The organism is Arthrobacter sp. N199823 (assembly GCF_002929705.1).
Classification (GTDB): domain Bacteria; phylum Actinomycetota; class Actinomycetes; order Actinomycetales; family Micrococcaceae; genus Specibacter.
On the sequence record NZ_PJIN01000002.1, the window covers coordinates 344,595 to 401,937 of the forward strand.

General features: G+C 61.3%; 53 protein-coding genes and 3 tRNA genes (2 of these 56 only partly in view). 33 read left to right on the forward strand and 23 right to left on the reverse strand.

Annotated elements, in window-relative coordinates; translation table 11 throughout:
- Positions 1–852 carry the 5' portion of a nicotinate phosphoribosyltransferase gene (locus tag CXQ93_RS05435; protein ID WP_181036062.1) on the reverse strand. It extends 492 nt beyond the left edge of the window, so the window shows 852 of its 1,344 coding nt (coding positions 1–852); it begins with the start codon at positions 850–852; the stop codon falls past the left edge of the window.
- Between the two features lie 37 nt (positions 853–889).
- Here CXQ93_RS05435 and clpS point away from each other — a divergent pair, with 37 nt between their 5' ends.
- The 7 genes from clpS (at position 890) to rdgB (ending at position 5,872) form a co-directional block, all read left to right on the forward strand.
- Positions 890–1,195 (forward strand): ATP-dependent Clp protease adapter ClpS, encoded by a 306-nt coding sequence (gene clpS / locus CXQ93_RS05440; RefSeq protein WP_062287210.1) that lies wholly within the window; start codon positions 890–892, stop codon positions 1,193–1,195.
- Entirely contained in the window at positions 1,188–1,754 is a 567-nt protein-coding gene (locus tag CXQ93_RS05445; RefSeq protein ID WP_104109451.1) for a DUF2017 domain-containing protein, read from the forward strand. The genes clpS and CXQ93_RS05445 overlap by 8 nt, the downstream gene beginning before the upstream one ends.
- 84 nt (positions 1,755–1,838) lie before the next feature.
- Positions 1,839–2,876, forward strand: a complete 1,038-nt coding sequence (murI, locus tag CXQ93_RS05450) for a glutamate racemase (protein ID WP_104109452.1) — start codon at positions 1,839–1,841, stop codon at positions 2,874–2,876.
- Positions 2,873–3,670 (forward strand): MBL fold metallo-hydrolase, encoded by a 798-nt coding sequence (locus CXQ93_RS05455; RefSeq protein WP_104109453.1) that lies wholly within the window; start codon positions 2,873–2,875, stop codon positions 3,668–3,670. Before murI ends, CXQ93_RS05455 begins: the two co-directional genes overlap by 4 nt.
- 68 nt (positions 3,671–3,738) lie before the next feature.
- Positions 3,739–4,281, forward strand: a complete 543-nt coding sequence (locus CXQ93_RS05460; RefSeq protein WP_146073168.1) for a hypothetical protein — start codon at positions 3,739–3,741, stop codon at positions 4,279–4,281.
- Positions 4,282–4,511: 230 nt separating this feature from the next.
- A complete protein-coding gene (gene rph / locus CXQ93_RS05465; protein ID WP_104109455.1) occupies positions 4,512–5,252 on the forward strand; it encodes a ribonuclease PH in 741 nt (246 codons plus the stop codon).
- Positions 5,252–5,872 carry an RdgB/HAM1 family non-canonical purine NTP pyrophosphatase gene (rdgB, locus tag CXQ93_RS05470; RefSeq protein ID WP_104109456.1) on the forward strand — a complete coding sequence of 207 codons (621 nt, stop codon included), beginning with the start codon at positions 5,252–5,254 and terminating at the stop codon, positions 5,870–5,872. Before rph ends, rdgB begins: the two co-directional genes overlap by 1 nt.
- A 153-nt stretch (positions 5,873–6,025) precedes the next feature.
- Here the strand turns inward: rdgB and CXQ93_RS05475 are convergent, their stop codons facing one another.
- On the reverse strand, positions 6,026–6,730 hold the full coding sequence (locus CXQ93_RS05475; RefSeq protein ID WP_104109457.1) for a DedA family protein: 705 nt from the start codon (positions 6,728–6,730) through the stop codon (positions 6,026–6,028).
- Positions 6,731–6,898: 168 nt separating this feature from the next.
- On the opposite strand from CXQ93_RS05475, the gene CXQ93_RS05480 reads away from it, so the two are divergent.
- From CXQ93_RS05480 to CXQ93_RS05505, 6 genes are all read left to right on the forward strand, one after another.
- Entirely contained in the window at positions 6,899–7,300 is a 402-nt protein-coding gene (locus CXQ93_RS05480) for a GntR family transcriptional regulator (RefSeq protein ID WP_258068619.1), read from the forward strand.
- A complete protein-coding gene (locus tag CXQ93_RS05485; RefSeq protein WP_104109458.1) occupies positions 7,297–8,250 on the forward strand; it encodes an ABC transporter ATP-binding protein in 954 nt (317 codons plus the stop codon). Before CXQ93_RS05480 ends, CXQ93_RS05485 begins: the two co-directional genes overlap by 4 nt.
- Complete coding sequence (locus tag CXQ93_RS05490; RefSeq protein ID WP_258068621.1) at positions 8,247–8,984, forward strand: hypothetical protein; 738 nt, start codon at positions 8,247–8,249, stop codon at positions 8,982–8,984. The genes CXQ93_RS05485 and CXQ93_RS05490 overlap by 4 nt, the downstream gene beginning before the upstream one ends.
- Positions 8,985–9,141: 157 nt before the next feature.
- Entirely contained in the window at positions 9,142–10,140 is a 999-nt protein-coding gene (locus tag CXQ93_RS05495; protein WP_104109459.1) for an exonuclease domain-containing protein, read from the forward strand.
- A gap of 34 nt (positions 10,141–10,174) precedes the next feature.
- Positions 10,175–10,582 (forward strand): MmcQ/YjbR family DNA-binding protein, encoded by a 408-nt coding sequence (locus CXQ93_RS05500; RefSeq protein WP_104109460.1) that lies wholly within the window; start codon positions 10,175–10,177, stop codon positions 10,580–10,582.
- Between the two features lie 76 nt (positions 10,583–10,658).
- Positions 10,659–11,231 (forward strand): DUF4395 domain-containing protein, encoded by a 573-nt coding sequence (locus tag CXQ93_RS05505; protein WP_104109461.1) that lies wholly within the window; start codon positions 10,659–10,661, stop codon positions 11,229–11,231.
- A gap of 62 nt (positions 11,232–11,293) precedes the next feature.
- Here CXQ93_RS05505 and CXQ93_RS05510 read toward each other — a convergent pair whose 3' ends face one another.
- The gene (locus tag CXQ93_RS05510; RefSeq protein WP_104109462.1) at positions 11,294–12,394 is read right to left on the reverse strand and encodes an ADP-ribosylglycohydrolase family protein; all 1,101 of its coding nucleotides are present in this window, start codon (positions 12,392–12,394) and stop codon (positions 11,294–11,296) included.
- A 204-nt stretch (positions 12,395–12,598) separates the two neighbouring features.
- Between CXQ93_RS05510 and CXQ93_RS05515 the strand changes: the two genes are divergently transcribed.
- The 7 genes from CXQ93_RS05515 (at position 12,599) to CXQ93_RS05540 (ending at position 20,509) form a co-directional block, all read left to right on the forward strand.
- Positions 12,599–12,955 carry a YidH family protein gene (locus CXQ93_RS05515; RefSeq protein WP_104109463.1) on the forward strand — a complete coding sequence of 119 codons (357 nt, stop codon included), beginning with the start codon at positions 12,599–12,601 and terminating at the stop codon, positions 12,953–12,955.
- Position 12,956: 1 nt separating this feature from the next.
- Positions 12,957–13,352 carry a DUF202 domain-containing protein gene (locus CXQ93_RS05520; RefSeq protein WP_104109464.1) on the forward strand — a complete coding sequence of 132 codons (396 nt, stop codon included), beginning with the start codon at positions 12,957–12,959 and terminating at the stop codon, positions 13,350–13,352.
- 59 nt (positions 13,353–13,411) lie between these two features.
- Positions 13,412–14,365: an aquaporin gene (locus tag CXQ93_RS05525; protein ID WP_104109465.1), complete on the forward strand. Its 954-nt coding sequence runs from the start codon at positions 13,412–13,414 to the stop codon at positions 14,363–14,365.
- Between the two features lie 114 nt (positions 14,366–14,479).
- Positions 14,480–14,614 carry a hypothetical protein gene (locus tag CXQ93_RS21055; RefSeq protein WP_256939348.1) on the forward strand — a complete coding sequence of 45 codons (135 nt, stop codon included), beginning with the start codon at positions 14,480–14,482 and terminating at the stop codon, positions 14,612–14,614.
- Positions 14,615–14,771: 157 nt separating this feature from the next.
- Positions 14,772–15,962: an exonuclease SbcCD subunit D gene (locus tag CXQ93_RS05530; protein ID WP_104109466.1), complete on the forward strand. Its 1,191-nt coding sequence runs from the start codon at positions 14,772–14,774 to the stop codon at positions 15,960–15,962.
- Positions 15,959–19,120 (forward strand): AAA family ATPase, encoded by a 3,162-nt coding sequence (locus CXQ93_RS05535; protein ID WP_104109467.1) that lies wholly within the window; start codon positions 15,959–15,961, stop codon positions 19,118–19,120. The genes CXQ93_RS05530 and CXQ93_RS05535 overlap by 4 nt, the downstream gene beginning before the upstream one ends.
- 159 nt (positions 19,121–19,279) lie before the next feature.
- The gene (locus CXQ93_RS05540; RefSeq protein ID WP_258068623.1) at positions 19,280–20,509 is read left to right on the forward strand and encodes an MFS transporter; all 1,230 of its coding nucleotides are present in this window, start codon (positions 19,280–19,282) and stop codon (positions 20,507–20,509) included.
- Positions 20,510–20,521: 12 nt separating this feature from the next.
- Here CXQ93_RS05540 and CXQ93_RS05545 read toward each other — a convergent pair whose 3' ends face one another.
- Together CXQ93_RS05545 and CXQ93_RS05550 are read right to left on the reverse strand one after the other, a co-directional pair.
- Positions 20,522–21,352: an alpha/beta fold hydrolase gene (locus CXQ93_RS05545; RefSeq protein WP_104109468.1), complete on the reverse strand. Its 831-nt coding sequence runs from the start codon at positions 21,350–21,352 to the stop codon at positions 20,522–20,524.
- 129 nt (positions 21,353–21,481) lie between these two features.
- A complete protein-coding gene (locus CXQ93_RS05550) occupies positions 21,482–22,879 on the reverse strand; it encodes an amino acid permease (protein WP_104109469.1) in 1,398 nt (465 codons plus the stop codon).
- Positions 22,880–23,484: 605 nt separating this feature from the next.
- On the opposite strand from CXQ93_RS05550, the gene CXQ93_RS05555 reads away from it, so the two are divergent.
- The 6 genes from CXQ93_RS05555 (at position 23,485) to CXQ93_RS05580 (ending at position 29,880) form a co-directional block, all read left to right on the forward strand.
- Positions 23,485–24,225, forward strand: a complete 741-nt coding sequence (locus CXQ93_RS05555) for an NUDIX domain-containing protein (RefSeq protein WP_104109745.1) — start codon at positions 23,485–23,487, stop codon at positions 24,223–24,225.
- 59 nt (positions 24,226–24,284) lie between these two features.
- A complete protein-coding gene (nadA, locus tag CXQ93_RS05560; RefSeq protein ID WP_104109470.1) occupies positions 24,285–25,649 on the forward strand; it encodes a quinolinate synthase NadA in 1,365 nt (454 codons plus the stop codon).
- Positions 25,646–27,409: an L-aspartate oxidase gene (gene nadB, locus CXQ93_RS05565; protein ID WP_104109471.1), complete on the forward strand. Its 1,764-nt coding sequence runs from the start codon at positions 25,646–25,648 to the stop codon at positions 27,407–27,409. Before nadA ends, nadB begins: the two co-directional genes overlap by 4 nt.
- Complete coding sequence (nadC, locus tag CXQ93_RS05570) at positions 27,406–28,335, forward strand: carboxylating nicotinate-nucleotide diphosphorylase (RefSeq protein WP_104109472.1); 930 nt, start codon at positions 27,406–27,408, stop codon at positions 28,333–28,335. The genes nadB and nadC overlap by 4 nt, the downstream gene beginning before the upstream one ends.
- Positions 28,332–29,492 (forward strand): cysteine desulfurase family protein, encoded by a 1,161-nt coding sequence (locus CXQ93_RS05575; protein WP_104109473.1) that lies wholly within the window; start codon positions 28,332–28,334, stop codon positions 29,490–29,492. Before nadC ends, CXQ93_RS05575 begins: the two co-directional genes overlap by 4 nt.
- A 94-nt stretch (positions 29,493–29,586) precedes the next feature.
- Entirely contained in the window at positions 29,587–29,880 is a 294-nt protein-coding gene (locus CXQ93_RS05580) for a DUF1540 domain-containing protein (protein WP_104109474.1), read from the forward strand.
- A gap of 28 nt (positions 29,881–29,908) precedes the next feature.
- Here the strand turns inward: CXQ93_RS05580 and CXQ93_RS05585 are convergent, their stop codons facing one another.
- From CXQ93_RS05585 to CXQ93_RS05625, 9 genes are all read right to left on the reverse strand, one after another.
- Positions 29,909–30,544 carry a GtrA family protein gene (locus tag CXQ93_RS05585; protein ID WP_104109475.1) on the reverse strand — a complete coding sequence of 212 codons (636 nt, stop codon included), beginning with the start codon at positions 30,542–30,544 and terminating at the stop codon, positions 29,909–29,911.
- Between the two features lie 118 nt (positions 30,545–30,662).
- Positions 30,663–31,496 (reverse strand): fumarylacetoacetate hydrolase family protein, encoded by an 834-nt coding sequence (locus tag CXQ93_RS05590; protein WP_104109476.1) that lies wholly within the window; start codon positions 31,494–31,496, stop codon positions 30,663–30,665.
- A gap of 125 nt (positions 31,497–31,621) precedes the next feature.
- A complete protein-coding gene (locus CXQ93_RS05595; protein WP_104109477.1) occupies positions 31,622–32,476 on the reverse strand; it encodes a MurR/RpiR family transcriptional regulator in 855 nt (284 codons plus the stop codon).
- A gap of 3 nt (positions 32,477–32,479) precedes the next feature.
- Positions 32,480–33,529, reverse strand: a complete 1,050-nt coding sequence (locus tag CXQ93_RS05600; protein ID WP_104109478.1) for a metallophosphoesterase — start codon at positions 33,527–33,529, stop codon at positions 32,480–32,482.
- On the reverse strand, positions 33,526–34,356 hold the full coding sequence (gene phnE, locus CXQ93_RS05605) for a phosphonate ABC transporter, permease protein PhnE (RefSeq protein ID WP_104109746.1): 831 nt from the start codon (positions 34,354–34,356) through the stop codon (positions 33,526–33,528). The genes CXQ93_RS05600 and phnE (CXQ93_RS05605) overlap by 4 nt, the downstream gene beginning before the upstream one ends.
- A 13-nt stretch (positions 34,357–34,369) precedes the next feature.
- Complete coding sequence (gene phnE / locus CXQ93_RS05610) at positions 34,370–35,188, reverse strand: phosphonate ABC transporter, permease protein PhnE (protein ID WP_104109479.1); 819 nt, start codon at positions 35,186–35,188, stop codon at positions 34,370–34,372.
- Positions 35,185–35,994, reverse strand: a complete 810-nt coding sequence (gene phnC, locus CXQ93_RS05615; RefSeq protein ID WP_104109480.1) for a phosphonate ABC transporter ATP-binding protein — start codon at positions 35,992–35,994, stop codon at positions 35,185–35,187. Before phnC ends, phnE (CXQ93_RS05610) begins: the two co-directional genes overlap by 4 nt.
- Positions 35,995–36,112: 118 nt before the next feature.
- The gene (gene phnD / locus CXQ93_RS05620) at positions 36,113–37,138 is read right to left on the reverse strand and encodes a phosphate/phosphite/phosphonate ABC transporter substrate-binding protein (protein WP_104109481.1); all 1,026 of its coding nucleotides are present in this window, start codon (positions 37,136–37,138) and stop codon (positions 36,113–36,115) included.
- The gene (locus CXQ93_RS05625) at positions 37,135–37,899 is read right to left on the reverse strand and encodes an HAD family hydrolase (protein WP_104109482.1); all 765 of its coding nucleotides are present in this window, start codon (positions 37,897–37,899) and stop codon (positions 37,135–37,137) included. The genes phnD and CXQ93_RS05625 overlap by 4 nt, the downstream gene beginning before the upstream one ends.
- 194 nt (positions 37,900–38,093) lie before the next feature.
- Here CXQ93_RS05625 and CXQ93_RS05630 point away from each other — a divergent pair, with 194 nt between their 5' ends.
- Entirely contained in the window at positions 38,094–39,593 is a 1,500-nt protein-coding gene (locus CXQ93_RS05630) for a M20/M25/M40 family metallo-hydrolase (RefSeq protein WP_104109483.1), read from the forward strand.
- Between the two features lie 224 nt (positions 39,594–39,817).
- Entirely contained in the window at positions 39,818–40,642 is an 825-nt protein-coding gene (locus CXQ93_RS05635) for a hypothetical protein (RefSeq protein WP_146073169.1), read from the forward strand.
- 9 nt (positions 40,643–40,651) lie between these two features.
- On the opposite strand, the gene CXQ93_RS05640 is transcribed toward CXQ93_RS05635, so the two are convergent.
- On the reverse strand, positions 40,652–41,113 hold the full coding sequence (locus CXQ93_RS05640) for a MarR family winged helix-turn-helix transcriptional regulator (RefSeq protein WP_104109485.1): 462 nt from the start codon (positions 41,111–41,113) through the stop codon (positions 40,652–40,654).
- 1 nt (position 41,114) lies between these two features.
- Positions 41,115–42,254 carry a CE1758 family FMN-dependent luciferase-like monooxygenase gene (locus CXQ93_RS05645; protein ID WP_104109486.1) on the reverse strand — a complete coding sequence of 380 codons (1,140 nt, stop codon included), beginning with the start codon at positions 42,252–42,254 and terminating at the stop codon, positions 41,115–41,117.
- A 181-nt stretch (positions 42,255–42,435) separates the two neighbouring features.
- Between CXQ93_RS05645 and CXQ93_RS05650 the strand changes: the two genes are divergently transcribed.
- Both CXQ93_RS05650 and CXQ93_RS05655 read left to right on the forward strand, forming a co-directional pair.
- The gene (locus CXQ93_RS05650) at positions 42,436–43,887 is read left to right on the forward strand and encodes an MFS transporter (protein ID WP_104109747.1); all 1,452 of its coding nucleotides are present in this window, start codon (positions 42,436–42,438) and stop codon (positions 43,885–43,887) included.
- A gap of 217 nt (positions 43,888–44,104) precedes the next feature.
- Positions 44,105–45,082 (forward strand): hypothetical protein, encoded by a 978-nt coding sequence (locus tag CXQ93_RS05655; protein WP_104109487.1) that lies wholly within the window; start codon positions 44,105–44,107, stop codon positions 45,080–45,082.
- A 135-nt stretch (positions 45,083–45,217) separates the two neighbouring features.
- Here CXQ93_RS05655 and CXQ93_RS05660 read toward each other — a convergent pair whose 3' ends face one another.
- From CXQ93_RS05660 to CXQ93_RS05670, 3 genes are all read right to left on the reverse strand, one after another.
- Positions 45,218–48,613 (reverse strand): efflux RND transporter permease subunit, encoded by a 3,396-nt coding sequence (locus CXQ93_RS05660; protein WP_104109488.1) that lies wholly within the window; start codon positions 48,611–48,613, stop codon positions 45,218–45,220.
- Between the two features lie 78 nt (positions 48,614–48,691).
- Complete coding sequence (locus CXQ93_RS05665; RefSeq protein WP_104109489.1) at positions 48,692–50,179, reverse strand: malate:quinone oxidoreductase; 1,488 nt, start codon at positions 50,177–50,179, stop codon at positions 48,692–48,694.
- A 146-nt stretch (positions 50,180–50,325) separates the two neighbouring features.
- Complete coding sequence (locus CXQ93_RS05670) at positions 50,326–52,014, reverse strand: ABC transporter substrate-binding protein (RefSeq protein ID WP_258068624.1); 1,689 nt, start codon at positions 52,012–52,014, stop codon at positions 50,326–50,328.
- 152 nt (positions 52,015–52,166) lie between these two features.
- Here CXQ93_RS05670 and CXQ93_RS05675 point away from each other — a divergent pair.
- Positions 52,167–52,248 (forward strand) — tRNA-Leu (locus CXQ93_RS05675).
- A gap of 63 nt (positions 52,249–52,311) precedes the next feature.
- Here the strand turns inward: CXQ93_RS05675 and CXQ93_RS05680 are convergent.
- The 4 genes from CXQ93_RS05680 to CXQ93_RS05695 all read right to left on the reverse strand — a co-directional run bounded on the left by CXQ93_RS05680 (position 52,312) and on the right by CXQ93_RS05695 (position 53,945).
- Positions 52,312–52,797, reverse strand: coding sequence for a DUF523 domain-containing protein (locus CXQ93_RS05680; protein WP_104109491.1), 486 nt, complete (start codon positions 52,795–52,797; stop codon positions 52,312–52,314).
- A 37-nt stretch (positions 52,798–52,834) separates the two neighbouring features.
- Positions 52,835–53,311 (reverse strand): thioredoxin-dependent thiol peroxidase, encoded by a 477-nt coding sequence (gene bcp, locus CXQ93_RS05685; protein ID WP_104109492.1) that lies wholly within the window; start codon positions 53,309–53,311, stop codon positions 52,835–52,837.
- Between the two features lie 421 nt (positions 53,312–53,732).
- A tRNA-Lys gene (locus tag CXQ93_RS05690) sits at positions 53,733–53,805 on the reverse strand.
- Between the two features lie 67 nt (positions 53,806–53,872).
- Positions 53,873–53,945, reverse strand: a tRNA-Lys gene (locus CXQ93_RS05695).
- 438 nt (positions 53,946–54,383) lie between these two features.
- On the opposite strand from CXQ93_RS05695, the gene ilvD reads away from it, so the two are divergent.
- Positions 54,384–56,159, forward strand: coding sequence for a dihydroxy-acid dehydratase (gene ilvD / locus CXQ93_RS05700; RefSeq protein ID WP_374953388.1), 1,776 nt, complete (start codon positions 54,384–54,386; stop codon positions 56,157–56,159).
- Between the two features lie 412 nt (positions 56,160–56,571).
- Positions 56,572–57,343 carry the 5' portion of an acetolactate synthase large subunit gene (locus CXQ93_RS05705; protein ID WP_104109493.1) on the forward strand. Its footprint extends 1,118 nt past the window's final position, so 772 of the gene's 1,890 nt are visible here — the first part of the coding sequence; the start codon lies at positions 56,572–56,574; its stop codon lies beyond the right edge, outside the window.

A 57,343-nucleotide genomic window follows, 5' to 3' on the forward strand; every position in this document is an offset into this window, starting at 1 on the left:
GCGTGTGTTCGTGTTGCCAAGCGAGTCCAGCAGAGCGCGGACGTCGCGCGCCTGGGCGAGCAGATCGCCCGAGTCTAACCGCACCCCGCCCAAGGCGGGGCCCGCGATGGCGACTGCCTTACGGACGGCGGCTTCGACGTCGTACGTGTCAACCAGCAGCGTGGTGCCGGCTCCCATGGAACCGATCTGGGCGCGGAACGCCTCTTCCTCGGAATTGTGCAGCAGCGTGAAGGAGTGGGCGGCGGTGCCCTGGGTAAGGACGCCGTAGCGCAGGCCGGCTTCGAGGTTGGAGGTGCTGTTGAAACCGGCAATCACGGCGGCGCGTGAGGCAGCCACAGCGGATTCCTCATGCGTGCGCCGCGAACCCATTTCAATGCAGGGGCGGGCGCCGGCGGCACCAATCATGCGCGACGCTGCGGAGGCGATGGCGGAGTCGTGGTTCAGGATGGAGAGCACATACGTTTCCAGGATGCAGGCCTCGGCAAACGTGGATTCAATGGTCAAAATGGGCGAATTCGGGAAGTAAAGTTCGCCCTCTGCATAACCGTAGATGCGACCGGAGAACTTGAAATCGGCGAGCCAGGACAATGTTTCGTCGTTGACAACGTTGTTTTGGGCGAGAAAATTCAGCTCGTCGGGGCCAAAGCGGAACTGCGACAGACCTTCCAGGATACGGCCGGTTCCGCCAACAACTCCATAGCGGCGGCCGTCGGGCAGGCGGCGGGCGAACGCCTCGAACACGCTGCGGCGGTGGGCGGCACCGGAGTGCAGAGCAGCCTGAAGCATTGTCAGCTCGTAGTGATCTGTAAACAGTGATGTGCGGGGCTGGCCCCAGCTTGATGGAGTAGTCACGGAATTCACTTTAGTGGGGCAACACTAGAATGGACATATGAGCGTCAGCACAGCCCCGGAAACAGACCGGGAAGTATCAACTCGCGAACTCATCTCCCCGGACATCCCCTGGGAATTAATCGTGTGGAACGACCCGGTTAATTTGATGAGCTATGTCAGTTACGTCTTCCAAAGTTATTTTGGCTATTCAGAGGCAAAGGCGGCGAAATTAATGCTGGAGGTCCACACCGAGGGTAAATCCGCGGTGGCCCATGGTTCCAAGGAAAAGATGGAGGCCCACGCCGTTGCCATGCACGGATTTGGGCTCTGGGCGACAGTTCAGAAGGGCGGACCCCGTGGCTAGAGCCTTCTCCGCCGGCCGCCGCGGCATCACCGGTTTCCTAGAACCTGCCGAACGTGACCTCCTGCGCAAGCTTTTCACCGACATCATCACCATGCTGGAACCGGACACCCCGGCCCACGAGGACCCACTGGCGGCCTTGATTGGCCTGGACATGGACGTTTCTGTGCCTGTGGATCCCGCTCTTTTGCGGCTCCTGCCAGACGCTGTGAAGGACGACGCCGACTCCGCCCTTGAGTTCCGTCAGCTCACCGAACGCTCGCTGCGGGAAACGAAGATTGGCGCCCTCCGTGCGGCCTCCTTGGGGTTGGAGAGCGAGAAACTGGTCTTGAATGCCGAAGGCGCCAAGCTGTGGGCCATGGCTCTGAACGATGTCCGTCTGGTGCTGGCCGAAAGGTTGGAAATTCGGGACGAAGAGGACGCCGAGCGGATCCATGAGGTGCAGGACTGGGGTGACGCGGACGACGTCGAAAGTTACCTTTCACTTGTCTACAACTTTGTCTCCTGGCTCCAAGAAAGCCTCGTACAAGCAATGCTGTCAGCCATGGCGCGCAGCAAATAGGGCCGCGTGCAGCCCCGAGTAGAAAATTGTGTCATTGGGCGCAATTAATACGCTCGGGGCTGCAAACGAACTATTGTTGAATCGATGATGAGCACACAATCAGCCAATCCCCAGAACACATCCGGCACGAGCGCCCAGGCTAGCGTCGTGGCGGATCGGCCCATTGGAATTTTCGATTCTGGGGTTGGGGGATTGACTGTGGCCCGTGCGGTGATTGATCAGCTCCCCAACGAGTCCATCCTGTATGTGGGCGACACGGCCAAGGGACCATATGGGCCGTTGCCGATCGCCGAGGTCCGGGCCAATGCGCTTGGGGTCATGGATGAATTGGTTGACTCAGGCGTCAAACTTCTGGTCATAGCGTGCAACTCGGCGTCAGCGGCCGTGCTGCGGGATGCGCGGGAACGCTACACGGCCCGCTATGGAATTCCCGTGATCGAGGTCATCCAGCCGGCAGTACGCCGCGCCGTTGCTGCTACCCGGACCGGAAACGTTGGCGTCATTGGCACCGTGGCTACGGTGGGCTCGCGCGCCTATAACGACACCTTTGCTGCAGCCCCGGATCTGACCATCACCTCCGTTGCCTGTCCCGATTTTGTGCGGTTCGTGGAATCGGGCATCACCGCAGGCCCGGAGTTGCTGACCACGGCACAAAGGTATTTGGCGCCACTGAAAGACGCTGGCGTGGACACCTTGGTGCTCGGCTGTACCCACTATCCGCTGCTGACGGGTGTCATTTCGTTTGTCATGGGCGATTCTGTGACACTGGTTTCCAGCGCCGAAGAAACCGCCAAGGATGTCTACAAGGCCCTGGTGAACCACGATCTGGAACGTGTTTCAGCGGCGGCACCTACCCACCAATTCCTCTCCACGGGCGACGCGAGCAGCTTCGGCATCCTGGCCCGGCGCTTCCTGGGCCCGGAGGTGCGTGGCGTTGAGCAGGTCAGCCACGTGTCAGCGCATTACCCCACGGGCGCACTGGCACGGATTACTCCCGACATGATTGCCGCGGCCCGGCAAAATTCCGCAGGCGTGGCAGTCACACAACACTCCAATTTTGTTTTGGCGGAATCCATGGGCAGACTGGCTGTTCCGGGAAATGTTGCGGGGGAGCGAACATGAAGTTAACGATTGTTGGATGCAGCGGGTCCTTTCCCGGCCCGGCGTCGCCCGCGTCCTGCTATCTACTCACAGCGCACGACGGCGTTCGGCCCTGGCGAGTGCTCATTGACTTGGGCAGCGGCGCTTTGGGTGCGGCGCAAAAGTACATGGATCTTGAGGATATTGACGCAATTTTCCTCAGCCACCTGCACCCCGACCACTGCATGGACCTCTGCGGTCTGCATGTGGCTGTCCGCTGGAACCCGGAGGGCTGGAACCGCGGCCGCATTCAAGTCTGGGGGCCGGCAGAAACGGCTGATCGGCTCGCCACCGCTTATGGGCTGGACCTGGATCCGGGCATGCGCGAAGAATTTGACTTCATCAACTGGGCCGAGCGCGAACCAGTCACTGTGGGCCCGTTTAAGGTCACTCCCTATTCAGTGAACCATCCCACTCCCGAGGCCTATGCGCTGCGGGTGGAGGTCACCGAATACGACGGAACCGGCATGGACCGCACCGCCGTCCTGACGTACTCGGGCGACACCGACAGTTGCCAGGGCCTAGAAGATGCAGCGCAAGACGCCGACTTCTTCTTGTGTGAAGCGGCATTCATTGAAGGCCGGGACGACAACATCAAGGACGTCCACCTCACCGGAAAACGCGCAGGGGAAGCCGCAGCACGGGCCAACGTGAAGCGGCTGCTATTAACCCACATCCCTGTGTGGACTGACAGCAACACCGTGGTTGAAGAGGCCCGCGGAGTCTTTTCGGGCGGCGTGGCCGCAGCCGTTGCCGGTGTGCACTACACTATCTAGCGCTCCCGCTTTGTCGCACCCGCTTTCTGAGGAGCGGTCCTCTTTGTCACCGATCAAGATTGCCATTCATGAATAAGATGCCACGCGATAACCGGATATCTAACAACGGCATGGCCGGGCAGGCACCTGTTGTGCCGCCCGTCATGAACACCATTTTCTGGCTGCTCATGGGCGCTGCTGTTGCGCAGATCATCGCGGCTGTTTTTGGTGTTCTCCATGCCAGCTCCGACGCCTACCGTCAGGATGCCATCAAGCAACTGGCGGCCCAAAACGTCACGGACGTTAATGCCGAGATGCTGGAAATGATGTCTGTGGCAACCGTGGGAACCATCACTGTCGTGGCCGTGGCAGCAGTCATCCTGTATGTGCTGATTGGCCTGTTCCTGAAGAAAGGCATGGGGTGGGCGCGCCTTGCCGGCACCGGACTGGCATTGATTTCATTCTCCCGCTACATGGGCGTGAACACTCCCGGGGGCATGGCCACGCTCCTGCAGATCGTCCTCGGAGTTGGCGCCATGGTCCTGTGCTTCATGGGTCCAGCCGCCGTGTTCTTCAAGGACAAGAGGACCCACAAGCTGGCTCGCAGAAAGAACGCACGCCTCGCCCGGTAGCGCCTCCCGGGCTCCCAACGCTCGCAAGCTCCCCAGCCGCTCCCAACGCTCGCAAGCTCGCGCTGGGTCCCTCGCGGCCGTGGGCCCACGCCGTGGCCCCTCGCCCGGTAGCGCCTCCCGGGCTCCCAACGCTCGCAAGCTCGCGTCGGGCCCCTCGCCCGGTAGCGCCTACCGGGCTCCCCAACCTCGCTTCGCTCGGCCGTGGCCCCTCGCCCGGTAGGCTTGTCCTCATGACTTCCTCTGAAACACTTCGCGCCGACGGGCGCACCAACGACCAGCTCCGCGACATCACCATCACCCGCGGCTGGTCCAAGCAGGCCGAGGGCTCGGCCCTGATCGAATTCGGCAACACCCGCGTGCTCTGCACCGCCTCCCTGACCCCCGGCGTCCCTCGCTGGCTCAAGGGCGAAGGTACCGGCTGGGTCACGGCCGAATACGCCATGCTTCCCCGCGCCACCAACACCCGTAACTCCCGCGAATCCGTCAAGGGCAAGATCGGCGGCCGCACCCACGAGATCTCCCGTCTGATCGGCCGTTCACTGCGCTCCATCATCGACACCAAGGCTCTGGGCGAGAATACGATCGTCCTAGACTGTGACGTGCTCCAGGCCGACGGCGGCACTCGCACCGCGGCCATCACCGGCGCCTACGTGGCCCTCGCCGACGCCATTGCGTTCGCCAAGGAAAACAAGCTGATCGCCAAAAACGCCCAGCCGTTGATCGACACGGTCTCCGCCATCTCCGTGGGCATCATCGACGGCGTCCCCATGCTGGATCTGCCCTACGTTGAAGACGTGCGCGCCGAGACGGACATGAACGTTGTTGTCACCGGCTCCGGCAAGTTCGTTGAAGTCCAGGGCACCGCTGAAGGCGCACCGTTCGATCGCGACGAACTCAACCAGCTCCTGGACCTGGCTCTGATCGGCACCACGCAGCTGGCCCAGATCCAGCGCGAGACTCTCGGCAACTAGTGAGCACGCCCAAACTGGTCCTCGCCACCCACAACCAGGGCAAATTGCGGGAGCTGCGCGAGTTGCTTCGTGGCCAGATTCCTGGTCTGGATGTGGACACTGACGTGGTCGACGCCGGAGCGATCGACGCCCCGGATGTCGCCGAAACAGGTGTCACCTTTGCGGAGAATGCGCGGCTGAAGGCTCACGCTGTGGCCCAGTTCAGCGGCGCTCTGGCTATTGCCGATGATTCAGGATTGGCCGTAGACGTGCTGGGCGGATCGCCCGGCATCTTCTCGGCCCGCTGGGCTGGCGCTCACGGGGACGACACCGCGAACCTGAATCTGTTGCTGGCCCAGCTCTCGGACATTGCGCCGGAACATCGCGGCGCACGTTTTATTTGCGCAGCGGCCCTGGCCAGCCCGGACGGAACCGTGGACGTGGTGGAGGAGGGGGCCCTTGAGGGAACCTTGCTTCCTGAGCCCCGGGGTGAGGGCGGCTTCGGCTATGACCCGATCCTGCAACCTGTGGGCATGGATGTTTCATGCGCCGAGCTGAGCAGCACGGAGAAAAACGCCATCAGCCACCGGGGCAACGCCTTCCGGGCGCTGCTGCCACACATCGTCAAGGCGCTTTCCTAAGCTCCCACTAGTCTTTGCACCTCTCCCGCAACGCCGAAAGGGGAGTAGTTGGCAATGTTCGAGTCGAACATTGCCAACTACTCCCCTCTCGGCGAACTAGGGCTCTGAGATTCGGCGCAAGCGGACTTCAAAGGAGAAGCCGGCAGGGGCGTCTTAGGCCTCTGAGGCCTTCTTTTTACGGTGCTTGCTCATGGCCTTCAGGAACTCAATGCCGATCGGGATGATGGACACGGCAACGATGGCCAGGAAGATGATGTCCAGATTGTGCTGAACCCACGGCACGTTGTTTCCCAGAACATAGCCGAGGTAGGTCACGCCGCCGGCCCACGCTACGGCGCCAATGGCGTTGAAGAGTACGAACTTGCGCATGTCCATCTTGGCGACGCCCACGATAACGGGGACAAAGGTGCGCACAATAGGAACAAAACGCGCCAGGATCAGGGCCTTGCCGCCGTGCCGTTCAAAGAAGGCGTGGGCGCTGTCAACGTGCTGTTTCTTGAAGAGCTTTGACTCAGGCTTGTTGAAGATGGCAGGGCCGGCCTTGTAGCCGATGAAGTAACCCAGCTGGTTGCCGATAAAGCCTGAAACGATGAGCAAGCCCATGAGCACCCAGATGTTCACGGGCATGGCACCGGTGCTGACCAGCAATCCTGCGGTGAACAACAGCGAATCACCAGGCAGGAAGAACCCCACCAGCAGCCCTGTCTCGGCGAAGATGATGCCGCAGGCAATGATGACCACCCAAAAACCCAGAGCAGGGTGGTTTAGGAGGTTCATCGGATCGAGCCAGTCGGGTAGCAGTCCCAAAGCAGGAACGGCCCCATGGCCCACGAGAGCGGGCAGGGCGGAGTCACTCAATGCAGTAAGTATCACACTCCAAGATTACGGTACTTCCCTGACAGCTTCCTCCACCCTGAGGAGGATATTGGGGTGTTGACTTTTACCCGGATGGTTATATAGTTAGTTACATGAGTAACGAACCAATGAAGTTGGCGCGACTGCCCGCATTCGGGGAGGTGGTTGTTGGTGATCGATGACAGCAGGCCGATCTTTATGCAGATCGCCCAGATGATCGAAAACGACATTGTGGACGGCGTCCTGTCCGAAGAGGCGCAGGTTCCCTCCACGAATGAATTTGCAGCCTTTCACAGGATCAATCCGGCCACCGCGGCCAAGGGCGTGAACCGGCTGGTAGATGACGGAATCCTTTACAAGAAACGGGGAATTGGCATGTTTGTTGCCACCGGTTCCCGGGCCATCCTCGTTGGGCGGCGCCGGGAGGATTTTTACGAACAATTCGTCCGCCCGCTAGCCCGGGAGGCCCGAAAACTGGGCATCGATGCTGAGCAACTGCTGGCCATGATGGCCCGCGAATCGGCCACGGACGTGGACCACGCAATAGTTACCGAGAAAGAAGGCGCGCTATGAGCATTCCCATCGTTCAAGTGCAGAACCTCTCCCGGAGGTACCGGGACGTGACGGCGCTCGACGGCGTCAACCTCTCCTTGGAGCAGGATAAAATCTACGGATTGCTGGGCCGTAATGGCGCCGGCAAAACAACCCTCATGTCCATCCTGACAGCGCAGGGCTTTGCCAGCTCGGGCGATGTTCAGGTCTTCGGTGAACACCCTTACGAAAACGAGAAGGTGCTCAGCCGGATCTGCTTCATCCGAGAATCCCAAAAGTACCCGGATGACTTCAAACCGGTGCACGCGTTCAAGGCGGCCGCCCTGTTCTACAAGAACTGGGACGAAGCCATGGCGTTGACTCTTGCGGAGGAATTCCAGCTGCCCATGAAGCGGCGCATCAAGAAGCTCTCGCGCGGCCAGCTTTCTGCTGTCGGGGTCATCATCGGCTTGGCCTCCCGCGCCGAGCTGACGTTCTTTGACGAGCCGTATCTGGGACTTGACGCGGTGGCCCGCCAGCTGTTCTATGACAGGTTACTCACCGATTATGCGCAGTTCCCTCGCACCATCGTGCTGTCCTCGCACTTAATCGATGAGGTGGCCAATCTGCTTGAGCACGTCATCATCATTGACAAGGGCCGCATCCTGATCGACGACGACGCGGAGAACATCCGAGGTTCGGCGATCAATGTGGCGGGAACCGGTGCCCGTGCCGAGTCCTTTGCCGCCGGGCGGACCATCGTGCACCGCGAGAACGTCGGCGCACTGGTTTCGCTAACCATCGAGGGAACACTGAGTCCAGCCGAACGCCGAGAGGCGCAGGAGCTCGGGCTGGAAGTGAGCCCGGTTTCGCTGCAACAATTTGTCATTAGAAAGACGCTCGACGCCGGAGCTCCCCTTGAGCGCGCGTCCACAGGAGCGGCGCCGGTCAAGACCGCCGGCACACCAACCCGGACGGGAGCAAGACGATGAGTGCCATAGTGAATGCCACGTACCCCACACTGAACCGCAACGCCGGACACCGCGCCATGGGGGTTGCCAGGATGCAACTCATCAATAAATGGACGTTCCTGGGTATCCCGGCTGTCATCATCGCGGGCGCGTTCCTGTTCAGTGCAGTCATTTGGGCGCTGATTCCGGATTCTGTGGAGGTGAAATACTCCGGTGCCGGCCAGGCTGTCATGTGGTATTTCTTCGGTCTGGGCATCCAGTCGCTGACGTTGAGCTTCCCGTTCTCCCAGGGGCTAAGCGTGAGCCGGCGCAACTTCTTCCTCGGCACGGTGGGACTGTTCACGGTGCTTGCAGCCGCCGTCTCCGCGCTCTATGTGGTCCTTGGCATCATTGAGAAGGCCACGAACGGCTGGGGTTTGCAGGGCCAGATGTTCGCCATTGAATGGGTTGCCGAGAAGTCCTGGTTCATCCAATGGTTCTTCTACTTTGTCCTCATGATGTTCTTGTTCCTGCTGGGCTTCTGGGCGGCCACTGTCTACAAGCGTTGGCAGACCACCGGAGTGCTTGTCATGACGCTCTCGGCGGCCGTGCTGCTGGTGGGTGCCGTTGCCCTCATTACCCTGCAGGATTGGTGGCCGGCGGTTGGCACCTGGATTGTCGCACTGACCCCGCTAACGCTCGGTGCCTTGGCCTTTGTCCTGGTGCTCGTGCTGGGCGTCGCCGCGTACCTGACCTTGCGCCGGGCAACACCGTAGCGCTGTCCCGCACCCCAAACTAAAGCTAGGGCACGACGCCGGACCCAACCGTCCGGCGTCGTGCCTCAGCTTTTCCTTGGGGGAACGCGGGCGGAAGGCCATGTGAGAAACGGCTCGGAGTGCGTTTCCTGTGGGCGCCCGGGGGTAGCCTTGAAGTGTGGCTTTGGACTTTACAGCAATTGATTTTGAAACTGCCAACGGATTTCGGGGATCGCCCTGCTCCGTTGGTCTCACAAGGGTCCGCGGCGGGGTGATTGTCGAGGAGGGTTATTGGCTCATGCGCCCGCCCGAGGGGCACGACCACTTTGACTCGCGCAACATCACCATTCATGGCATCACCCCCGACGACGTCGCCGGCGCCCCGCGTTTTGCCGACGTCTTTGGCGAGGTCAGCGCCTTCATTGGCGAGGACGCGCTCGTGGCGCACAACGCGGCCTTCGATCTTGGCGTGATCCGCTCAGCCTCCGAGGTCTCGGGCCTGGCCGCTCCGGCGTTTGACTACGCCTGCACCGTGGTGCTCTCGCGCAAGAACTATTCACTGCCGTCGTACTCGCTGCCTTTTGTTGCCGAGGCTGCCGGTGTTCCGCTCCGCAACCACCACGACGCCATTGAGGATGCCCGGGCCTGTGCTGGGATCATGGTGGACATTGCTGGCAAACACGGTGTTGACTCGGTGCGCGGTGTGTTTGAGTCGATGAGGTTGGCCATGCCGCATGCCGAGGCCTACGACCCCGCCACGGATGAGGTGTCCAAGGCCACCCGCTCCGCCCTAGAACGCATCGCTGAAATGAAGGACGGACTCGCCAATGGCACGGCCCGCGGTGGCCGCTCCAGCTGGTCCACGGAAGGCCCCAACCCGGAGCCGAATGCCCATGCCGATGTGGCGCATCCGCTTTTTGGCCAAACTGTTGTGTTTACGGGCGATCTCAGCCTGGGCCGGCCCCAGGCGAAAACCATGGCCGCCGCCCACGGCGCCCAGTGCGCCAGCAATGTGACACTGAAAACTACTGTTCTGGTGGTGGGCAGTGGCTTCGCCGCCGCTGACTTGAGTAACGGGCGGCTGACGTCCAAGGCCAAGCGCGTGCTCGACCTGCAACGCCGGGGACAGGGCATCGAGGTGCTCTCCGAGGGCGAGTTCATGCAGATGGTGGGCTAGCCTCGCCGGACTGCGGAGGACTACGCTATCTGCCATGGCCCACCTTCGGATGTATGACGACGCCGAACCGCTCCTGAAACGCCTGCGCTGTCTCTGCCTTGCTTTCCCGGAAGCCGTGGAAAAAGAAACCTTTGGCCGGCCCACGTTCCGCTGTGGAAAGATCTTTGCCTACTTTGGCCAAGGACAGAAGGACCAGCCACGGGAGGCCTCGGTCCAGGTTCTGCCCGAGGCTGATGAACGCGCGGCACTTTTGGCGGACAAGCGCTTCTACGTCCCCTCCTACATTGGGCCGTACGGCTGGGTGGGGCTGGACCTGAGCGTCGAGCGCCCTGACTGGCAAGAAATCGCCGAATTACTCGATAGCTCCTACCGGCGGATTGCCCCTGCCCGGTGTTTGGCACTGCTGGACCGGGACGGTTCCCCGGCGGACCGGCGCCTTTGACTGATGGCGCAGCGTCAGTTCGTCATGCGGCGCAACAATCGTAGGAAAGACTCGGTGTGCAGTTCTATTCTGAGCTATGAGTCAACTCGCAGACATTCCCGCAGCCACTGAATTCATCCAGCCCGAATTCACTGTGCAGGAATCCGTGCCGCCGGCCGAGGCCGGTCTGCTCAAGCGCATCTTCGCTTTTCCAAACCCCGTCAACGAATACGCTGCGCGCTGCACAGCGGGCCTTGTGGTGGTGATGGCGCTGGTGGCAATCCTGACTCAGTGGGAATGGTTGGTTGGAATCATCGCCGCGGGGTTCATCCTCCGCCTTGCCTTTGGACCGCGAATCTCCCCGGCAGCACTGCTGTCAGTGAAGGTCCTGGCGCCTCGCTTGGGCCAGCCCAAATTAGTGCCGGGCCCACCTAAACGATTTGCTCAAGGCATCGGGGTCGTCATGTCCGTCACTGCCTTTATCCTGCTGCTGGTGAACGTTCCGCTGGCCGGATGGGCTCTGATGGCCCTGCTGTTGGTGGCAGCGTCGCTGGAATCATTCATTGGCCTGTGCCTGGGCTGCATCCTTTTCGGCGTGCTGGTGCGCCGAGGACTCATTCCAGCCGGGATCTGCGACGAGTGCGCCAACGTCAACTTCCGGAGCCGTTGAGAGCTAGGCCCTTTTAGCCCGCTAGCCGGTTCGTCGATTCCGGCCTCCTGTTCCGCTAGCGGCTAGGCCCCGGTGGTTAGCGTGATGAACTCTGCACCCAAACGGCGGATCACCGCGGGTGCCTCGCACAGCGTCAACCACGACGGCGGGAGTGCGGCTTCTCCGTAGACCGCACCAAGGATGTTCCCGGCAATGGACGCAGTGGAGTCGCTGTCTCCGCTGTGGTTGGTGGCGAGCCGAATGGCAGCCAAGAAATGATCCACAGGTGAGCCCGCGGCCTGCTCGGTGACCAACACCGAATACACGGCAACGGCCAAGGCTTCTTCCGCAACCCAACCCAACCCCAGCGCATCGGAGAGAGAATCGCCGGACAGGGGTGCGCCGTCGTGCGTGGAAATCGGGGGTTTCGAAAGTATGAGCGCTGACTCGAGCCGAGCCAGCAATTCCGGATCGGCTGAAGGCTCGCCAGCGGCCCGATCGCGGGCGGATTCGGCGGCGGCACGCAACGGGAGCCCAGCAATGACGATCTGGTGGATGAGCCAGCTGAAGGCGCCGGACGACTGGCGCGCGGACGGGTGGCCGTGGGTTAGGGAGGCGGCGTCGGAGCTGATTTTGTAGATGGTCTCCGCGTCAACATTGGGCAATAGGCCATAGGGGGCCGAGCGCATGACGGTGCCGCAGCCCTTGGACTCGGGGTTGACAGGCCGGAACAGGGTGCCCATTTCGCCGGTGGCCAGGCCCGTGACACAGGCGTTGCCTGGGTGGCGCTGATGGTGGAGGACGCTCTGGGAATCAATCCAGCGAGGGGCCTGCTCGGGGGCGTGCTCGGCCGTTTCAATGTCTTGCGTTTTTAGCCAGCGCAGGTAAGCGAGCCACTGGCAGGCATTGATGTCGGCGCCAACGCCATTGTTGGCCCACTCCAGAACATCGAGGAGGCCGTCGAGCGTGTAGAGGGTCATTTGGGTGTCATCGGAAAAGTGCGGCGTCCCGCTTGCCTGGGACAAATCCACCAGCAACGAGGGGCCGAACTTTGCCTGGATATCGGCCAGGGAATCGAACTCTACGAGGTAGCCGAAGGCGTCGCCCAATGCGCCGCCCATGAGTGTGCCCTGAACGCGGCTGGCAAAGTCGGCGGGGACAGGGGTGTGTTCGGGAGTTGTCATGCATCCAATTTACCGTTTCCGGCAGACTCTGCGGTTCTTTCGGGTTGCCGGCGGGTGCCCAACGTATGAGTGCTGGCGGCGGCACTGCTGAGTGCGAGGTGGCCCGATGGGTGCCCAGTAGACTCTTAGACGGAGCAGATTCTGCACCCATCACAACTTGGCTACCCCGCACCAGCTCGGGAGAAGCCCTGCACGAGGAGAACCATGCGCGAGCCCGCCTGGCGACGGACCGGAAAAACGCCCGATTACCGCTTTTCATTGGCCAATGAGCGCACGTTCCTGGCCTGGGTGCGGACCGCACTGGCACTCTTGGCCGGCGCCGTAGCCATCGACCAGCTGGCCCCTGAAATTGCCCCTCCTGTGATTCGGATCATCCTGTGCATGGTGTTGGCGGTCATTGGCGCCGTGCTGGCCATCGTCAGCTACCGGCGTTGGGCGCACCAGGAACAGGCGATGCGCAACGATGAAGAACTGCCACACTCGTGGCTCATGCTGGGTATGACAGTCATTGTCTCGCTCGCAGGCATCATTTTTGCCGTGCTGATCATGGTCAAGCGCTAACATGGCTCCCTCGCCGGCACCTGTCAGGGACCCCGGACTGCAACCCGAGCGCACGGCGTTGTCCTGGCGCCGCACCATCATGAGCGCCGTCGTGGCCAGTATTCTCATTTGGCGCGGCTGGTTCCATTCGCTGAACGGGGGAGGGGCTGGTGGGGCTCTGGCCGCCGGCGACAGTGCCCACATGGTGGGCTTGGGTATTTGCGCCGCCATCGCCTGCCTGACCACCATCACCTTGGTGGTGTGTGCGGTGGTCCGGATCCGGTTGCTCCATGCCGGTGTTGCTGCGCTCGAGTCCGAGGATCACCTGGGTGTTCCGACTCTTATATTACGTACAGCTTCGGCCGCTATAGTGGCTCTGGCTGCAGCCACTGTGTGCGCGTTGGTGCTCGGGATGTAACCCGCTTCCCTGACAGCAGCCCCACATTTTTTCTCACCAATGCGAAGGATTTTAACCTCATGACTTTATCCGGATCGGCCACGGCCCCGGTGCAGGCTTACCCGCTCAGCACGCGCATCGCCATTGAAGGGCTCGGCAGCTTTTTCATTGTGTTCGCTGGCCTCGGCACGGCACTGTTCAGCCCGGCCGGTTCCGGGGCAACCATTGGCTTCGCCTATGGCTTGGCGATGGTGGCTGCCATTATTTCCTTTGGCCACGTCTCCAACGGTTACTTCAACCCGGCCTTTTCCTTCGGCATGGCCGTTGCTGGGCGCCTGAAATTCTCCACAGCGGTGTTCTACATGGTGGCTCAGACGGTAAGCGCCGTCGTGGCCTCGGTGGTCTGGTTGGCCATGATGAAGGTCATGCCCGCCGGCGCCACCCCTGAGACGCCGCAGCTTTTCGGCGCCCTAGCCAATGGCTTCGACGCCCATTCACCCTCACAGGTGCCCATGATTGGTGTCCTGATCGTGGAGCTAATCGCGGTCGGCGTCCTGACGGCCATGCTCCTCGGTGCAACCTCGGCCCGCAACAAGACCACCATGGGCCCCATAGCTATTGGTCTGGCCTTTGCCGTGGCCGTGGCCATCACGATGCCGCTGAGCAACGGATCCCTGAACCCGGCCCGCGCCACCTCGGTAATCTTCCTTGCTGAGTCGTGGGCCGCCGGACAGTTGTGGCTGTTCTGGCTTGCGCCGCTGTTTGGCGCAACTCTGGCAGCTGTCATTTACCGGGCCTTTGCACCGTCCCAGTCGTTGACCGTGTCTGAGACAGAGCCTGATTCAGAGCCAGAAACCGTGGCTGAGACAGTATCGGCAACAGTACCGGCAACGAACGGCAACGTGGCCCCTGCCGCCACCGACGCTCCCGTTGCTGCTGCCACCGATGCCCCTGTTAATCCTGCTGCCACCACGCTGGCCAAGGACAAGGGGATCGACGACGCCCAGGCGTTCTTCGACGCACCCAAGAAGTAGTCCACGCCGGTCCCAGACCGGTTTTAGGACTTTGATACCGGCAATGACCGGCGGCAAGCGGGGTGCAATCCTCCCGAGCCGCCGGTCATTGTTGTTTGGGGTTAGGGATGCAGCATGCTGAACTTTTCCTTGCTTCTGCTGGCCTGCGCGCTGCTGGTGATGGCTGTTGTGTACGGGAGCAAACTGGCCAATGTGGCCGGCGTCGAATCGCTCATCGGTGAAAGACCACGCCGCGGCAGTAACCGCTAAATCTGGTGCTTAGCGGGCTGGTACTCAGCTTGTCGGTGCTTATCCTGTCGCAAACCCCGCCACGATTGGCTGCAGTAGCTTCCCTGCACCTCACTTCCGTGTGGTCCCCAAGCGACAGTGGTCATTGAATGTCTGTACCCTCCGATACCTTGGAAGCATGAAGCTTCTGCACACCTCAGATTGGCATTTGGGACGCTCCTTCCATGGCGTTGGAACCCTGGCGGCGCAACGGCGCTTTGCCGACCAGCTCCTAGACACCGTCACGGAGGAAAGCATTGACGTAGTCCTGGTGGCCGGTGATGTGTATGACCGTGCGCTCCCCAGCGTTGACGTGGTGAACCTCTTCGATGACATCCTGGCCCGCCTCAATGCTGCCGGCGTGCAGGTGATTGTCACGAGTGGCAATCACGATTCCGCCACGCGGCTCGGCTTTGGTGGACGCTTACTGGAGAGCGCCGGCGTTCACTTGCGCACCCGCATTGCGGATCTGGCTACGCCCATCTTGCTCCCTCTCGGCCGGCAGGCTGGCGGTGCAGACAGCGGTGTAGACGGCGGGCCCATACTTGCCATTTACGGCATCCCCTATCTTGAGCCCAGACTGGTCGCAGAAGAATTGGGTGTGGAGCACGGCACCCATTTCAGCGTCACCGAGGCGGCCGTGAAGCTCATTGGCGCGGACCTCGCCACCCGTCCTCCCGGAACTCCGTCCGTTGTGCTCGCCCACACCTTTGCCAGCGGCGGTATCACCTCGGCCAGCGAACGTGAACTGTCCATAGGTGGTGTGGGTGCCGTTCCGTTGGACCTCTTTGACCCTTTCAGTTACACCGCGTTGGGCCATCTGCACGGTCCGCAGCGGCTGAGTGAGTCCGTTCGCTACTCCGGATCGCCCCTGCCGTACTCCTTCTCCGAGGCCGCTCACCACAAGGGCGCCTGGCTGCTGGAGATCACCGAGTCAGGACTGGGCGAGGTCACCAAGGTTAACTGGGCTCCCGAGCGGGCCCTGAGTATTCTCAAAGGCAAGCTCGAGGATCTGCTGGCCGAGGAAAAGTGGGCCCCGGATGAGGCCAACTACTGCCAAATCACCTTGACTGACAATGACCGCCCGGAGCTGGCCATGGAGCGGCTACGCAGCCGCTTCCCACACACTTTGGTGCTCATGTTTGACCCTGAAATTACCCGCGACGCGGACAAACAGAGTTACGGTTCCCGTATTGCTGCGGCCACGGATGAGCTGGAATTGTGCTGTGGATTCCTGGACCATGTGCGTCACCGCGCCGCGAACGACGACGAACAACAGCTCTTGCGCGCAGCCTTGGCAGCCGTACGGGAAGAGGAGGCGGCACGATGAGAATCCATCGTTTGGAAATCCAGGCTTTTGGTCCCTTTGCCGGCCGGGAAATCATTGATTTTGATGTCTTGGGTGCCCAGGGGCTGTTCCTGCTCAATGGATCCACTGGAGCCGGAAAAACCAGCATTCTTGATGCCATCGCCTATGCACTTTACGGGCAAGTTCCAGGGTCCCGGGCCGGCAGTACGGGCCAACTGCGCAGCCACCATGCCGCAGATGGTGTGGCCCCTGAAGTGGTGTGCGAATTTACTGCCGGTGGGCGCCGGCTTGAAGTTCAACGCAGCCCCGAATGGATGCGGCCCGTAAAGCGTGGAACCGGCACTACTCGCGAACAGGCAAGCACCCAGCTGCGGGAAAAGACTGACGCGGGCTGGGAAGTGAAATCAACGCGTAACGACGAGGCAGCCAGCGAGATCCATCAGCTCCTTGGCATGAACATGGCCCAGTTCACCAAGGTAGTTCTGCTGGCCCAGGGTGATTTTGCTGCGTTCCTGCGCGCCACGGCCGCCGAACGTCAAACGCTGTTGCAGCGGCTCTTTGGCACAGACATTTACCAGGACGTTGAAGTTCGCCTTGCTGCTGACTCCAGGGTGGCACAGGGCGCCGTAACAGCAGGTCTCGGCGCCTTGGAAACCGCCGAGCGGGTTGCGCGGAGCCAAAGCGCGCAGGTTCTGGCACACGAGGCTGCACATGCCATGAGTGCAGCCACGCTGAAAAGTGCAGAACTGGATAGTACAGAACTAGAAAGCACAGACCGGGATAGTGCAGGGAGCTCAGAGGACGGCGCCGTTGCAGAACCGCCCATGAGCGAGCTACACGGACTGGAACTGTTTGCCGTCCTGAAACAACAGCTGGCGCAGGCCGTGGCCCGCACCGGAGCTTACGCCGAACAAACCAGGGAGCAAGCGGAAGCGCTGGTGCAGCGGGTCAATGCCGCGCAAAGTCGGCGGAGTCGGCATATGGCGCTGGCGGCAGCGCTTGCCGAACAAAGCCGGCTGAAGGATCTGAGCAGCCAAGAGGCCACGTGGCGAGAGCGGCAGGACCGCCACCACCAGGCCCAGGTGCTGTCCGCCGTTGTGGGATCTGCAGCCAAGACCGCACTGGAGCTTGAGCGGGCGCAGTCCCGGACTGATGCTGCGGCAGCCGGCTTCGACGCTAATGAGCTAGCCGGTGCAATCCTTGGCAAAGATGCAGCCAGTGCTACCGCTGCCGATTTGGAAAGTCTGGACCGTGAGCTGACCAAGCAACTTGCCACCGTTGATGCGGTACTGCCGGATGAGACGAAGCACCAGCAAAAGAGTGAACAGCTGGTTCACGATGAGGTGGCGCTGGCGACGGCGCACACACAACAGCAGCTGCAGGGCTCGGCTGTGACGGTCGCGAAAAATCGGATTGTGGACGTCCAGACTCGTCAGGACGAGTTGCGTGCTGGTAGCCACAATGTGGAACAGAGTGCGCAAAATGCCAAGGATGCTGCCCAGTTAGTCACCACCATCGAGGAATATCGCCACCACAGCACCGTGGTGGAACGGCTGGTCCTGGCCGAGACCGGTGCACGCGAGCACGCCGTCGCTGCCAAAGAGGACTGGCTGGAAGCGCTTAACCAGCGCCTCAATCAGGCTGCCGGCCAGCTGGCGGAAATCCTGGTGGACGGGGAGCCTTGCCAAGTCTGCGGCAGCACCGTCCACCCAGATCCTTCGCCGCTGGCCGGAACCGGTGCCGACTTAGTCAAGGCGGAGAAGGCAGCCAAGAAAGTCTCAGACACGGCTGAGGCGGACGTTTCTGCAGCGCGTACCAGGCTGTCCGAGGCGCGAAACACCCTCGGAGTCTTGGCCGAGCGCGGAGGTGCCAGCGGTCTTGAACAGGCGCGTGCCGCCGTCGTCCTTAAAGAGCGCGAACTCCGCGATGCCACGGCAGCGGTGGCAGAGCTAGCAGCGTTGGATGCCGAATCAACGGCACTGCACAGCAGCGTTGAGCTGGCGCAAGCGGCCGTTACCGCGGCAGCTGAAGATGCCGCGTCGTTGAATGCGGGGCAGGACGCCTTGACCCGGGAAATTGCTGCTCTGGCCGAGCACCTCACAGTGGTTCGTGCCGGATACAGTTCTTTGAGCGAACGACGGCAGGCGCTGTCCCGGGCGCAGGAACCTGGGGACGCTCTGCTCGTGGCCTTACGCCAGCAGGTGACGGCGACAGCCGCGGCTCAGGAGGCTGCCGACTCACTAGAGGTGGCCTTGGCTGATTCTGATTTTGCCGATGCGACTCAGGTGAGGGAGGCCCTGTTGGCTCCTGCCGAAGCGGCCGCCGTAGACCGGCAGATCAAGGACCATGCCCAAGCCGTAGCCGTGAACACTGCCAGACTGGCTGACCCTGACGTGGAGTTGGCCATGGAGGAAGCGCAAGCGGGCGTCGAGGCTCCGGACCAGGACTCGGTGGCGCAACTGGCGCAGGAGGCTGCCGCGGCCAAGGTCGTGGCGGAAGCCGGTGCCTTGGATTCGGGGATGGCACGCAACGCTGCTGCGCAGTTGCAAGAGAGCGAAGCCGGCTTCATTGCCTTGGAAGAAAAAGTGGGCCCCTTGCGGGATCAGGCCCAGTTGCTGGCAGGGCTGGCCGAGGCTGTGCGCGGGGGAGGGGACAACAAATACAAGATGACGCTCAGCAGCTATGTGCTCGCGGCGCGGCTGGAACAAGTGGCGCTGGCAGCATCGCTGCGTCTGGCCACCATGAGCGATGCCCGGTACACCCTGCGCCACAGCGACGCGAAGAAAGGCAACCAGAAATCTGGGCTGGGCCTTGAAGTGGTGGACGAGTGGACTGGAATCAGTCGGGATACGGCCACGCTGTCCGGAGGGGAATCGTTCATGGCGTCGCTGTCGCTGGCGCTGGGGCTCTCCGATGTGGTGCAGCAGGAATCAGGCGGCCTGGACATTGAAACCTTGTTTGTCGATGAAGGCTTTGGCAGCCTCGATGAGCAAACCCTCGAGCAGGTCATGGACGCCTTGGAGGGGCTACGCGACGGCGGACGCATGGTGGGGCTGGTCAGCCATGTTGCCGAGATGAAGCAACGTATCCCCTTGCATTTGCATGTTCACAAGGGGCGCAACGGTTCGACTGTAGAGCTGAAAATGGCGGGGGCGCAGGCCGGGACGGGGGTTTCCTGAACAGGTAGACTTGCTGGGTCCTTGCCTGATCAAACTGGTGGCTGGAACCGGCACAGGCCAGGACACAAGATTTCGTGAAAGCAGTTTGCCATTACCTCGTCACTAGAAAACCCGTCCGCCCCTGAGCCCAAGGGTGGACGGTATTCCGTTCTGCCCCGCTTGGCTGGCACCAGTTACATTCCGTTGGGCCTCTTTGCCCGAGTACCGTTGGCCATGCTGACCATTGGTGTCTTGACCATGGTCACCCAAGTAAGTAATTCTTACGCCATTGGTGGTTTCGCCGCGGGGGCCATTGGGTTAGGAGCAGCCGTCGGTGCTCCGTTTGTGGGCTATTTGGCTGACAGGCTTGGACAGAAACGCGTGTTGTTGGTGGCCGCCATTGTCAACACACTCCTGGTGGGAGCTGTGGTTCTGCTGGCCTATGCGCTGCTGCCGAGCGACGGGGCCCGGTTGGCCGACGGCGCCACGCTGGTGGTCTTGTTCGCAGCACTTCTAGCCGGAAGCACCTCACCACAGGTTGGCCCGCTCTCCCGCGTACGGTGGATGGCATTGAGTAAGAAGCTTCCCGCGAAGGAGCGGGGCCCGGCCGTGGACACCGCGCTGTCGCTTGAAGGCACCGCCGATGAAGTGACGTTTGTGCTGGGGCCTGCTCTGGTGGGCTTACTGGCATCGCTGCTGGCTCCGTGGCTTCCGTTGGTTTTGGCCGCAGTGATGACAGCCGTTCTGGTGAGTCTTTTTGCTCTCCACCCCACGGTGGAAGCGGTGGGACCCCGCATGGCGGCCAGCAGCACCGTGGGCAATGCCGGCTACGTGACCAAGGAGAAGCCCAGGTGGCTCCTGGTGGCGGTTCCTGTGCTGGGAATGCTCTTTATGGGTACCTTTTTTGGTTCGGCCCAGACAGCGTTGACGGCCTTTACGGGAGTTCACGGCTCGGTGGACCAGGCTGGCCTGATGTACGCCATCATGGGCTCTAGTTCCGCCGTGACCGCGTTGTCTGTGGCCTATTGGCCGGAGAAATTTAGCTATGTGTGGCGCTGGGTACTGTCCGCCGGATTAATGGCTGCGGGTTCGGCAGCCTTCTTGCTACCCACCTCTTTGGGACAAATGGCGTGGGTACTGCTGCTGGTAGGACTCTTTGTGGGGCCCGTGATGGTCTCGATCTTCAGCGTGGGCAGCAAGGTAGCCCCGCAGCAGTGGATGGGCACCGTCATGACAGCTCTGTCCAGCGGTATTGTCGCCGGAACAGCTTTGGGCTCGGCAGTGTCAGGTTCCCTGGCTCAAAGTGTGGGGTATTCTGCGGCGTTCGTTGTCCCGCTTGCCGCAGCGAGTTCCTTGTTTCTCCTTGGCCTGGTTTCTGCACTGGTGCTGGGGGGCCGTACGGCCAGCTAGCTTGCTAACCCGCTAAAGGGTGGGCCCATTCAGGAAGCTGAGCGCCGCATCCTTGAACTCGCGCGAGGTCACAGTGTTGTTGTGGGTTCGTCCTTCAATGACCACTTGCTGCGCGTCGGGGCTTAGCTCGGCAAGCCGGTTCATGGTCCGAGCCCTCTCATCGAGGCTGCCAGCGACCAACAGAATGGGCATGCGCGGAACAGCATCCGTGGGGTCGAAAGGTTCCATTTTTACGGCTTGAATCAGCGCCAGCAAAGCAAAGATGTCATTGGACGGGATCAGCTGAGCCATATTCAATAACCAGGCGGTTGACTCGTCGGCAATGAGTGTTCCATCGTTGAGGAAGTCCTGCGCGGCGCCGAGATCAAAATCTGCCAGCGGATCCTCTGGGTTGGGTCCTCCGAGAACCATTTTCCGCACGAGTTCGTGTTGGGTGGCACCAAACTCCCACGCTAGGCGTGCTCCCAGGGAGTAGCCGATCAAATCGACTCCGCTGGCGGGATCGCCCGCGCGCAGGGGGTGAATGCCTGTATCAATGAGTATCTGCAGTAGGTCGGCCCTGATCTTGCCTGGCGTGTAGGAGTCAAGATCATAGGGTGCGGCGCTGTGTCCGTGTCCGGGCAGGTCAACGCTGATGACCCTGCGTCCGGCCTGATTCAAGGCCTTGACCCAGCCAGTCTTGACCCAGTTCAGTTCAACGGACGAAGCGAAGCCGTGAATCAGAAAGACCGGAGGCAGGGGAACAGGATCCGCGGCGTCGAAAACCACCACATGGAGTCCGGCTTGAGCGCCTTCAATGCTGTGGGGAGACACCGGAGCGGCGTGCTTACCTGGGGAAGACATGGGGCGAACCTTTCCCGCGGCGGGCAGTGCCGCCGTCGTAGCTCAACCATAGCGAAAACCACTGATGACTGTTGCACGGGCACGGCCGGACCGCGGGAGTGTTACCGATGGTCCATCACCGATGCAGGGCTACTGGCCCGCTGCCTGGCGCCGCTTCCGGAGCAAGGGAACGAGCCAGTTCAGGAGGGCAATCACGGCGATCAAACTGAAAGTGCTGATCAGTTGGCTGCGGCTGACGGGATCGCTGAAGCCCACGACGAAGATGGCGAGCAGCAGTACCAGTCCGGCCAGGGTGAGGAAGGGGAAGCCGCGCATGCGCATCGGCAGGGCTGTGCCGTCCTTGTCGGCTCGGCGACGCAGGATGAACTGGGACAACAGGGCCATGCCCCAGACCACCAGGCAAGTGGAACCCACCAGGTTCAGCAGAACCACCAGGACGGTATCGGGGTAGAACAGTTCCCACACAACGGTGATAAAGCCGAATGCCACGGAAATGGTGACAGCTGCGACCGGCACCGAGCGTTTGTTGGTGCCGTTGAACAGCCGGGGAGCCTCGCGGCGTTCGGCTAGTGAGTAGATCATGCGCGAGGCGCCATACAGGTTGGCGTTCAGGGCTGAGAGCAAGGCTGCGACGGCGACCAGCGTGATGGCGGTGCCGGCCCACGGCAGCCCGGCGTAGTTCAGGACACCTGCGAACGGCGAACTCAGCGCATCGCTGGTCCACGGCAGCACGGCGGCGATGATGAAAATGGAGCCCACGTAAAACACCAAGATCCGCCAAACCACGGTCCGGACGGCGACGGTGACGCTGCGGGAGGGGTTGGCGGTTTCGGCGGCAGCGACAGCCACGATCTCAGTGCCGCCAAAGGCAAACGCCACAATAAATAGGGCCGAGGCAATGCCGGCCATGCCGGTGGGCGCGAAGCCGCCATTATTGAACAGATTCCCCAAGCCAGGAGATGTGGTGCCGGGGATCAAGCCCAGAAGCAGCGCCGCGCCAAATGCTAGGAACAGCACAATGGCTGCGACCTTGAGCAATGAGAACCAGAACTCAAATTCGCCATAGTTTTTTACGCTTGTCAGATTCACCGCAGTGAAGAGCACCATGAAGATCAACGTCAGCGCCCAGGCCGGAATTACCGGCCAGACGGTGACGAGGAGGTGGGCGGCACCTAAGGCCTCGGCCGCGATCACCACGACGAGTTGCAGCCACCAAAGCCAGCCAACGGTGGACCCGGCAACCTTGCCCATGGCCTTCTCGGCGTACACCGAGAATGCGCCGGAATTGGGGTTGGCTGCAGCCATCTCACCCAGCGCCCACATGACCAGGATGATCAAGGTCCCGGCAACCAGATAGGAGATCAGTACCGCAGGTCCGGCCTTCATGATGCCCTCGCCCGAGCCCAGGAAGAGTCCTGCGCCAATGGCGGATCCCAGCCCCATCATGGTCAGCTGACGCTGCTTGAGTGAGGTGCCTAAGCCAGGTTTGGCGGGCGCAGCCTCTGTAGGGGCAAATTGTTGGGTCATGAAAGGGATGGCCTTCGTTAGTGGAACCGGCCACGTGTGGCCTTAATGGGGGAAATATGATTCCTGTCAAGAATTATCCATCAAGTGGTTACAGAGCCAAAGTCGGCGTCCAATCGCTCTGTGCTCTGTGCTCTGTGCTCTGTGCTCCGTCCTGGGCTCTGCTATGTCGGGCCAGACACCGACTTATGTGCCGAATCGGTTCCGCGGCGGTGCTCTCTCCTAATTCGGGGGTAGTTATCGCTTTCGGATGCCCGTGGGCCGGCATCCCAAAGCGATAACTACCCCCGGAGGGTTCCGCCGGAATTGAAACAGCAGATAAGGGGGGTGTGGCGCGCCGTGACGAATCCAAACTGCAGATAAAGGGGGTCACGGGCCGGATCACCCCCTTTATCTGCAGTTTGGAATCGGGACTGAGGCTGCACAGGCCAGGTTCGGTCCGTCTGCCCGGATTCTGGACGCAAAGACCAGGCCAGGCCACTGGATGTCAACGTCAGCGGCATAATCCGAGCAGCCGGATTTGTTTCAAGGCTCTGTGGCGTCGTAGAATCAGTTGTAGTCAAAATGACTCTAACTGAGCTTCGTAACAAGAAAGCGGGGTGCTGGGCATGGAACGAACCCAATTCGTGGCAGCTGCAAACGTCAGCGAACGCCTGGCGCAGCCACCTGCCCTAGCCATTTCCACCGTCATCTTCGCCCTTCGGCCCAGTGCTGAAAGCGGCCGCCCCACACTGTGGCTGCCCCTGGTTCGACGCATTCGTGAACCGTTCAAGGACTTGTGGGCGCTCCCCGGTGGGCCCCTGACGCAGGCCGATTCCCTGCAAGATGCCGCGGCCCGCAATCTACAAGACACCACGGGTCTGGCGCCCAACTACCTTGAACAGCTGTACGCCTTTGGCGGTCTGCACCGCTCACCGAGCCAGCGGGTGGTCTCGATTGTGTATTGGGCGCTGGTGCAATCAACGCAGGCGGAGCTGGCACAGGAGTCCGAGAACGTGAAGTGGTTCCGAGCCGACAGGCTGGGGGAGCTGGCGTTTGATCACAATGAGATTGTCGATTACGCCCTCTGGCGGCTGCGGAACAAGATGGAATACGGCACCATTGCCTACCATTTACTCGGTGAAAAATTCACTCTGGCGCAGGTGCGCGAAGTCTATGAAGCCGTTCTGGACCGCACTGTTGACCCGGCCAACTTCCGCCGCCAGCTCAAGCAAACGGCCTACATTGAGCCCACCGATCAGTTTCTGCAAGGTGGCAAACACCGTCCGCCGCGCCTGTACCGCTATACCGGAATCGACAGCGTCACCAGTGGCACCGGGCCTGCGCAACATCCCCCGTCCCGTCTGTAACCGCCCCCACTCACAATTGCCTCCCCCTCTCTTTTTGCCTCACACTCTTGGAGTAAGCCATGTCATCCGTGAACACCACCCTTCAGCTCATCAGCCGCGAACAGGCCGAGGCGGCCCAACGTGACGCTCAATATCCGGCCCAGCAGCTCGGCTTGCCGGGCCGCGCCCAGGAAAGCTGCGACGACGATCTGGCCAAAGGCCCGTGGGAATTCGACCTGGCCGAAGCTCTTGCCGGCACCCCTGGCTACGGCCCCGGCGCCTCCAATGAGGACAAGGCTCCGGCCGCCACCCCGGTGCAGGGCCAGCTGCCGCAAGAGTACAAGGACGCCTCCGACGCCGATCTTGAGGCCCGCATACTCGCCGCTAAGGCGCAACTTGGGGAACGCGTCGTCGTGCTGGGGCATTTCTATCAGCGCGATGAAGTGGTGAAATTTGCCGACTTTGTGGGGGATTCCTTCCAACTCGCCAACGCCGCCAAGACTCGCACTGAGGCCGAGGCAATTGTCTTCTGCGGTGTGCACTTCATGGCTGAGACGGCTGACATGCTCTCCGGCTCACATCAGAGCGTTATTTTGCCGAACCTTGCGGCGGGCTGCTCCATGGCAGACATGGCCGATCTGCCGTCCGTTGAAGCGTGTTGGGCCGAGTTGGAGACGCTCTACGGCACCGAGCCCGATGCTGATGGCCGGGTTCCGGTCATTCCCGTCACCTACATGAACTCTTCGGCAGCGCTGAAGGCGTTCTGCGGTGAGCACGGTGGGATTGTGTGCACGTCCTCGAATGCCTCGACGGTGCTGGAGTGGGCGTTTGAGCGCGGCCAACGGGTGCTGTTCTTCCCCGATCAGCACCTGGGCCGCAACACGGCCAAGGCCATGGGCGTGCCGCTGGTGGAAATGCCGCTCTGGAATCCGCGCCTGCCGCTGGGCGGGAACAGTGCCGAGATCATGGACAACGCCAAGGTGGTGCTGTGGCAAGGTTTCTGCTCGGTGCACAAGCGTTTCACTGTCAAGCAGATTGATCAGGCCCGCGTGGACTTCCCGGGCGTGCGCGTGATCGTCCACCCGGAATGTCCCATGGAGGTGGTGGATGCGGCCGATGAAGCCGGCTCCACCGACTACATCCTCAAGGCCATCCAAGCTGCCCCGGACGGGACAACGTTCGCCATCGGCACGGAGATCAACATGGTCAACCGGCTCGCGGCGCAGTACCCGCAGCACACCATTTTCTGTCTTGATCCGGTCATCTGCCCGTGCTCCACCATGTACCGGATCCATCCCGGTTACCTGGCTTGGGTCCTTGAAGGGCTGCTGGCCGGCGAGGTCCGCAACCAGATCACCGTCCCGGAGGCCACCGCCGTCAACGCCCGCATTGCGCTGGAACGGATGCTCGCTGCGAAGCCCCAACCCAAGACCGCACGCGCATGAGCAACTCGCATCTGGTGGTTGTGGGCAGCGGTATTGCCGGGCTTTACGGTGCGTTGCTGGCCGCCGAGGCAGGGTCGCGGGTAACGCTGCTGACCAAAGGATCGCTGGCGCAAAGCAACACTCATCAGGCGCAAGGCGGCATTTGTGCCGTGCTCGCTGAGGGTGAGGCTGCTCCCGGAGATTCAGTGGAGGCGCACATTGCCGACACCCTCAAGGCCGGAGCCGGACAGTGCGATCCCGAGGCCGTGCGCATCCTGTGCACCGAGGCCGCCGCCGACATCGCGGCCCTGGAACGTTTCGGCGTGCGCTTTGACCGCGACGCTACGGGACGCCGTTCGCTGGGTTTGGAGGGAGCTCATTCGGCTGCTCGGATCCTGCACGCTGGCGGGGACGCCACGGGAGCAGCCATCGCCGATGGGCTGATCGCCGCCATCCGGGAGCAGGCCGCGCTGGGCCTCATCACGCTGTTGGAGAATTGCTTCGCCACCGAGCTGCTAACCGCTCCCACTGACGCGCACGACGGCGGGACCCCGCCTCAGGCTGTCATCGCCGGCATCGCTTACCTTGACGCTCAAGACGCACGCCAGACCTTGGGCGCCGACGCGATTCTGCTCGCCACCGGTGGTGCCGGGCAGCTTTTTGAATTCACCACCAATCCGCACGTTGCCACGGGCGACGGCGTGGCCCTTGCATGGCGCGCAGGCGCAGTGCTGGCCGATCTTGAATACTTCCAGTTCCACCCCACAGCACTCGCAATTGGCGAGAACTTCCTGATTTCCGAGGCCGTGCGCGGCGCCGGAGCCGTACTGCGCGACATTAACGGCGAGGCGTTCATGACCCGCTACCACCCGGAAGGTGATCTCGCCCCGCGTGATGTTGTCTCGCGCAGCATTGCCGCTCATCTAGCAACTCTTGCGGAAAACGCCCGGTCCGCAGGCGAAACCGAAGGTCCTGCGCACGTCTTCCTCGATGCGAGCGGCATTGAGGAGGCCAACGGTTCCGGTTATCTGGCCCGCAGGTTCCCCACGATCGACGCCGCCACCGCCAGTCTTGGCTTCGACTGGCGTCACGACTGGCTCCCCGTGGCTCCCGCAGCGCACTACTGGATGGGAGGTGTGGTCACCGATCTGCTCGGCCGCACCACTATCCCTGGGCTCTACGCTGCCGGAGAGGTAGCCTGCACTGGCGTTCACGGCGCCAACCGACTCGCCTCCAACTCGCTGCTGGAGGGGCTCGTGTTCAGCCGCCGCGCCGTCGCTACCTTCACCTCCTCGGCTAATGGGGCCACGACCGGCCAGCAGTCACACCCAGCCAGACAGTCTTGGTCAGCCACGTCCGACGGCGCCACAGCCCTCGAAGGAATCCGGAACCATCCTGCCGGGCTGGGCCGCGAGACGCTGCGCCACCTGATGGGACAGCACGCTGCGGTAGTGCGCGACGCTTCTGGATTGCAGCAGGCCGAAACCGCCCTGCAGGCCAGATCGGCGCACGAGCAAGGCGCTGTAAGGGGGCGAGGCTCTGCACATGAACAAGCATCTGCGCGCCAGCAGCTAGAGGACCAGAACGTCCAGCTTGTGGCAGGACTCCTGATCCGCGCAGCGTTGGCCAGGGAGAACTCCGTGGGTGCGCATTACCGCAGCGACTTCCCGCAGAGCCCTGGACTATCAGCCCCAAACTCGTTCCGAGAGTCCAACTACTGGATCAACCCGGACGCCCACTTGACCACCATCGAACCCCAGCGTGAAAGCGAAACAGTATGAACGCCGTCGTGCCTGTCCTGAAAAAAACGCCAACCCGGACACTTTCGCAGCTGCCGCGCACAGCAGTGGAGGAGATTCTGCAGCGTGCTTTTGCCGAGGATGCGCCGTACGGAGACGTGACCTCGCAGGTGCTGCTGCCGGCAGATGCCAGGGCCACGGCCTGGCTGGTGGCGCGCGAACCCGGCATCTTCTCCGGCGGTGAGGTGTTCCGCGCTGCCATGGTGATGCAGGACCCGGACGCCCGGGTTGAGCAGTTAGTGGCAGACGGCGCCACTTTCAAGGCCGGAGACCGGCTCATGAACGTCACCGGGTTGGCGCGGGCTGTGCTGACGGGGGAGCGGATCGCGCTGAACCTGACGCAGCGGATGAGCGCCATTGCCACCCAGACGGCCGAGTATGCGGCACTGATAGCCGACACCGGCGCCCGGGTCACGGATACTCGCAAAACCACCCCTGGCCTGCGCATCCTGGAACGCTATGCCGTGCGCTGCGGGGGCGGGCACAATCACCGCTTCTCGCTCTCGGACGCTGTGCTGGCCAAGGACAATCACCTGGCCGTGCTGACCGGCGGCGATCATGCCAAGTTGACAGCGGCGCTCGCAGGCGTGCGTGCCCAGCTGCCGCACACCGTGCACTTTGAGGTTGAAGTGGACTCGATTGAGCAGATCGAACCCGTGCTGGCGGCCGGCGTGGACACCATCATGCTGGACAACTTCAGCAACGCCGAACTTGTTCAGGGCGTGGCGCTGATCAACGGCAGGGCGCTGGTGGAGGCCAGCGGCAACGTGAACCTCTCCACCATCGCCGGGATCGCGCGCACGGGGGTCGACATCATTTCCGTGGGTGCCCTGACCCATAGCGTCCGGGCGCTGGATCTTGGCCTGGACATTGACGTGGAGCTCCAGGGATCCGTGGAGTTGCCGTGATTTTCCTCGATGCCGCCGCCACCACGCCCGTTCGGCGCGAGGTCATCGAGGCTATGTTTCCGTTTCTGACCAATCAGTTCGGCAACCCCTCCAGCCACCACGAGCTGGGGGAGCTTGCCGCCACTGCCCTGGCCGGTGCCCGGGAACAATGTGCTGCGGCGTTGGGCGCCCATGCAGAGGAGCTCACCTTCACCTCGGGAGGGACCGAGGCAGACAATCTCGCCTTGAAGGGCATTGCGCTGGCCCGCCGTGCCGCCGACCCCACCCTGAACCGCGTGCTCATCAGTGCCATAGAACATCCCGCCATTGTGGAATCAGCCGACTTCCTGCGCCGCGTCCACGGCTTCGAGGTGGAGCTGATTCCCGTGGATGGCTTGGGTGTGGTGGATGCTGAGGTATTTGCCGCCATGCTGGCTGGCCCCGGTGTGGCCGTCGCCTCCATCATGTATGCCAATAATGAGGTGGGCACTGTTCAGGACATCGCCGCCCTAGCCGCGCTCGCAACAACTGCCGGCGTGCCACTGCACAGCGACGCCGTCCAGGCCGCGGGCTGGTTGCCGCTGAATGTGCCTGAACTGGGTGTCACGGCACTGAGCATCTCAGGCCACAAAATTGGCGCCCCCAAGGGCGTGGGACTGCTCTACGTCAAGGGTGGAACCTTGTACGAGCCGCTGATCCACGGTGGCGGGCAGGAGCGCGGCAACCGTTCCGGAACCGAGAACGTGGCATTTGCTGTCGCCCTGGCCACGGCGTTAGGGATGACTGAAGCAGGCAGGAGCGCCGCCGTCGAACGCGTCACAGCACTGCGGGAGGACTTCATCCGGGGCATTCTGGCGGACATCCCCACCGCACAGTTGACCGGACACCGGAGCCGCCGGCTGCCCAGTGTGGCGTCGTTTTGCTTCCCGGGAACCAGCGGCGAATCGGTGCTGCTGGAGCTGGAACGGCGGGGGATTGTGTGCTCGTCAGGATCGGCCTGCGCGGCGGGATCGGATGAACCGTCAGCCGTGCTCAGCGCCATGGGTATTGAACGGTCTGTGGCCCAGACGGCGCTGCGCTTCAGCTTCGGCAACGAGGTCACGGAGCAGGCGCTGGACACGGCGGCCACGGAACTGACGGCCGCTGTGGAACGGATGCTGCGGCTGGGCAGGAAATAGTCAAAGTAATTAGTGCTAATTGCTTTGCCGGTTGTGGGCGTACGGTGGGAGATATCCGGTCATCGGGGCTGGACCCAGCACCAAGGAGAGCGCCATGACAGTCACCGTCCCAGTCACCGAATGTGCCGTTGCCAACTGCTCATTCAATGATCACACCCATTGCGGTGCTGCAGGCATCACCATCGGTGGAAATTCAGATCACGCCCAGTGCGCCACCTTCATCGACACCGGGATTCAGGGCGGATTGCCGAAGGTCCTGGCATCCGTGGGAGCCTGCCAGCGTTCGGAATGCTCACACAATGAAAACCTCATGTGCGGTGCCAGCTCGGTACGAGTTGGGCCAGGGGCAGACAACGCTGATTGCCTCACCTACGAACACAGCAGCTGATCCAGCGAGCGACCTTAAGAGGCCGCGCTTAGGAGGGTACGCCGTCGTTGATTTGCGTACTTGCTGAGCCGGTACTTTCTGAGCCCGCACTGATCGAGGCTGCGCCGTGCCGTACCCGGCGGAAAACCCAGAGCCGGAGCAAAATAAATCGGGTCACGGCCGAGGCAACATTGCCCAGCACAATCACCACGAGTTCCACCGTGATCGAGGCACCGGGGGACACCTGGTGTAGCACCCAGAGGCTACCCGTTGTCATGGCCAGTGCCAGAAGCATGACCCCGACCCCGCGCTGCTGATCACGCCACCACATGTGGCTCGTGTGCAGGCCAAAACTGATACGCCGATTTAAGTCCGTATTCAACACGGAGCAGAGCACCAGCGAGATGGTGTTCGCCCATTGCGTCCCCACGGAGGGGCGTAAGACGGCAAAAATGGTCATTGAAATGACGGTGCAGATCACGGCGACGGCCGCGAATCCGCGGAGCTGTTTTATGAGCGCTGGCTTGCTGTGCAACCACGCCAGCAACTTTCCCGATAACTTCCCTGAAACCTTCCCCGATAGCTTCCTGGATAGCCGTTCCGAGGGTGCAGCGAAGACCCCGCGCACCGCGCCTGACGGGGCGGTCGACACGGGGGCTGAGTCCGGGATCTCTGCTGTGCTCATGTGGTTTTCATCTTGCCAGTTAAAAGTGTCAGCTCCCAATGCACTGCATGGGAGCTGACTGTGAAGCCGGAAGCGTCAGATGAGTGCGCTTCCGGTTTCACAGGTGATGTCAGAGAGTTTATCGGCCCGCAATAACCGGGTTGCGCAGTTCGCCAATGCCTTCCACGCGGGCAATGACCTCATCGCCGGGATTGATTTGGCGGCACTCTGCCGGGAATCCGGTCATGATGACGTCACCGGGCTGCAACGTCATGAAGGCGCTCAAGTAGACCAGGATTTCATCAACGCCCCAGCCCAGGTCATCACTAGAGGCGGCGGTCAGCTCGTTGCCGTTGTGCACAATGCTGATGGCCACGCCGCGGTCCTGCAGACCAACAACAGTCCACGGGCCCAGCGGAGTGAAGGTGTCGGGGCTCTTGGCGCTGATCCACAGTTCGTCAGATTTCTGGGCGTCCCGAGCTGAGACGTCGTTGCCGATCGTGAAGCCCAAGATGGCACTGCGAGCCGTGTCCAGTGTCAGGTTCTTTGCCGTGCGGCCAATCACGATGGTCAGCTCGGCCTCCGGGTCAACGTAGCCAACGGTGGGGCTCAGTTCAATGGCATCGCCGGGTCCAACCACGGAGCTGGCAGCCTTGTGGAAAGCCTGCGGGGGAAGGGCCCGGCCGGGGGCGCCGGTGTTGTGCGCCATGCCCAGGACGTTGACGGGGGTGCAGGGTGCCAGGAGCGTGAACTGATCCTCGCCCACGGTATCGCCCAGAGTCCAGCCAGTGCGGGCGGCACTGTTCTGGTTCGCAGCCGAGGCCGGGAAGGGGGTTTCCACGATCTGCCAGAGACGACCTTCGGGGCTGTTAAAGTCCGCGGCGTCGTTTCGGACGAAGAACTGCTCGGCTAATGGCGCCGTAACGGCGTCTAGTGGGCGGACACGGGCAAGGCGATACGGCGCAGTAGTCATGAGGACATCCTACCTCCTAGTTCGGAAGGTTGGCTGTGACGCGCTGTTGGGCCCGCGTTGCTATCTGTTGGGCCAGGGTTGGTTCCTGTAGGGCCCGATTCGATCCTTCGTTGTCCACTTCGGAGCTATTCGTCCAAGTTGCCGCTGATGACTTCCAAGGCCAGGGCCTTGGCAGCCGTGGCCACCTCGCCCAATTCTTCCGACAAGGCCGCGATGAGACCCTCCATGAGAATGGTTTGCGGGATCCTGCTGGTAACTGTCACTTCTTCGCGGAAACTCAGATCACCCATGCCCACCACGAGCGAGAAGTCCGCCATAGCGGCCAGGGGGGAGCGCGCAAACGCCGTGATGGCCACGAGTGTTGCGCCGGCGTCCTTGGCGGCCTGGGCCACCCGGAGGCTGGAGCTGTTGGCGCCGCTTCCGCTGATGATCAGAAGGAGGTCCGACGGTGCAAGGAGGCGCGCCGAGATTTGTTGGCCAATCACATCCAGGGAGGATTCCGCGGGCCGGCCAATGGCGCTCAAGCGTGAGGCCATGTCGGCAGCGAGTGGCGCAGAAAGCCCATTGCCAACCACTAGCATGCGTCCGGCTTCAGCCATGGCCTTCACCGAGCTCGTCACGGCGTGGGGGTCAAGAAGCGCAGCCATGGTGGTGACGGCCTGGCCCACCTGCACAAAGGTGTCAGCCACCATGCCGGCGGCGCCCACCACTTTGGGCCGCTGATCCGTGCTGGCATACCCTGCGTCACGAGCCAAGAGGACGCGCAGTTGTTGGTAACCGGAAAAGCCCAGGCTCTGGCAGGTACGCACCACTGTAGCCCTGGAAGCGCCAGCCAAATCGGCCACCTGCTGGGAAGAAAGCTCCACGATTTTCTGGGTGTGTGCCAAGAACACGGCAGCCACGGCCTGCTCGGCAGGCAACAGGGAGGGACGGGCCGAACGGATATGGGCCACGACATGGCCAGGAGCATGCTCAGTCACTAGCTAGCCTTTCTGGGAGCGCTCGGCGCCAGTAGCGGAGATGATCTGTGAAATACGTGCAACTTCTGACTCATCGAGATCAAAAACAACCTCCGGGCTAATGCTCACAGGCAGCTGGAAACGTAGTGGCAACGTTCGCACTCGGGCCAGCTGTCCCACTTGGAGCTGCCCCGAAAGGTGGGGTTGGCCCTGCCGTTCGGATGACGCTCCAGGGAACGCGCTAATCGTTATAAGGGTACCGCCGCTGCCGGCAAGTGCCCGCTCGTGGCCAGGGGCAGCCATGACGTCATTGGAATTCACGATCCCCGAGGTCACCACCACAGGAATACGTGATGCCCCGGCGGCCAGCACATCCGTCAGGTGGTGGTGGTAGTGACCGCTGAGAATGGCAACCGTGTCCGTCCCGGCCAGCGCCTCGGCCAGCTGTTCGGCATTTTGCAACTCGATTCCCTGATGCAGGGCTGTCACCGGCTCAACCGGTGGATGGTGGATGACAACCACTGTGCCGTGTCCGTGGCGCGTGGACAGCTCCGCGCGCAGCCACGCCAACTGCTCACCGTCAACCAAACCGTGGGTGCGGCCCGGAACGGAACTATCCACAGTAATGACCCGGTACCCGGCGATATGGCTCATGCCCATAATGGGTGGTTCGTCTGCGTGCTCGACGGCGGCACGCTCCACGGCGGCCGGGACGTCAGCGTTGCTTCCCACAGTATTGCCACCCGCAAGCGGCCCGTGACCATTACCCAGAACTTCACGGAATCCGGCACGCTGATCGTGATTACCCATGGCATAGATGGCCACGGCACCGTGCCGGGACGCAAAGTCGCCGGTCAGCGAACGCAAGGTGCGGTAAGAAGCCGGGGACCCGTCGTCGGACACGTCCCCGGAAAGCACCACAAGATCCAGGGGACCGGCGTTCTCAAAGGCGGCGAGCGTGTGCTTGTAAGCGGCTACGGTATCGACCACGCCCTGGTGCAGCGCGGTCCCCTCCGTGAGTTGAGGGTCCATGAGGTGCATATCGCTGAGATGGAGGATGCGCAAGGTGGTCATGACGCCAGCCTAGGGGCCCGCCACGTACCGTGGATGAGTTTGTTGCGGACGGCGCCGGAAATTTGATCGATCACCATGGTGACAACTACGACCACGATGAGCAGCATGCCCACGGCGTCCCAATTGCGGAATTGGACGTTGTCCTGAAGCATCTTGCCGATGCCGCCGGCACCGATGAGTCCCAAAATGGCCGAGGCACGCACGTTGATTTCAAAGCGGTACAGCCAGAAGGAGAGCACCTCCGGGGCGGCGGAGGGCCACACGCCCCAGCGGATCAGCGCCAAGGTGCCGCCGCCGGTGGAGCGGACGGCTTCCTTGGGGCCCGGATCCACGCCTTCGAAGGCCTCGTAACCCCATTTACCCAAGGTGCCGATGGAGCCCACAGCCAAGGCTAAGGCGCCGGTGAACGGTGTTAGTCCGGTGACCGAGAGGATCAAAATGGCGATGACCACTTCAGGCACCGCGCGGATCACGGCAAAGATGAAACGTAAGGGAGCGTTGACGGCGCGCGGGGCCAGTCCCTTGGACGCTAGGAAGCTCAGCGGGAAGGAAATGATGATGCCCAAGACGGTGCCGATCCATGCCATTTGGACCGACAAAATGGTGGCCATGAAGGCCTCGCCAAACTTGCTCCAGTCCGGTGGGAATAACATCAGACCAACGTATTTGATGAGCTGGGCGGGGAAGTCGGCTAGGGCTGACCACTTGATATCCACCGACCAAAAGGCGGCAACCACAACCAGGCTCACCAGCAGCCAGAGGGTGGTGCGCAGCTTAGAGGTTGGTTTGACGGGTCGTGCTGTGGGATTGGGTTGCTGCACGGTCATGAGTGTCGCCACGCTACACCAACTTCTTTCGGAGCCAGGCGGAAAGCGATTCCAGCACCAAGACCAGCACCAGGATTTCCAAAATGATCAGTGACAGTTCGTGGTACCTGAAGAAACTGCGGACGTTGTCAATCAAGATGCCCAAGCCGCCGGCGCCCACCAGACCAATGACAGTGGAGGCGCGGATATTCAGTTCAAAGGTGTACAGCACCTGAGATGCAAAGCTGGGCAGGATCTGGGGCAACATCGCCGCCCGGTTGGCCTTGGGCCAGCTGGCGCCCGCCGCCAGTGCAGCTTCCTGTGCGCCGGCGTCCTCGCCATCGAGCGATTCCGATACCAATTTCACAATGATGCCAACGTTGAACAGCACCAGGGCCATGATGCCTGAAAGCGCACCAACACCCACCACAGCTACCAAAATTGAGGCAAACAAGATGTCCGGCACGCTGCGAATCATGTTCATCACGAACCGCACGCCCGCCAGCAGCTTCGGCCGCGGGTTCGTGGCCCGCGATGCCAGAAACGCTAGCGGCAGCGACAATGCCGAACCGATCACCGTAGCGATGACGGCCATTTGCAGGGTCTCCAGCAGAGCCGGAATGGTCTTGGGGAAGAACCCGTAATCCGGCTGGAGCAGCTGGATGATGTTGGTGGTGGCGTTGCGCCAGTTGGCTGCGATGGCCGGCAGATCAACCTGCACCCCGATCCCGGCCCAGATGGTAATTGCCACAAGAAGTACGACGGCGGCAAGAGACTTCGCGCCGTGGCGCGGCTTGGTGGGGCGCTGGGTCTTGGGCTGGGGCTGTGGGGAAGATGTTACGGAGGTACTCAAAGTTCAGCCTTGTTGCCTAGGACATCTTCTGCCGTCAGGGAGCGGCCATAGATGTTTTCAAAGACCGATTCATCGGCGTCGGCTCCCGCGCCATCAAAGACCACTTCGCCGGAGCGCAGGCCGATGAGCCGGTCACTGTAGCGACGGGCCAGGTCCAAGAAATGCAGGTTGACCACCACGGTGATGCCCAGCTCGGCGTTGATGCGTTGGAGATCGCGCATCACCACGTGGGAGGTGGGCGGGTCAAGGGAAGCCACGGGCTCATCGGCCAAGATCACCTGTGGCCGCTGCGCAAGGGTGCGGGCAATGGCCACACGCTGCTGTTGTCCGCCCGAGAGGCTCGAGGCCTTTTCATAGGCCTTGGGTACAATCTCGACGCGTTCCAAGGCAGCCATGGCGAGTTCGACGTCGTCGTTCTTCCAAGCGCCCAACAGCGTGCGCCAGGCAGGGGAGTGGTACAGCCTGCCCATCAGCACATTGTTGAGCACTGTGGTGCGCTTGGCCAGATTGAAGCTCTGGAAGACCATGCCTACATTGGAGCGCAATTCGCGCAGATCCTTGCCACGGAGCTGGGTTCCGCCGCGACCATTGAGCTGGTGAGCGCCGACGTTGATGCTGCCGCTGGTGATGGGGACCAGACCGTTGATGGTGCGGATCAACGTTGACTTTCCGGCGCCGGAAAGGCCCACAATTCCTACCATTTCACCGGCTGGAATGGTCAAGTTGATGTTTTTCAGGCCGGTGTAGCCATTGGGGTACGTCACCGATACATCGCTAAAACGGATATCCGCCGCGGTGTGCTCCATGGGATCTGCTTTCTATTGCCGTGCCGCCAAATGTCCCGCACCTCGAGGTGAGGGCGGGACATTGGTAGCACGCTGTGGAGTTGAGCTGTGGTGCTGGGCTGCTAGTGGTTCGGAACTATCAGCCCAGGCCGATGGAACGGGCTGCTTCCTGGGTCTTGCGCAGGCTATCCGGATCAGCTTTCGCCATACCGGTGATCTGGTAAATGGCCGTCAGTGCTTCAACGCCCTCGGGGGTGCCGGCGAAGTCGAGCATGGCTTGATCGATCTTGGTCTGCCACTCGGAGCTGAGCTTGCTGCTGATGGACATGCCGTCGTTGGGGACTTCATCCGTCAGAGCGAAGACCACTACCTTTTCGCCAACATCGGGGTTGTCCTTGGCAACTACTTCACGGGCGTCCCAGTAGCTGAAGCCAACCTCGGCATCGCCCTTGTAAACGGCAAGGACAGAGGCGTCGTTCGCAGTGACCTTGATGGGGGAGACATCTTCAATGGCAATCCCGGCATTCTTCATGGCGGCCACAGGGAAGATGTAGCCGGCAGGCGATGCGGGGGACAGCATGGACACGGTGGCGCCCTTGATCTTGGAGACTGCATCCAGCCCCGCGGGGCCATTCCCTGATGCGGTTCCGTTGCAGTAGAGCATGCCATTGGGCCCGGCAGCGGGGGTGTCGGTGCAGTACTTGGCAGGATTGTTGGTGAACATCTGCGCGGCGTAGCTGGACTTGTCCTTGCGGACCGTCTGCAGGGCAGGAACGGCGCCATACTTGTCGCAGGCCTGACTCATCTGCAGGGACGGGAGCATGCCGATCTGGGCCTGGTTGGAGCCGATAGCTTCCACAGCCGCCTGGTAATCGGCCGTGATGACGCCCTTGACGGGGATTCCCAAGCGGCTGCTCAGGGCTTCCTCCAGTGGTTTGACCGTGTCAACGAGCTTCTTGGCATCACCTGAGGGAACCAGCGCAAGGGTCAGTTCTGTCGGGGCGGCGGCGGAGGAATCACTGGTGCCGACGCAGCTTGTGGCCCCGCTTGCGCCGTTTGCCGCTGTGTCAGCGCTGTCCTGACTGACACCACAGGAGGAAAGTGCCAGAACGCTGGCCAGAGCCAATGTTCCCAATGCTGCGAGTTTGGAACGGTTCTTGATCACAGAGGTGCCTTTTCTGAGGAGGGAGTGGAAGTGCCCTGATGAGTGGAACTGAAAACGGCTGGATGGTTGGCCCAGCCGGAGATTGCGTCATACAGCAGTTCAAACCGAGGTGCACTCAGTGTTGCAGCGCCTGTTCGATGATTGAAACGGTCAATGTAGGCAGTTACGCAGCCATGGCGCGATGGCAGATCAATGTCATTGCTCCAGACATCGCCAACACTGAGCAACTCGTGTGGGGCTTTGCTTCTTAGCAGTTCGGGCAGGAGGCCAGAGAACCCGGCTGGTTTACCGGCGTCGGGCATGATCAGGTCAATGGAACCGGCCAAGCCCAGGGCGGCCAGTGATTCCGCTACGCCAGTCACAGGTGCATTGGTCAGTAGAACCCGGAAGGCAACACCAGCCAAGCTGTCCAAAAAGTCGGCCAAGCCTGGTGGGACTGTGATCTCCACTGTCCCGGCAGCCAGGCGCACTCGGCTTTGTGCGTAGGCGCGGTTGAGCCCGTCCGGCTCGATCAGTCCTTCGGCGAGGGCAGCCACCGCCGCATATCCGTCCTTATAGGCAGGTGCGTTGGGGTCTTCGCCTAGAAACGCGGCAAGTCCTTCCCGAAGTGCTTGGCGGGAGGGTTCTGGAATCTGTTCGGCAACGGCATCTGCATACGCAAGAACCGGGCCATCGCCCAGGCAGACGGTGCCATCAAAATCAAGAATGAGTAGCGGAAGAGGTTGTTCTGCAGCCACTTGAGCTGACGTCTTGAGGATCACAAAAATTAGCGTACGTGAGCGTGAACGCCTTGTCCATGAAAAACCAATCTGTGGAACAACTGTTCACGCAGTGTTTACATAGGAGTTCATTTTGGGTCCGGAGTGGCGCGATTCGGGCGCTCGCAGATACTGGGGTTGCGCCGATTCTCGCGGACACGGGTAGCAACGCAGGCTAGTGGCATAGAATCCGTGACATGCCTACAGGATCAGCCAAACCGATTAATCGTGCAGTGGCGGCAGCTTTGACGGTGGGGGCGGCCGGAGCTGCTGCTTTCATTGGTGCCCGGGCCTTCCGTGCTGGGACCACCCTGCCCGCGGGGGACTTTGGCGCCACCTTGAATGCGGCCGAAATCGGTGTGGAGTACGCGCCATCCGCGGCGGACCAGCTGAGCGAATTGATCACGTACCGCACGGTATTCTCCAGTGCCCGTGACCAGATTGAACTGGAACAGTTCACCGGGTTCATTGCCGCTTTGGAAAGGCTCTATCCTAAGGTCCACACAACGTTGAGTCGTGAGTTAGTCAATGGCCACGCATTGTTGTTTAAATGGGCTGGCAGCAGGGCTGACGCCGCGAGGCAGCCCACAGTATTGATGGGCCATTACGACGTCGTTCCAGTGGACACCCGTGATCACTGGACGTACCCGGGTTTCTCAGGACATCAACACGATGGTTATGTTTGGGGCCGGGGGGCTCTAGATGACAAGGGTGCCGTGGTGGTGATCATGAACGCCGTTGAATCCCTTATTGCTGAGGGGTTTACGCCCGCGCACGACGTTTACCTGTCCTTTGGCAACAACGAAGAGACTGTCGGCGACAGTGCCCAAGCGGCCGTTGCTTTGCTGGCCTCCCGGGGGGTCAGGCCCTGGCTGGTGCTTGATGAGGGTGGTGCCGTAGCACTTGACGCATTTCCTGGATTGAAGGTTCCCGCCGCCGTCATCGGGGTCGCCGAGAAGGGCATCCTGGATCTGGAATTGCTGGCGAGGGGAGCTGGCGGGCATGCGTCCACGCCGCCGCGGATGGGTGCCACAGCGCGCCTGGCGCAGGCCATAGTGGCGCTGGAAGAATCGCCGTTTCCGGCAGCCATGCCGGATGCCATCGCCGAAATGATGCGCCGTATTGGGATGCACAGTGGGTTCGTCACGAGGATTGTGACTGAGAACCTGTGGGCGTTCAAACCACTCCTGACTCAAGTGTTTGGTGTGCTTGGCGACGAAACCCGTGCCTTGACGCGAACCACCGTGGCGGTCACCATGCTCGAGGGGAGCAAGGCAACAAACGTCCTAGCGTCTGCAGCCCGGGCCAATGCCAATATCCGGATTGCTGTGGGGGAGAACATTGATTCTGTGGTGGAACAGATTCGGGACATCATTGATGATCCACAAGTGGAGCTAAGGGTGATTTCAGGGCACGACCCCTCACCCGTTTCCGCATTCTCGAACGAACAATTTGCGCTGCTGAGCCGCGCGGTTTCGGCGTCCTATCCCGATGCTGTCGTGACGCCTTATATTCAGACCGGGGCCACCGATTCGCGGCACTTCACTGCCATTTCGCCGGCCGTCTACCGGTTTTCACCGCTGTTGATGGATGGCTCGGACAGAGGTTCACTCCACGCCGTCAATGAACGGGTGCGGATCAGCTCACTGGGTGCCGGCGTGGTGTTTTATCGAGAACTGATGCAGGGGCTGGGTTAGCAGCCGGAAGCTACCCACGGGAAGTCATTCGCAAGTACACAGTGCGGAGCGGGCCTGGCGCGGCGCAGCTGACCAGAGGCTGCGCAGGAGGCCAGAGGCTCAATGTCGCCGATAGTTGGGGGCCTCGATGGTGTGCATTCCTCCACAGGGCTCCTAGTTTCCAAGGTCTTCACAATTAGCCGTACTCAGCCCAAAATGTCAGTGCCTTCTTCTGGAATATATGAATGGATACAGCGGCAAGGATGCCGGGGAAACCGGCGTTCGCTTCGACAGATTTTAGAGTTGGTGTCCATGTTCACCAACTTCTCAATCTTGCCGCAGCCCTCGTCCGAGCAGCCACCGCTATCACCGCCGCCGCTGATGCCCGAGCCGCCGAAGCCGTGGTTTTGGAAGATCAGAGCGCGGGCATTCCTGTCTCATCGGCCGCCAGTGATGATGCATCGCCGCTTCCCGGGGGACAGCCCTTTGGCATCGATTTGGGATCGCTTTCTCAAGCCGAGTTTGGACGTTGGTCGGAGGACCTCGAGCAGCTGGGCCGATTCCAACAGGCCATGTCGGTGCAGACAGCTGGCGAAACCGCCCAACGTGTTGCGGCTGGCCGGTATTCGGCAACTGGCGCTCACGGGGCCGTGGAGCTACTCATCACGGTCAGCCAAGTCGATCTTGATCGTCACGACGGGAGCGGCCGTGCCTTCACTGCTTACACCGGGCCGGTACCGTTGACGTTGTTTGAGCAGTCCCTGTGCGATCCCGACATCACCCGGATAGGCATGGGCCACGGGCAAGAGACCCTCAGCTTGGGGCGAACTCTGCGCCTGTTCACCGCAGCCCAACGAAAAGTTTTCCTCGCCCGGGATCTAGGCTCTTCCGTCCCCAACTGCACGGTTCCAGCACCGTGGACCGAGGCCCACCACACCATGATCCATCACAGTGATTGGACTGTGCAGATGATCGAGGGAACCCCCAGCTTCACGGCTCCGTACTATGTTGACCCAGGCCAAACCCCGCGCCGCAACCGCTATCACCGCGGCCTCACTAAGAAGCTGTGAGGAACCGACTCACGGATGTCCTGTCACGGACGTCCGCAGTTTCCTCGTCAGATCGAGCAGGGTTCGCATTTCGTCGTCCGACAAGGCAACTTCCATAAGCTCCATGATCCGCTGCACGTGAGCCCGCCCCACCGTCTTTTGCACGGCGATGCCTTCCTCGGTGAGCCCGATCAGGACCCCACGCTTGTCATCCTCGGCCGTCTTTCGTTGAATTAGACCACGCGATTCCAGCCGGTCCACCATCCGCGAAATGCTCGGCTGAGTCAGCAGCACATGATCATTGAGCTCGTTGAGCCGTAGCCAGCCACTAGGGCAAAGCGAGAGGTTGTACAAAACGTCGTACTCCCTGCTGCCCAGCGTCTTGAAAGTTGGCTCCTTCTGGAGTTCCCGCATCATGACAACCTGGGAAGTTAGGAGCGACTCCCACGACTCCGTAGCCAGTCGACGGTGCGCTGATGTTGCTGATGACATGTCACTTAACTCCTGATGTGGACGATGCGGACGGTGTCGAAGCCGTGGAACTTTCGACGGCGGCCGCTGCCTGTGCAGCGGCGCGGCGAGCCTCGAAGGTGGGACCTTCGGGGACGGAAGCAGGGCGGTTCTTGGCGAACTCCTCGCGGAGTGTGGGCAGAACATCGGAACCGAAGAGGTCCAGTTGCTCAAGGACAGTCTTCAGCGGCAGGCCTGCATGATCGACCAGGAACAGCTGGCGCTGGTAGTCGCCGAAGTAGTCACGGAATGCCAGTGTCTTTTCGATCATTTCCGCCGGGCTACCAACAGTCAGCGGCGTCTGGGAGGTGAAGTCCTCCATGGACGGGCCGTGGCCGTAGACAGGTGCGTTGTCAAAGTACGGGCGGAATTCGTTGACGGCGTCCTGCGAGTTCTTGCGGATGAAGAACTGACCGCCCAAACCAACAATGGCCTGTTCCGGAGTGCCGTGGCCGTAGTGTGCGTAGCGCTCACGGTAGAGGTTAATCAGCTGGATGTAGTGTTCCTTGGGCCAGAAGATGTTGTTGGCGAAGAAGCCATCGCCGTAGTAGGCGGCAATTTCAGCGACCTGAGGCGTGCGAATGGCACCATGCCAGACAAAGGGGGCAACGCCGTCGAGCGGGCGGGGTGTGGAGGTGAAGCCGCGCAGCGGGGTGCGGAACTTGCCCTCCCAGTTCACCACTTCTTCATCCCAGAGGCGGCGCAGGAGAGCGTAGTTCTCTACTGTCAGTTCCACGGAGTCCTGATTGTTCTTGCCGAACCACGGGTAGACGGCACCCATATTGCCGCGTCCCAGAACAATGTCGGAGCGGCCATCGGCCAGGTGCTGCAGCGTTGCAAAGTCTTCAGCAATCTTGACCGGATCATTCGTGGTGATCAGCGTGGTGCTCGTGGAGAGGATGATCTTTTCCGTTTGCGCCGCGATGTACGCCAAAATGGTGGAGGGGGAGCTGGGGTAGAACGGCGGGTTGTGGTGCTCGCCCGTAGCAAAGACGTCCATGCCGATGTCTTCGGCGTGCTTGGCGATGGTGGTGATTGCCTTCAGCCGCTCGTGTTCGGTAGGGGTGCGTCCTGTGGTCGGATCCATGGTGATGTCGCCAACGCTGAAAATTCCGAACTGCATGATCTGCTCCTTAGCTCCCGGGGTCTCCGGTAGATATATGCGTTTGTATCTATTATACGGCTCAACCCGCAGGGATGCGAATATGTTCCCGGCAGCGGAGTGCTATTAGGATGCTCACAGGGGCATGTAATGCATGTCACAAAAACTGTGGAGGTTGACCGTGGCAGCAGTGCAGCGTGGCATGGCAGGTACCGGTCTCAGACTCGCGCCCACTGCCACCGCCATTGTGGGTTTCCTCGTCTTGGTCGAGCTGACCAGCGGCATTCTTCAGGGATACTACACACCGCTACTGACGGACATCGCCAGGCATTTGGGCATCCACGACGCCGACGTCAACTGGTTTGAAGCTGCCCAACTCATGGTCAGCGCACTCGTTGTACCGGTGCTGGCAAAACTGGGCGATATGATCGGCCACCGAAAAGTGCTGCTCATCTCCACGGCCCTGACGGCTGCGGCCTCCTGGGGCGTGGCCTTCGCCCCCAACTTCTGGTTCTTTCTTGCGGCCTGGGCCCTCCAAGGTTTCTACGTGGTCTGGCTGCCGCTGGAAATTGCGCTGGTCTACAGCCGCTCCCACCATCGTCCGGACGGTGCTGCGCTGACACGCAAATCGGCGGGAATCCTCGTTGCGGGCCTCGAATTCGGCGTCATTGTGGGCGCCCTGGCCGGCGGCTTCATAGGTGGCCGCATCCCGGATCAGCTCTGGCTGACCCTGATGATCCCCGCCATTGCCGTCACCCTATGCTTCTTCGTCATCCTGTTCGGCGTGCCCGAATCCGAGAATCGCACCGGCGGCAGGCTCGACCTCGTAGGCCTGACTCTGCTGTCCACCGGCCTGCTGCTCATCACTGCAGGCCTGACCTTCATGCGCATCAATGGCCCCGGTACCTGGTGGGCGTGGGCCGCCGTCGTGCTTGGCCTTGCGGCGCTCATCCCGTTTACGCGCCACCAGCTGGGCCACAAAGATCCGCTGATCGACATCCGCCTGCTCCGCCAACCCAGCATGTGGCCGGTGCAGTTGACCGCGTTCCTGTTCGGCGTCTCGGTCCTGGGCGCGCAGGCGCCGCTATCCACGTTCGCCCGCACCGATCCTGCCGAGGTAGGCTACGGCCTCGGCGCCAGCGCGTCACTTGTCTCGGTCCTGATTGGCGTCTACGTCTTGGGTCTGCTGGCCGGTGCGCTGCTCTACCCGCTCGTCACCAGATGGACGACGCCGAGAATCACCTTGATGGGCGCAGCTTTCCTCGTTGCTGTGGGTTACCTGCTGTTCCTTCCGTTCCATGATTCGATGGCGCAGGTTCTGAGCAATATGGCGATTGCTGGTCTGGGCAGTGGTGCCTTGGTGGCCGCCTTGCCCTCGGCTGCCGCGGCCGCCGCACCGCTGACCCAAACGGGAATGGCTACGGGGCTCACCAATGCCACGAAGACTGTTGGTGGGGCCTTTGCTTCCTGCATCTTTGGGATTGCGCTGGCCGGTCAGGCGCTTGGCTCACTTACCTCTGAGGCCGGGTCCACGGCAGCTCCGCTTGCGGGTTACATGCTGGTCTGGACCATTTGTGGCGTGACAGCTTTGGTGGCTGCCGTGGCGTTGTACTTTGTCCCGAAGCTGGCGTTCGGCCCCACGCTGCCAGTCTGAGACGTTCCACGCCCCTCACGGACCTTTCCCCGGCGCCGGCCCGGTGAATTAGTCTTTCAATTGGAGAAAAGGCTCCCGACACGCCGCAAGCCGTTCCCGGCGACGAATCTACTCGGATAACCTTGAGGAGCGCACGCGACCGACGGCCTCCGGCAGGCCCTGATTCTGCAGGAACCTTTTGACCCGGTGACGCGAGAAATCTTCGAAAGGCACTTTCATGAGCAATTACAACGGGGCGCCTCAGCCTCCTGCGAACCTCCCGCCCGCAGGCTACCCGGCTCCTGGTTCCCCAGGTCCGGGCTACCCGGCACCCCAGCAGGGGCCGTCCAACCGCAAGGCGCTGTTCATTGTTCTGGGCTCGGTTGCCGTCTTCGTGGTGCTCGTCTTGGTTGCTGTCTTTGTCTGGGTTGTCCCCGCACTGACGAAAGTCGGCCCCACAGCCCAGCCCACAGCCGTGGCGGAGCAGACGGCATCGGCTGCCCCGTCCGCCGACGCTGCCACGGAAGCTGCCCCCAGTGCGGAAGCGACTCCCGGTGATGGCGGCGCGAGTGCGGATGCCGGAATGCCAGCCGATGCTATTGCCCTGCCTCCTGGCTGGGATGCGCTGGCCGGCCCCACCAACATCCCGGCTGACGGCGATCCGTTGTTCTCCAAGTTCGTCACGGGCGAGTCATCGTTCCAGTACCTGCAGTCTTGGGACAACGACAGTACCTTCGGCATTACCAAGGACCCTGAGACCGGCGAAGAGATGCAGCAAGTTGCCCAGGGCACCCCGGATCTGGATGCCGACGGCGTCTCCACAGCCTTTGCGTTCTTTGCAGAATCGAACCAGGGCAAGTTCGGCAGTGATCCGGCCAAGGTGAAAGCTGCCATCAAGGCCACACAAGACAAGCTGTCCAAGGCGTCAACGACCGAGCTGACCCAGCAGCTGGTGGGCAACAAATGTGCCAGCGATTTCACCTCCAGCACCCCGGAATCGCGCGAGTTCCGCCGCGGCCTGGCCGTGGTGGTGCAGTTCAGCTGCAAGACTGCCGCGGGGGAAGCTATCCAGGCAGTCAACCTGTTCTCCGTCACCCCGTGGGGCACGCCCCAGATGATGGGAGTCAGCGGCCACAAGAGCTACTGGGATGCCCACCCGGGAACGTTTGAGAAGATTGCCAACTCCTACCGCATCAACAAGTGGAAGCAGCAATAGCCAAACAAACGCATGACAAGAGTGCAAGAAAAAAGTGCCGCCTGACTGTGAGTCAGGCGGCACTTTTTTCTCCGATGAAGCAAGCGGCTTCCTAGCTGAGTTGGGGCCCTGCTAGTTCACGGTGCAGCGGCCCTGCTAATTAGCCGCACGGCGGCCGCGGACCTTCGGGATTGCGCCTGTGGTCCAATCCTGGAAGCTGGCATCCGGCGTGGCAGGCGTGGGCCCTGATGTGCCGGGAGTCTCGGAAGTATCAGCACCGGAGGCAGCATTGGCAGCACCAGCAGCCTTGCTAGGACCGGCAGTGTTAGTAACAACAGCGCCGTTGGGGCCGCCTGGAGCGGGTTTGTGAATGACCTTCAGCGCCTTGATCAAATCGTGGCGTTCCTTGCGGCCTTCGACCAGCCGGTACAGCACGGGCACCAGGATCAGCGTCAGGGCTGTGGAAGAAATCAATCCGCCCACCACCACAATGGCCAGCGGCTGCGAGATGAAACCTCCGCCACCCGTGAGGCCAAGAGCCATGGGTGTCAACGCAAAGATGGTGGCCAGCGCCGTCATCAGGATGGGCCGCAAACGTTGACGGGCGCCATGCTCAATGGCGTCGGCCACGTTCATGGCGGCCCGATCCCCGGATGGTTGCCTGTACTGGTTGATGAGGTCAATCAGCACAATGGCGTTGGTGACCACAATGCCCACCAACATCAACATGCCAATCAATGACGGCAAACCCAGCGGGATACCCGTGATGAGCAGCAGGCCGATGGCGCCGGTGGCGGCAAAGGGGATGGACACCAGCAGGATCAACGGCTGAATGAGGGACTTGAACGTAGCCACCATGATCACGTAGACAATGGCGATGGCTGCCAGCATGGCCAGTCCCAACTGCTGGAACGATTCGGCCTGCTGTGTAGCTGCACCACCAATGGTGGCAATGGTGCCAGCCGGCAGCTCGATGGAGTCCAGCTTCTTCTGTACCTCTGCACTGAGCGAACCGAGGGCATTGCCTTCAGGGGTAACAGAGACTGTTGCCGTGCGTTGGCCATTGGAGGAGGTCACGGTCAGAGGTGTCTGGACTTCCGCAACGGTAGCTACCTGCGACAGCGGTACGGGACCTGCGGCCGTGGGAATCTGAGCCGCAGCCAGGGCGCCCACCGAATCAAACTTGGTGCCCAGACCAATCTGGACCTTGTAATCGGTGGTGTCGATGCGGACGGTGCCACCTGGAATGGGGCTGACGGTGGCCGCCAAAAGACCTGTGATTTGTTGTTCGTCCAGACCTGCTGCAACCGCCTTGGCACGGTTGACGCTGACCTGGACCACGGGCTGGGTGCCGCTGAGGTTGCTTTCAACCGACTGGGCGCCGGGAATCCCGGTCATGGCCTTGACCAGTGCGTCACTAGCTTGTTGTAGTTCGTCGCCAGTGGTTGCTTTGACGGTGATATCCACTGTGGATGACATACCGAAGCCGCCGCCTTGAGAACCGAGTGTGATGGTGCCGGCATCCTTGATGCTCGTCACGGCCTTCCGCACCGTGTCCTGCAAGGCCGGTTGGTCCACGTCAGGATCGGTGATGACCTGGAATGATGCACTCGAGGCGCCTGAAGAGAGCAGCGCGGAGAAGCCGCTGGAAGCGTTGCCCACCGTCACCTGCACATCGGTGACACCGCTAATCCCAGAAATAGCGTCCTCAACTTTTTGGGCTGCGGTGTTGGTGACCTCGAGGCTGGTGCCAGCCGGCAGGTCCTGCTGAATGCTCATGCTGTTCTGCCCCGTGTCGCCGAGCAGATTTGTCTGCAAAAGCGGCGTCATGGCCAGTGTGGCGCCCAAGATGACGCCACCAGCAATCAGCGTCACCACAGGGTGCTTCTGGGTCTTGGAGAGGATGGGGAGGTAGCCGCGCTGCAGCCAGGACGAGCGCTCCTTCTCTTCCACAGCGCTCAGCAGAGCCTGGCCACTCAAGGGTGTGCCGCCGTCGTTCGTGGCAGTGGCAGTGTCACTAGAAGTGGAAGTTGCAGCGGAACCGGCAACAGCAGCCGCAACGGGGGGAGTGGATTTCAGGAACCAGTAGGCCAGCACCGGAACAATGGTCAGCGAGACCAGCAGTGAGGCGATCAGGGCAAAAGTGACTGTGAGGGCGAAGGGCCGAAAGAGCTCTCCCGCCAAGCTGCCCACAAAGGCGATGGGCAAGAACACGGCCACAGTGGTCAGCGTGGAGGCGGTGATGGCAGCGGCAACCTCGCGAATGGCAGCCAGAATCGCTGTTTTCTTATCCTCGCCATAACTGAGGTGCCGCTTAATGTTTTCAATAACCACAATGGAGTCATCCACCACCCGGCCAATGGCAATGGTCAGTGCTCCCAAGGTCAGGATGTTCAACGAGTAGCCCGTGGCCCAGAGCCCGATGAAGGTCACCAGCAAGGACAAGGGGATGGAGATGGCGGTGACCAGGGTGGAGCGCACGGACATCAGGAAAATCAAGATGATGACGACGGCGAAGCCCAGTCCCAGCAGGCCCTCGACCGTGAGATCGTGGATGGACTTTTCAATGAACGGTGCCTGGTCCAGCACTGTCGTGAACTTGGTGTTGTTGCCCATGGAGGCAGTGAGCTCTGGCAGTAGCTCGTTGACCTGCGCAGAGAGGGAGACCGTGTCGGCTTCGGGCTTCTTGGTGATGGAAAGGGCCAGCGTGGCTTTGCCGTTGGTACGGGTGATGGAGGTGGTGGGGTCATCGGCCAGTGTTACGGCTGCCACCTGGGCAATGGTGGGGATGGAGGCACCAGCGGCGGCGTTGGATCCACCTAGCGGCAGGGCCTTGACGGCATCGAGGGAATCGACGGGACTGCCGGCCTGAATGGAGAGCGTGGTGCCGTCAGTGTTCAAGGAACCAACGGGGACCAAGGTGCCGTTATTTTCCAGCGCCTTGGCAATGTCACCGGGATTGAGCCCGGAAGCGGCCATTTTGGCGGGGTCAGGCAAGATTTGAATGTGCTGGGAGTTGGCGCCGGTCACATCGGCGCTGCGAACGCCGTCGATCTTCAGAAGCTTAGGAACTGCAATGCGGGCCAGATCCGTGTTCAGCGCAGCCAGGTCCTGATCGGAGGAGACGGCCAAGAAAACGATCGGGAAATCGGAAATGCTGCCGGCGATGGGCTGCGGTTGGACGCCATCAGGGAGGCGGCCGCTGACGTTGGAGATGGCCCGGTCAATCTGGTTCCGGGCGCGGTCCAAGTTGGTGCCATAGGTGAAGGCGAGGTTGATGGTGGAGAAGCCGCTGCGCGATGTGGAGGTGCTGGATTCCAGACCTTCAACCGCGTTCAGTGCCGCTTCGAGGGGCTCGCTGACCTGTTTGTCGACCACGGCGGGGGAGGCGCCGGGCATGGCCGAAACCACCGTGATCTGCGGGAACTCAATGCTGGGAATGAGTTCCTGTTTGAGTGAGCCAAGGGTGATGACCCCGAACACCATCGCAAAGATGGTGATCAGGGCGATCAGGGCCCGGTTCCCCAACGACATTTTGGCCAAATTGAACATAAAACCACTCCCCGTGTGTCATGTCTGTTGGATCCGGGCCCCGTTCACATGATTGTGAGACTGAGCTGGGCTCTGGTGTTACTTCAGCTGCAACGATGCTGCTGTTGCAGCCAGGCTCTTTTCAAACGCTTCGGCATTGTCGTTGAGCTTGGTGCCGTAGGTGGGCATCATGGTGCGCAGCGAATCCTGCCATTCCAGCTTGAATTTACGCGGGAAGCAACGCTGCAGCAGTTCAAGCATGATCGGCACAGCCGTGGAGGCACCCGGTGAGGCGCCCAACAGTGCTGAAAGTGAACCGTCGGCTGCCGTGATGACCTCGGTGCCGAACTGCAGCACGCCGCCCTTTTTGGCATCCTTCTTGATGATCTGCACGCGCTGGCCAGCGGTGATGAGTTCCCAATCGTTGCCTTCGGCTTCGGGGAAGTACTCATGGAGCGCATCTACCTTGCCGGAGCGGGACTTGGTCACCTCGCTGACCAGGTACTTCACCAGATCCAGGTTGTCCTTGCCAACAGCCAGCATCGGGATGATGTTGTTGGCGCGGATGGAACCGGGCAGGTCCATGTAGCTACCGGTCTTGAGGTACTTGGTGGAGAATCCGCCGTACGGTCCGAACAGCAAGGAGCGCTTGCCGCCCACGTAACGGGTGTCCAAGTGAGGCACGGACATGGGAGGTGCGCCCACTGATGCCTGTCCGTAGACCTTGGCGCTGTGCTGGGCTGCGATCGACTCATCCGTGCACCGGAAGAACTGACCTGAGACGGGGAAACCGCCAAAGCCCTTGCCCTCGGGGATGCCGGACTTCTGCAGCAGGTGCAGGGCGCCGCCACCGGAACCGATGAAGACAAACTTGGACTTGATCTTGCCGTACTCACCGGAGGAGGGGTGCTTGAGCGCAAGGTCCCATCCGCCGTCGGAGGTCCGTGAGACATCAGTGACGGTGGTGCCGTAGTTAATCTCGACACCGTTCTGATCCATGTACCCGATGAGTTCACGGGTCAGGGCGCCAAAGTCCACATCAGTGCCTTCTGCGGCGCGGGTAGCGGAAACCTGCTCCTGCGGGTCGCGTCCCTTCATGACCAAGGGGGCCCACTTGGCAATGGTTGCCGGGTCCTCGGAGTACTCCATGGAGGCAAAGACCGGGTTCTGCTTCAGCGCTTCGTGCCGGGTCTTGAGGAATTTCCGGTGAGCTTCGCCAATGACAAAGCTCATGTGGGGGACGGTGTTGATGAAGCCCTTGGGGGATCCAATCAGCGATTCGTCCACCAGATGCGACCAGAACTGGCGCGAGAGCTGGAACTGCTCGTTGATGTGAATGGCCTTGGCCGGGTTCACACTACCGTCTTTGGCAGCTGGCGAGTAGTTCAGCTCACAGAGCGCGGAGTGGCCGGTACCGGCGTTGTTCCACGGGCTTGAGGATTCCAATCCTGGCGTATCGAGCTGTTCAAACAGCACAATCTTCCAGTTTGGTTCGAGTTGCTTGAGCATGGTGCCCAGCGTGGCGCTCATGATGCCGCCTCCGATGAGGACGACGTCAGCGTCTTTGGTGTTCGAAATGAAGGTCACAGTCAACTCCGGTAGAGGCTCTTCCTAGCGCTAGAAGCGTATCGCGGCACGTGCTGGATGTATAAATCAGGTGTCGGCGCCCACTTCTGTGTTCCTGTGGTGAGCGGCTGTTGCGCCGCTGTTTCACTGCTGTAGAACTGCGCCGCTCAGCCTGTGGCGGGCGGGGTCAGCTTCACATAATTGAAGACCTCGTTGAGTACTGGGCTCAGCGGATAGGACGCCACTCGGTCCGAGAGCGCGATCGCGGAGATCGGGAAAGCTATGGGGACTGCAGGAACTGTGGCCGCGATTTGCTTGCTGATCGATGCGTAAGCGGCAATCCGGTCCGGGCCGTTGGGCATGCTGCGTGCCCTGGTGATCTTGGAAACGAGTTGCGGGTCCACCATTCCCAGCTCAGCACCGGGGGAGCCGAAAATGGGGCCTACAAAGTTATCCGGGTCGGCATAGCTGCCGTTCCAACCCATGAGGCTCAGCGCATGTTTGCCGTCGTCCGTGACAGCTGCCAGGTAGCCTTCGTTCCACGGAATCGGCACGGGCTTGATGTTGAAACCCACCTTGGTGAGTTCTGCGGCAATTTGGGCGTAGACCTTTTCCGGGGTGGGCAGGTACGTGCGTGCAGTATCGGTGGGGTAGTAGAACGTGAGTTCTTCTCCCTTGTAACTGGAATCAGCCAGGAGTGTCTTCGCCTTCTGGGGATCGTAGGCAATCCCGGCCACAGCGTTGTTGAAGCCGCTGAGCTTGGGCGGGATGAACTGGGCTGTGGCGGCGGTTCCTGCGATGAAGAAATTGTTGACAAGAGTTGACTTATCGATTGCCGCGGCCAGGGCTTCACGCACCTTCAGATCCGCTAACGCTGGAATCTTTTGGTTGATGCCCAAGTACATGACGGAGAACGGATCGCGCTGTAGCACCTGCTTGCCACTCTTGATGAGCTTGTCCAAGTTGTCCGGGGTGACGGGGTCATAGCCGTCAATGGAGCCGTCTTCCAGGGCAGCGAGCCGGGTTGCGGACTGTTCAAAGGTCTTGAATTTCAGTGTGGTGATCTGCCCTTTTTCGCCCCAATAGTCCTTGTTGGCCTGCATGGTCACAGAGCCAGCGGATGCCGAGCCAAAGGTGAATGGCCCGGTGCCCACGGGATGCAGTCCGTAGCGCGAGACCTTGTTGCTGGCCAGGGCTTGATCCAGGACGTTGGCGGTGTTGGTTTTCAACGCGGTGGGGGAGGAGATTGCGAATGCCGGCAGGGTCAGTGCGGGGAGGAATCCGGTGAGTCGCGTTTTCAACTCAAGTGTCACCTCGAGCGGACCGTCAACGGTACAGCCTTCGTACAGGGAGTTTTTGGGATCGTCATTGAAGGCCCGGAAGACCTGCTTGAACATGGCGGCTGAGCCGTCACCGCGGGTAGCGACGGGCATGGAGTACCAGCGGTCAAAGTTGGTGCACACTGCTGCGGCGTCGAAAGGGGTGCCGTCATGGAACGCAACATCCTTGCGGAGCTTAAACGTGTAGCTCAGCCCGTCATCGTCCGTGGCCCATTCGGTGGCCAGGCTCGGCGCGGGGTCTCCCGTGACCGAGTCGATGGTCAACAAACCCTCCATGACCTGCCGCGTCACCCGGTACGATTCCGTGTCGGAAACCAGCGCCGGATCGAATCCCAGCGGGTCAGATCCCGTGCCAAAGGTGAAAACGGTGGGCGTCGGGGCCACGGTGGGGGCCGCCGTGGTACTTGGCGCAACCGGGGTGGGGGAGGTGCAGGCTGTGGCACTCAGAAGAACGACGGCGGACAGTGCCACCGCTCGCTGGATCACCTTGCGCAGTACTCTGGCAGGGCTTGGCACGTTCGGGTCTCCTTGCAGCATGGACTGTCCATCAGCCACTCATCATAGTGGGAAATTCTGGGGGCATCCTTGGGGGCTGTGTCGGGGAGAATGAACGTGTGGTTAAAAGTACTGCGACAAACCTGTAGTATTGTTCATGCTTCAATGCACCTGCGCGAGTGGTGGAATTGGTAGACACGCAGGTTTTAGGTACCTGTGCCTTCGGGCGTAGGGGTTCAAGTCCCCTCTTGCGCACAAAAGTTAAAGGCCCTGTTCTGTTGAACAGGGCCTTTCGTTTTGCCCGCTGAGGCGGCGGACTCACGAAGTAGGACACACGGGCGGCTGCGGGGATTCCCCGCGGCGCGCCTCAACCGTGACTCCGCGTGATTTCAAAACCGCGGCCAGCACGCCGTCGCCGTTCATGAGTGCCCCGCTGTGGCTGCCGTCGTAGATGGTGCCGCAGCCGCAGGAGGGGCTCCGGGCCTGAAGGACGGCGTGAGTGATGCCTTTGGTGGCGGCAATGTCTGCCACTAGCTCCGCGCCGCGCACAAACTCGGCGGTGAGATCATCGCCGTCGACCGTCAGGACAGCGGCCGTGCCCGCTAAGACCTCGTGCCCATCTCCTCCGACGATTTCCACCGGAGGACGCGGGGTGGGTAAACCGCCCAGCTGTTCGGCACAGGCCGGAATGGCCTTCCCTGCCGCGACGGCCTGAACCACGGCGGCGTCCGGCCGGGCTCGCGCGTCGTAGCGACACGGCAACCCGGCCAGACAAGAACTCACCAGCGTCAGTTTCTCAGTCATGCCTATGCGCGTCCTGTCACTGAGAGTATGAGGAGAGTTAGGCGGCGTCGAGCTTCAAATCGCGGCGCAGCTTGGCCACGTGGCCGGTGGCCCGGACGTTGTACTGAGCTAATTTAACGCTGCCGGCCTCATCGATCACGATCGTTGAGCGGATCAAACCCTCATAAGTCTTGCCGTAGTTCTTCTTTTCGCCCCACGCTGCGTAGCTGAGCGCCACTGCATGATCGGCGTCGCTGAGCAGCGGGTAGCTCAGTGCGTCACGGGCAACAAACTTTTCCAGCTTGGCCACCGGATCCGGTGAAATACCCACAACCTCGTAGCCTGCAGCCTGCAGAGACGCCAGGCTGTCACGGAAATCGCAGGCCTGCTTGGTGCAACCGGGCGTCATGGCCGCCGGGTAAAAGAAGACGATCACGTTCTTGCCAGCAAAGTCGGTCAGCGAGGTGGTGCCACCGTCCGCATTTGGCAGGCTGAACGCGGGGGCCAGTTCGCCGGGGACTAGACGCTCTGTCATGGGGAACTCCTTGGGGAAGTGGTGGTGGCCACGGTATGGAGGCCGAAAGGGGCCGCAGTCTGGCTGCGGCAGGGACTTCCCAGCGTAGGCCACTGCGGCCGACAGTAGCGAAACGCCGGGTGGCCACCGGATATGGGTAAGGGCTCGCGGGCTCTTGGGTTCGGGGGTAGAAGTTACCATTCGCGGCCGGTGCGGACACGCTCCCCGTGTCCGGGGGTAGTTATTACCTTTCGCGCACGGCCAGCCAGGCGCGAAAGGTAATAACTACCCCCGGACCTCGGGTGAGCCCCGCTAACCGGCCCGCTAACCCCCGAAAGTGGCTTGGGGGACAGCAACGAAAGAGGCTTGGGGGACAGCAACGGGGCAACAAAAAACCGCTCCATCGCCGGTTAGTACCAGTGATGAAGCGGTTACCCTTTTGTGCACCCCTCCGGACTTGAACCGGAAACCCATTGATTAAGAGTCAATTGCTCTGCCAATTGAGCTAGAGGTGCGTCTTTTGTAACAGTAAAAAACTGTTCCAACACCAGTTGTTACCGGTGTTGGAACAGTCCTACTCTGTGCACCCCTCCGGACTTGAACCGGAAACCCATTGATTAAGAGTCAATTGCTCTGCCAATTGAGCTAGAGGTGCATCTTCGTTACTGTAGCCCACCGCGGTTTGTGTCCGTGGTGTTCTTTGCAACGACATGAAACTATACGGCTTTTTTGGGCAGGTGTGAAATCGAGAAACGCCATTTTGCCCTGTTTGCGGCAGGGATCACATTTGCCGGGGCCAGAAACCGCGTCATCTCGCGGAATCTGGCGGGTAGGTTCAGTGGGAAAATGTTCTGCAGCAGGCCGGAAAATGATCTGCTCTCAGCCTGGGGCGTAGGCCGCGAAGGGGCTTCGCTAGCCGTTTGTTGAGCCATCGCGAGACGCGCGTTGGGCGGAACGGTGGGGGATGGGTGCTGTGTAGGGTGAAATTTGCCCCGCGATAGCCCGCGACGAGCCCCGCGATAAACCTGCCGTGAAGCGGACTTACCCGGCCAGCCTGTGGTCTACTTCATATTTCAGTCATAGACTGACGCTCATGAGCGTCGAGACGAATTCGGTTGAACCGACAGACACAAAAGACACTGTTGACCTGAAGGACACTGTTGTACGCACGGCTGATGGCAAGCCGGACATCAAGCCGCGCAGTCGCGTTGTCACCGACGGTATTCATGCCACGCCCGCTCGTGGCATGTTCCGTGCCGTCGGCATGGGGGATGACGATTTTAGGAAGCCGCAAATTGGTGTGGCCAGCTCGTGGAATGAGATCACCCCCTGCAACCTTTCCTTGAACCGCCTTGCTCAGGGTGCCAAGGAAGGCGTGTTTGCGGCCGACGGGTTCCCCATGCAGTTCGGCACCATCTCAGTCTCCGACGGCATATCCATGGGTCATGAGGGAATGCACTTTTCCCTGGTCTCCCGTGAAGTCATTGCCGATTCCGTGGAAACCGTCATGATGGCCGAGCGGCTGGACGGCTCCGTCCTGCTCGCGGGTTGCGATAAATCCCTGCCCGGCATGCTCATGGCAGCGGCCCGGCTCAATCTGGCCAGCGTTTTCCTCTATGCCGGCTCGATCATGCCCGGCTTCGCGAAAATGGAAGACGGCACGGAAAGGGAAGTGACCCTGATTGACGCCTTCGAAGCGGTGGGTGCCTGTGCTGCCGGCACCATGAGCCTGAAGGATCTGGACACCATTGAACGTGCCATCTGCCCCGGCGAGGGCGCCTGTGGCGGCATGTACACGGCCAACACCATGGCGTGCATTGGCGAGGCACTGGGCATGTCGCTGCCAGGATCGGCCGCCCCGCCCAGCGCCGACCGCCGTCGTGACATGTACGCCCGCAAATCCGGTGAAGCCGTGGTCCATCTTCTGGAGCAGGGCATTCGGGCCCGTGACATCATGACCAAGAAGGCCTTCGAGAACGCCATTGCCGTCACCATGGCTTTCGGCGGCTCCACTAATGCGGTCCTGCACCTCTTGGCGATCGCGCGCGAAGCCAACGTTGATTTGACCCTTTCCGATTTCAACCGCATTGGCGATAAGGTCCCGCACCTAGGTGATCTGAAGCCCTTTGGCCGCTACGTGATGTTCGACGTGGACAAGATCGGCGGAGTGCCCGTCATCATGAAGGCCCTGCTCGACGCCGGACTTATCCATGGCGATTGCCTCACCGTTACCGGTAAAACGGTGGCCGAGAACCTGGCCGAAATCAACCCGCCGGATCCGGATGGCAAGGTGCTGCGAGCCATGAACAACCCCATCCACAAGACCGGTGGCATCACCATTTTGCATGGTTCCATGGCGCCGGATGGGGCCGTTGTGAAGAGCGCGGGCTTCGATTTGGATGTCTTTGAGGGCTCTGCCCGGGTGTTTGAACGTGAGCAGGGGGCGCTCGAGGCCCTGGATCGCGGCGAAATTCATGCCGGCGACGTGGTGGTGATTCGTTACGAGGGCCCCAAGGGTGGGCCAGGCATGCGCGAGATGCTCGCCATTACCGGCGCCATCAAGGGTGCAGGCCTGGGCAAGGACGTGTTGCTGTTGACTGACGGGCGCTTCTCCGGAGGCACTACCGGGCTATGTATTGGCCACGTTGCTCCTGAAGCGGTCGACGGCGGTCCCATCGCCTTTGTGCGCGACGGGGACAAGATCCGTGTTGATATAGCCGCGCGAACCTTTGATTTGCTAGTTGATCCGAACGAGCTCGAATCGCGGAAGCGTGGCTGGGAACCATTGCCGGCCAAGTTCACCACGGGTGTCTTGGCCAAGTATGCAAAGCTAGTCAACAGCGCGTCCACGGGCGCCTATTGCAACTAGCTCTGGTCTTTGGCTGGGCTGGGTTCGCTCGCGCATTCAGCCCCGGAATCTCAGGGACAAGCGGAGCCATGACCACAGAGTGGACATGGAGTCCACATAATGAGATGCCGGTGTGGCGCGTTTGACACTCAAGAGCGTAAAACGGGAGACTAAACACATGCAACGAGAGCTCTTAGCCGTCATTAGCTAGCGCGTGACGCGCAATGACCACACCCATGGTTATTGGCTTGTGGCTTTCTTTAGATGAGAGAACGCCACAACACGTGCAAACCCCTCGATGAAAGCCTTATGGGCAAGAGGGGTTTTTTTGTTTCCACCACCAGCGGCGACTTGTAATACTGCGTGAGCCACCCTGCACCAAACGCAGCTACAGAAGAATTACCCAAGCAAGAGTTCCCCAAAGGAAGAACCGATGAGCAAAGGAACGCCCGCCAGCCCAGCGCTGATGGCAGCCAAGTCCCCCGGGCACGGTGCACAAGCGAGCACCCATGCCGGTGCGGTCAGCACCTCAAGCCAGGCATCCGCCGTCGTGGGTCCCAACAATGTTGTGGCACCCATCCAAATGACCGGCTCCGAGGCGCTTGTCCGCTCACTTGAAGAGTTGGGTGTCAAGGACATCTTCGGCCTGCCCGGTGGTGCCATTCTTCCCACTTATGACCCGCTGATGGCATCTGATCTGAACCACATTTTGGTGCGCCACGAACAGGGTGCCGGCCATGCTGCACAGGGTTACGCCATGGTCACCGGAGAAGTTGGCGTTTGCATCGCCACCTCGGGTCCCGGCGCCACCAACCTAGTCACAGCCATCATGGATGCGCACATGGACTCGGTTCCGCTGGTGGCCATTACCGGTCAGGTATCTAGCGCCGTGATCGGCACCGACGCCTTCCAAGAGGCCGACATCGTTGGTATCACCATGCCGATCACCAAGCACTCGTACCTGGTGACGGACCCCAATGACATTCCCCGTGTGTTGGCCGAGGCATTCCACCTCGCCTCCACCGGACGCCCCGGCCCCGTGCTGGTGGACTTTGCCAAGGACGCCCAGCAGGCTCAGATGACGTTCTCCTGGCCGCCGGTCATTGATCTGCCCGGCTACCGTCCTGTGTTCCGCGGTCACTCGAAGCAGTTGCGTGAAGCAGCTCGATTGATTCGTGAAGCCAAGAAGCCCGTGCTGTACGTGG

Coding starts and splice junctions, on each gene's coding strand:
- phnE (WP_104109746.1), bottom strand. CDS start 34,356: ATGACCGTGCAGCAACCCAATCCCACAGCACGACCCGTCAAACCAACC.
- CXQ93_RS05515 (WP_104109463.1), top strand. CDS start 12,599: ATGCGCGAGCCCGCCTGGCGACGGACCGGAAAAACGCCCGATTACCGC.
- CXQ93_RS05505 (WP_104109461.1), top strand. CDS start 10,659: ATGAGTCAACTCGCAGACATTCCCGCAGCCACTGAATTCATCCAGCCC.
- CXQ93_RS05555 (WP_104109745.1), top strand. CDS start 23,485: ATGGAACGAACCCAATTCGTGGCAGCTGCAAACGTCAGCGAACGCCTG.
- CXQ93_RS05650 (WP_104109747.1), top strand. CDS start 42,436: ATGGCAGGTACCGGTCTCAGACTCGCGCCCACTGCCACCGCCATTGTG.
- CXQ93_RS05630 (WP_104109483.1), top strand. CDS start 38,094: ATGCCTACAGGATCAGCCAAACCGATTAATCGTGCAGTGGCGGCAGCT.
- CXQ93_RS05680 (WP_104109491.1), bottom strand. CDS start 52,797: ATGACTGAGAAACTGACGCTGGTGAGTTCTTGTCTGGCCGGGTTGCCG.
- CXQ93_RS05520 (WP_104109464.1), top strand. CDS start 12,957: ATGGCTCCCTCGCCGGCACCTGTCAGGGACCCCGGACTGCAACCCGAG.
- CXQ93_RS05500 (WP_104109460.1), top strand. CDS start 10,175: ATGGCCCACCTTCGGATGTATGACGACGCCGAACCGCTCCTGAAACGC.
- CXQ93_RS21055 (WP_256939348.1), top strand. CDS start 14,480: ATGCTGAACTTTTCCTTGCTTCTGCTGGCCTGCGCGCTGCTGGTGATG.
- nadC (WP_104109472.1), top strand. CDS start 27,406: ATGAACGCCGTCGTGCCTGTCCTGAAAAAAACGCCAACCCGGACACTT.
- nadB (WP_104109471.1), top strand. CDS start 25,646: ATGAGCAACTCGCATCTGGTGGTTGTGGGCAGCGGTATTGCCGGGCTT.
- rph (WP_104109455.1), top strand. CDS start 4,512: ATGACTTCCTCTGAAACACTTCGCGCCGACGGGCGCACCAACGACCAG.
- CXQ93_RS05655 (WP_104109487.1), top strand. CDS start 44,105: ATGAGCAATTACAACGGGGCGCCTCAGCCTCCTGCGAACCTCCCGCCC.
- CXQ93_RS05645 (WP_104109486.1), bottom strand. CDS start 42,254: ATGCAGTTCGGAATTTTCAGCGTTGGCGACATCACCATGGATCCGACC.
- CXQ93_RS05460 (WP_146073168.1), top strand. CDS start 3,739: ATGAATAAGATGCCACGCGATAACCGGATATCTAACAACGGCATGGCC.
- CXQ93_RS05585 (WP_104109475.1), bottom strand. CDS start 30,544: ATGAGCACAGCAGAGATCCCGGACTCAGCCCCCGTGTCGACCGCCCCG.
- CXQ93_RS05545 (WP_104109468.1), bottom strand. CDS start 21,352: ATGTCTTCCCCAGGTAAGCACGCCGCTCCGGTGTCTCCCCACAGCATT.
- CXQ93_RS05490 (WP_258068621.1), top strand. CDS start 8,247: ATGAGTGCCATAGTGAATGCCACGTACCCCACACTGAACCGCAACGCC.
- CXQ93_RS05660 (WP_104109488.1), bottom strand. CDS start 48,613: ATGTTCAATTTGGCCAAAATGTCGTTGGGGAACCGGGCCCTGATCGCC.
- murI (WP_104109452.1), top strand. CDS start 1,839: ATGATGAGCACACAATCAGCCAATCCCCAGAACACATCCGGCACGAGC.
- CXQ93_RS05550 (WP_104109469.1), bottom strand. CDS start 22,879: ATGACCCAACAATTTGCCCCTACAGAGGCTGCGCCCGCCAAACCTGGC.
- CXQ93_RS05455 (WP_104109453.1), top strand. CDS start 2,873: ATGAAGTTAACGATTGTTGGATGCAGCGGGTCCTTTCCCGGCCCGGCG.
- clpS (WP_062287210.1), top strand. CDS start 890: ATGAGCGTCAGCACAGCCCCGGAAACAGACCGGGAAGTATCAACTCGC.
- nadA (WP_104109470.1), top strand. CDS start 24,285: ATGTCATCCGTGAACACCACCCTTCAGCTCATCAGCCGCGAACAGGCC.
- CXQ93_RS05635 (WP_146073169.1), top strand. CDS start 39,818: ATGGATACAGCGGCAAGGATGCCGGGGAAACCGGCGTTCGCTTCGACA.
- CXQ93_RS05510 (WP_104109462.1), bottom strand. CDS start 12,394: ATGACAACTCCCGAACACACCCCTGTCCCCGCCGACTTTGCCAGCCGC.
- CXQ93_RS05530 (WP_104109466.1), top strand. CDS start 14,772: ATGAAGCTTCTGCACACCTCAGATTGGCATTTGGGACGCTCCTTCCAT.
- ilvD (WP_374953388.1), top strand. CDS start 54,384: ATGAGCGTCGAGACGAATTCGGTTGAACCGACAGACACAAAAGACACT.
- CXQ93_RS05525 (WP_104109465.1), top strand. CDS start 13,412: ATGACTTTATCCGGATCGGCCACGGCCCCGGTGCAGGCTTACCCGCTC.
- CXQ93_RS05590 (WP_104109476.1), bottom strand. CDS start 31,496: ATGACTACTGCGCCGTATCGCCTTGCCCGTGTCCGCCCACTAGACGCC.
- CXQ93_RS05535 (WP_104109467.1), top strand. CDS start 15,959: ATGAGAATCCATCGTTTGGAAATCCAGGCTTTTGGTCCCTTTGCCGGC.
- CXQ93_RS05600 (WP_104109478.1), bottom strand. CDS start 33,529: ATGACCACCTTGCGCATCCTCCATCTCAGCGATATGCACCTCATGGAC.
- phnC (WP_104109480.1), bottom strand. CDS start 35,994: ATGGAGCACACCGCGGCGGATATCCGTTTTAGCGATGTATCGGTGACG.
- CXQ93_RS05485 (WP_104109458.1), top strand. CDS start 7,297: ATGAGCATTCCCATCGTTCAAGTGCAGAACCTCTCCCGGAGGTACCGG.
- CXQ93_RS05580 (WP_104109474.1), top strand. CDS start 29,587: ATGACAGTCACCGTCCCAGTCACCGAATGTGCCGTTGCCAACTGCTCA.
- bcp (WP_104109492.1), bottom strand. CDS start 53,311: ATGACAGAGCGTCTAGTCCCCGGCGAACTGGCCCCCGCGTTCAGCCTG.
- CXQ93_RS05640 (WP_104109485.1), bottom strand. CDS start 41,113: ATGTCATCAGCAACATCAGCGCACCGTCGACTGGCTACGGAGTCGTGG.